The sequence below is a fragment of the Oligoflexus sp. genome, from assembly GCF_035638955.1.
Classification (GTDB): domain Bacteria; phylum Bdellovibrionota_B; class Oligoflexia; order Oligoflexales; family Oligoflexaceae; genus Oligoflexus.
This window is the reverse complement of record NZ_DASQYZ010000459.1, coordinates 1-55694: the sequence shown is the minus strand read 5'-3', so window position 1 is coordinate 55694 and position 55694 is coordinate 1. Positions and strand designations below refer to the sequence as shown.

Genomic DNA, 55694 nt, shown 5'->3' with positions numbered 1-55694 from the left:
TATGGGAAACCGATCTTTTGGAGCAGGACCTATTGCCTTTTGACTGTCGGAGGGGCGCCGCTTTCGGTGCTCAAGCAATACATTGAAAATCAGGCCGAAGCGGAATAGGCCGCTCACCTCGCTTGGCTCGGATCACGGCAGTCCTGTTTCACCACCAGCCAAACCCGTCTGGTTCCTCGCAGGCTCGGGACGGGCTATGGCTGGAGTACTTGCCGACAATCCGATAGATCAAAAAAAAGATCAGGGCACCCAGAGCACCCACGAGAGCAAATAAGGGCAAATACATGATTCTCCTCCCCAGCTGCAACGAATCCGACTGTCGGACCCTGGTAGGAGCAAGCATAAATCACGCCAGGAATCGGGCCAGACCTCATGGTCCCGGAGCCACTCAGAACGAGTCATGACCATTACCGCAGGATCGGCATGAGTGATAGCTTATCTTTTCACGAGTGAATCTTTTGTCGTTTGCAAAAAAATTCCACGAATCGGGTGACGGCTGGAGGTTGGAATTTGCGGCTCGGATATACGATCCAGCCTTTGCCGGATTCCAGAGCATACTGCGGCAGTAAATGCACAACTTCTTTCCGCTTCACGGCTTCCTCTATCAGAAACGATGGCAGAAGGCAGACGCCCTGACCCTGCCGCATCAGTTCACTTAAGAACAGGCTGCTATTGGCTTCAATATGCGGCTGAAAATGGTGGGTGAAGGATTTGTCATTGCGATGAAATATCCAGCGATTGCGATGCATGGAATTGGTGTAAGCCAGGCAACGGTGATTGCCGAGGTCCTCGGGAGTTCTGATGGAGCCCATTTCGTCCTTGTAAGCGCGCGAACAGACGAGATAGTGCTTAAACTCTCCGAACAGGTTCGCGACCAACGAGGAATCCTTCATTTTCCTTTGGATGCGAATGGCAAGATCAAATCCCTCTTCGATCAGGTTCACCGCCGCATCTTCCAGTTGAAGCGAGATTTCCACATTGGGATGGAGCATCTTGAAATCACGTATAGCGTTAGCCAACATCGTCAGGCCATAGGACATCGGGGCTGTGATGCGGAGGCGCCCCTGGACTTCGGTGGAAAGCTGAGAGAACTGCTGATGAACGTCGTCGATTTCCTGCAGTATCTTCACGCAAGCGTGGTAATAGCGCGTGCCAGCTTCGGTCAGCTGCAACCGTCGCGTGGTCCTTTGCAGCAGGCGGACTCCCAGCTTTTCCTCCAATTCGCCGATAATTTTGCTGACCGCGGCCGGCGTCATCTGCAGTTCCTGGGCCGCATGGGCCATAACGCTTTTATCAACCACTTTGCAGAATACGGACATGGACCTGATATTCATAAGGGCGAATTCCATTACTATTAACTTTTAGTTAATACTCATTCAATATTATAAACATTTTGTTGGGCTGGGAAAACCTCGATAAAGGGGCTGTCGAAAGAATTTCAACATGAAGGAGACTTCCATGCGCCTGAAACTCGCTCTTCTGACCTCTGCTTTCCTTGCCCTTACACCGGCAGGAGCCCAGCAACTCGATGTTGGCATCAGCCCCTGGGGCAAGCAAGATGAGCTTGGCCGAATGAACCTCATGACTGACGCTTCCCGGGCTGCCGTTCTCAAACGAATCCAAGGCGGCAGAAGCTATGACCTGTCAGTTGAGTACTTTATCGGAATGCCCAGCTGGCATGCAATTGGGGACCCTCGTTATCAGTTCTGGTTGACTCATACGCCGCGGGGTACAGCCATTGATGATCCTATGCAGGTTGGACATTCGCAAAACCAGCACGTTGGGTATACCGGCTCGGCCTTTTCCATGTATTCCCATATGGGTACGCATATCGATGCGCTGAATCACTTCGGACTGAACGGTAAAATCTGGAATGGCTTCCGGGCTGATGAGCATCTGGGTGACCGCGGTTGGAAAAAGACGGGCGCGGAAACCATTCCTCCCATCATTGCCCGAGGCGTAATGCTGGATATTGCCGCCCTGAAGGGAGTTCGCATGCTTGCGGAGCAGTACCGCATCACCAAGGGGGATGTCATCGAAGCCCTGAAGAAACAAAAAGTTTCCTTGCAGAATGGTGATGTGGTTTTGATCCGTACGGGACGAATGCAGGTCTATCAGGATGAGAAAGCCTTTATAAAAGACCCCCCCGGCATGAGCCTCGAGGCTGCGCAATATCTGATCGAGGAAGGAAAAGCCATGATGGTCGGGGCGGATAACCTTAGCTTTGAGACGTTTCCTTCCGAGGTCGCGGGCAACTATGTCCCTCTCCACACCTACCTCCTGGCCCAAAAGGGGGCGCCTATCCTGGAACTGGTTTATCTGGAGGATTTGGCCAAAGATAAGGTCTACGAATTTGCTTTTATCGCGGGTTCTCTGAAGCTCAAGGGAGCAGACGCGGCCCCTGTGCGACCCATCGCGATTCCCATCAAGTGATGAACTCATTCTCAAATAAGGAAGAGAGTATGGCTTACGAAATGCTTGTTGCCCTGAACGTGGTTGATGAGGAAGGTTATACGGCCTATCGTCATGGCATGACACCAATACTGGAACAATACGGAGGCAGTTTTCCCTACGATTTCAAGATTGCGACGACACTGAAAAGCGAGGCTTCGCATCCCCTCAATCGGGTCTTTGTCATCCGCTTTGCCGATGCGGCTCGAAAGAATGAATTTTTCGCTCATCCGGTCTATCAGGAGGTGAAGACGAGGTTTTACCACAAGGCCGTGAGGGACACGGTGATCATCAGCGAAACGGATTCCCCATAAGCCCCTTCCTGGTCGGCCGGGAGCTTCCGTCGGATATAAGATGTTTCTCGGCAATTCGTTTTATGTGGAAGGTTCGGCATTTTATTGACTCGTGTCCCGTGGTCCAAAGATGAAGACAAGCCATGAACGAGGCATGACCTCAGTTCATGGCTCATCACTTAATTGCCAAGCTCAACCCGGGCCGCACGCCACTGCCCACTGCGCGTGCGACTTGAATCCCAGTCTGGCGCATACTGCAGAGCCGATTGATTTTGATTCAGTACCGATCCATACCAAGCCATGATACCGCCAAAACCCTGGGCTTTGATGCTGCTGCTCATCGCGCGAATGGTGCCGTCATCCACAGAACCTTTCAGCCCAAGGACAATTTTTTTACGAGGGACATCGGCCTGGATTGGAAAACCTTCCCAGCGGGATTTACCGGGAATCTTCGCATAATTCCCGACATAGTCCAGCGCCTGCACCCCTTCGTAAACCATGATTCCCACCGAGTCCACCAGCCCATAATCGCGGCCATCGGGACCAAAGGCGGCATTGACCAGTTCGTTGGCGGCGCTGATCTGGGGATATCCATAAACTGGAAGAGTGACAAGGAAGGATGGATTCAGGCGTTTCAATTCACGCACGAATTCGATCAAATTTCGGCCAGCACGGGGATCATTGCCCGCCCCATCTTCGATATCCAAATCGACTCCATCGGCGCCAAGCTGCTTCCAACCTGCAACTTTATGAGCCATCGCCCGAGCGGCCTCGGGAGTCGTGAGCCAGGGCCATGGATTGATCGAGGTGCTGTAGGCAATGCCTCCAATCGCAAAAATGATGCGCGTATGGGCCGGCACCGATCCCGGTGCTGAATTCCCACGCGATTGCGCGAGGCGTGTAAAGGAACGTGGAACTTCCATGGAATCGGGCCGAATAAAGGTCAGATAGAGTGTACTAAATCCCTCCTGCTGATAAGGATGCAGCGAGGGCTGCCAATCGGCGTAACTCGTGTAGCGAGGATCCGTGTCATCGGCCAGAAGACTGTAAAGGCCGACCTCTGCATAGGCCGGATAACTGACAAGACAGATCATTCCAATCCAACAAGCAAACCAGCGTTTCATAGTATACCCCTTATGATAAATGGAGCTCCGCGTCCCATGCTTCCAGCAGCGCTTTGACTTCCGCTGCCGTGGCACAATGCAAAGCTCGTTCTGCCCGTTCCTTAAGATCCGGCCCCTGCATCTGCACAAGAGCCTGCTTGACCCGACCGATCGCGCCCGCACTCATGCTGAGTTCCGTCGCACCGAGGCCTATGAGTAAAAGTGCGGCCAAAGGATCCCCGGCGAGTTCCCCGCACACACCGGCCCACTTACCCGCCTGCCTCGCAGCCTGGATGGCCTGATGCATCATGAGGAGAACGGCAGGGGAGAGCGGTTGATAAAGGTCATGGATTTCGGTGTGACCACGATCCACCGCCAGCGTGTACTGGGTCAGATCATTGGTGCCGATACTGAAAAAGTCCACAAAGCGGATCAGATGGGGAGCCAGCATCACCGACGCTGGCGTTTCAATCATGATGCCAATGTCCACTTTTTTCGTGATGTCCAGGTCCTGGCGAACCTTATCCAAAACCCTATGAATCTCGATGATTTCATCGATGGATGAAATCATGGGGAACATGATTTTCAAGGACCCATGAGCGCTCGCCCGCAGGAGCGCTCGCAGTTGCGTTTGAAAAAGGTCCGGCCGACGCAAACTGATACGAATGCCACGCAGGCCCAAAAAGGGATTCGACTCCTGGGCCAGATTCAAATGCGGCAGATCCTTATCCCCGCCGATATCCATGGTACGCACGATCACCGGATGGGGGCTCATCTGCTCCAAAACGCTTTTATAGGTCGCATACTGTTCCTCTTCATCCGGTAGATTCGAACGATTCATAAACAGGAATTCGGTTCGGAAAAGACCGACGCCTTCGGCTCCGGCGGCACGTGCCTGATGCGCTTCGCTCGGCAGCCCGATGTTGGCAGCGAGGATCACGGATTGACCGTCCAGGGTGCAGGATTTCTGATGGACCAGAGCCGCCAGCTTTTCCTGCTCCTTCTTTTGAGCCGCGCGGGTCTTCGCATAAAGCTGGACCAGCTCCGGTTCAGGATTCACCCAGACCTTGTTGCTGATAGCATCGATCAGCACCCAATCTCGATCCCGAATCATGCGCGTCGCATGACGGGTTCCCACGATCGCGGGAATATTCAGAGCCCGGGCCAGGATCGACGTGTGTGACGTCACGCCCCCGCGATCGGTCAGGAGGCCTTGCAGAGTATGAAGGTTAAGTTGAACAGACTGGGCCGGGGACAGATCCTCGGCCACTAAAATTCGATCCGTCAAATCCGGGAGGATATCCGATACGGCACCCAGAAGTTCCTTGACAATCCTTTCCTTGAGATCGCGAATATCAGCCGCGCGTTCTCTCAGATAAGGACTTTGCAGGCGACTGATGGCGTCCGCATGCTGCTCCATGACCTGATGGACAGCCCACGATGCGGTGACACCATCCTTGTGCATGACAGCTTCGATCGCTTCCACCAGTTCGTCATCATCCAGGATCAGCTGATAACTTTCGAACAGAGCTCTGGTCTCCGCATCCAAAATCCCTTCAGCCTGCGTTTCAATCTCCCTGATTTGGTCTCGAACAGCAGCGAGAGCTTGAGGAAAACGATCGCACTCTTCTGTAAAATGCTCGGCTCTGATGAAGGTCTTTTTCAGGTTCAAAGGTTCCTCACGAAAGAGGAAGGCTTGACCGTAGGCATAACCCCGTGACGCAATGGTTCCGTCCAGTGTGCTCATCCTTCACCTCAGCTTATCAAGATAGGCAGACAGATGTTCCACCGCCTGATGCGCGTCCTCGCCTTCCGCCTTGATCGTCACATCCGCGCCCTGCTGCAGTTCAAGCAGCTGCAGTTTGAAAAGACTTTTCGCGCTCGAAACGCGACCGCCCGCTTCAATTACGATCTCCGAAGAGAATCGTTTGGCTTCCTGGACAAACAGGGCCGCTGGCCTTGTATGAAGACCATCCTGGGCCTGCAGCTTGACCGTCCGGCATAAGCTATTCATGTGCGCTCCTTAGGTGGAAGGTTGGGAAATGGTGAAAATCGCATCAAGACCGGCCACCACCGCACCCTGGTTTTTATGGGAAATGCTGAAGGTCTCGGAATTCGCCACCACAATCGGTGTGATCAGTGATTTTGCTTTTTCTGACAACAAACCAAGGTTCAACTTAAAAATAGGTTCGCCCTTTTTCACTCGCTGCCCCTCTCGGGCGACGCGCGTAAAGCCTACACCATTCAGGCCCACCGTATCCAAACCGATATGCACCAGAATCTCGGCTCCAGAGTCGGCTTTCAGGGCAAAGGCGTGGTTGGTCTTGAATATTTTTTCCAAAATACCATCGCAGGGGGCCAGGACCTTATCACCGGTAATGCGAATGGCCACGCCGTCGCCGGCCATCAGATCGGAAAAAACCGCATCCGGCACCTGATCGAGCGGAATGATTTCGCCATCAATCGGCGCCATGATGGAAAAACTCCGCCCCTGCTGCAGGAGCTGCCGCAGTTGATCGCAGATGGGTTCAGCCTGGGCTCCCAGAATAATTTGCGCATGGGTTCTATCCAGACGCATGATGCCCTTGGCACCCAGAGCCTTGATATCGGCATCCTGCAGTCGGCTGCTATCCTTAAGGGTCAATCGCAGCCTTGTGATGCACGCATCGACGTGAACAATATTATCGGCACCACCCAAGGCTTTGATGTACTGAAGGCCGAGGGATGAGGCGCCCGATACCACCGGTTTGATGATGGGGGCCGCTTTGTCCTCACGCCCTGGTGTTTTTAGATTGAAGGTGCGGATGAAAAACACAAAGCAGCCATAGTACAGGCCAAACCATAGCAGACTGATAGGCAAAAGCATCCAGCCATTGGTCGTGAGTTTGTAACCTAAAACCAAATCAATGACGCCAGCCGAAAACGTAAATCCGGCTTTCACGCCGAGGATGGAGCAAAGTGCCATTGACAATCCGGTGAGCAAAGCATGTACGAGGTAAAGCGCCGGAGCGAGAAACATGAACATAAATTCCACCGGCTCGGTCACACCGGTGATGATCGAGGTCAAACCCACACCGATGAGCATACCCATCAGCGCTTTTTTCTTTTCGTGATGAGCCATCCGATACATGGCAAGGCAGGCGGCTGGGAGACCGGCGATCATCACCGGATAAAATCCGGCCATGAAGGTTCCAGCCGTAGGATCACCCGCAAAAAATCGGCCTAAATCGCCTTTGGCCCCATTATATTCTCCGAACACAAACCACACGAGGCTATTGATGACCTGATGCAAACCCGTGGGTATCAGCAGTCGATTGAGTGTGCCGTAAACAAAAGCGCCGACGGGTCCCGAATGAAGAATCCATTGGCCCAAACCATTGATGCCTGTTTGCACGAGGGGCCACACCAGACCAAAGACAAACGACAGCAGGATGGCTCCCCCGGCCGTGGCAATCGGTACGAAACGTCGTCCCCCAAAAAAAGCCAGCCACTCAGGGAGACGAATATCATGGAAGCGATTGTAGGCCAGCCCAGCCAGCACACCACTGATCATCCCTGCGAGCACGCCCATATCAACTTCCGGTGCCAGGGCTTTCACCGAACTGGTCAGCACCAGATAACCGATGGCACCCGCAAGGCCCGCGGATCCTGCGTTATCATTTGATATCCCAACCGCTACACCGATGGCGAAGATCAAAGCCAGATGGCCAAAGATGGCGGCTCCGGCCTCTTTCATAAAGACGATATCCAAGACATCCGGTGATCCGAGACGCAGCAGTAAACCTGCCACCGGTAGCACCGCAATGGGCAGCATCAAAGCCCGCCCCAGCCTTTGCAAGGCTCCAAGTCCATTCAAGGATGCAAGGCCGGATCTGAAAGTGTTGGCGTTCATGTTCCCTCCTCCTGGTTAAAAAAAGACAAAGCCGTCCCGAGGCCATAACTATGGCCTTTGTTATCTGTACGTCATCAGCTGGACTTAGAGAGTCATCGTCACTTTACGAAGGTGCGCGGGCTGGTCGGGATCATACCCACGACTCGCCGCAAGCTTCGCAATCAAGGGATAAAGAACCTGTGTTACAAGGATCGGATCACCCGTGGTGTCCTCGTCCACGGGGTAAGGAATATCAGCATCCGGTGTGCCCTCGGGAGCCACCCAAAGAACCCGCGCGCCCAAATCCTTTAAAAAGCGTGCCGTTTCCACCAGCCCGGCCCATTCAGGACCTCGAACACTGAGCAGGAGAACCGGGTCCCCTTCCCGAATAAGGGCCATGGGTCCATGGCGAAATTCAGCTGCGCTATAAGCCAGAGCCGGCAGTCGACACACTTCATTGAATTTCAGAGCGACCTCCTGAGCGATCGGCAGGCCGGTGCCGCGGCTGATGACCAGAAGGCTGGTGGCTTTCTGCAAAGCATGCAATGAAATAGGGCGTGTGCTTTGTAAAGCTTTTTCCAGGAAAAAAGGCAGACGTCGTAAGGCGTTCACCATCGACTGATCCTGGGCCCACAGCCCTACCATGAACAGCGCATTCACGAGACTCAGAAGAAATGTTTTGGTCGCTGCCACGCTATGCTCTTCACCTGCACCCATCGGCAGCACATGCTGAGCCACGGACGCAAGAGGAGAATGGATCTGATTGACCAAAGCCAGGGTTGTCGCCCCTTCGGCTTTTGCCTGTTCCAATGTTCGGCAAAGGTCAGGACTCGCCCCGGATTGCGAGACGGCTAGCGCCAGGGCTCCGCTCCATCGCAAAGGAGCCTGATGCAACGTGACCAGAGACGGTGGCAGTGAAGCTGGAATCAGACCGATTTTTTGCGCCAGGATATAGCTGAAAAATTGCGCGGCATGATCGGAACTGCCACGCGCTATGGTCACGGTATGCGTCAGCGGCAATTCGCGAAGAATCTGCAGACTTGCTTTCAGCTCATCATGGGGCTGTTCCAGATGGGCCTGGATAAGAGCCGGCGTTCGTAAGGCTTCTTCAACCATGAGATGGTTCAATGGCCACACCCTCCCCATAAACCTGTTCCAACTGCCCGTTCGCATCCAGAACGATCAAATCAGCAAAAGCGCCGACCTGCAATCGCCCGCGATCCTTGAGGCCGAGGTATTCCGCTGGATAGAGCGAAAGGCGCCGAATGGCATCCTCCAGGTCAAGGCCGATCTCCAAAAGATTTTTCAAGGCCTGATCCATGGTCAGAATACTGCCGGCAATCGTGCCATCTTCCAGGCATACCCCATTGGGACATTTGAAAACCTTTTGGCAACCGAGTGGATACGTGCCATCGGGCATGCCGCTCGCTGCCGATGCATCCGTCACACAATAAAGTTTAGGAATGGCACGAAACGCGGCCAGCATTGCCCCACGATGCACGTGAAAGAGGTCAGGAATAATCTCGGCATATTCCGCCTGAGCAAACGCCGCGCCCACCATCCCAGGATCACGATGATGAAGCCCCGACATGGCATTAAAGAGATGCGTGAAACCCGACGCGCCCTGCTGCAGTGCCGCCGTTGCTTCCTCATACGAAGACGTGGAATGACCCAACTGCACGCGAATGCCGCGACTCGCCAGTTTATTCAGAACGCTTCGGTTCTGAATGGTCTCCGGTGCCAGGGTAATGACCCGCACAATATCCGAATCACACAGGTCCAGAATATCCCGGCTCGGATCCTCGTTCATGGGAATCAAAGGATGCGCGCCTCGTTTATTCCGATTGATAAAAGGCCCTTCCAGATGCGCCCCCAGCACCCGTGCGCCGCCTGCATGAGGCATCTGGCTGGCTTCGTGAATATTGCTCAGAACCTGTTTCAATTCCGGAACGGACGCTGACATGGTGGTGGCCAAGAGACTAGTGGTCCCGTGCCCGGCATGCCAGCGCGCCAGTTGACCAATGGCCTGCAACCCTTCCATCACATCAGCGCCCTGACCGCCATGCACGTGCAGATCGATAAAACCTGGAATAATGGTCTTCGCATCAGAGACGCCCATGCGACGTTCCATGCTATGAATATGTCGATCAAATGAAATGGCTCCGGTCATCCAACCCTGGGCTGTCAGTATGCGTCCTTGCAGTGTGGTCATAGAGGAGCCCGCCCTCTTTGTTGCGGCACGGCTTCCGCATTTTTTTCCGTCTGCAATTCCGCGATGAAGTCATAGCTGTCCCCACGGTAGTAGGAATGCGTAAATTCCACAGGAGTTCCATCCGCCAGGTAGCCAACCCTTGTGATGTAAAGCACGGCCGTATCATCCGTAGCTTGCAGCAGATCACGTTCCGTACTGCTGACAATATTGGCTCTGAGGTGCTGCAGGGCGCGGACGGGCATCTGCTTCTGCATCTTTAAATACGCATAAAGCGAGCCGGTAATCACATAGGGGTTGGGGACGATGTGCCGCGGCAGGACCGAGTATTCCACCGCCACAGGTTTGCCGTCGGCCAGGCGCAAACGCTTCAGAAAAGCCACCTGCTGGCCGGGTTTCAGACTCAATGTCAAAGCCTCTTCAGCGGTGGCAGTTCGAATGAAACTTTCCAACACGCGTGTTTCGGCGACTATGCCTCGCGCCTTCATTTCATCCGAAAAACCTGTCAGCACCGAGATCGGCTGTTCAATCCTCTGCTTCACAAAGGTGCCGGCTCCTTGCTGGCGTTCGATCAGGCCTTCGTCCAGCAAAAGCTCCAGTGTTTTGCGAATCGTGATTCGGGACACATCGAGCGCTTCCGACAGATAACGCTCCGAAGGCAAGGCATGCCCCGGACACCAGTGCCCGTTCTGGATGGCCTGGGCAAATTTATTTTTCAGCTGAATATAAAGTGGGGTGGTCGCATCCGGATCGGGACGCAACGCATCAATCGATGTTTTTAATTTGGAAGCCGACTGCACCTTCCATGACATTTGCGGCACGATACAAATTTCATGCAGATCGGGACGCCGCGCCATCAGCACAGCTCCATGCAGGGCGCTGGCCTGGGGCTCAATCGCCCAGTTTTGGAGCCACTGGGGCAGGTACGGTTTCATGCGTGCCGCGGGCCCTCCGACCAGACTGAGTGGAAGACTCTGCTCCTTATCAAAGGACAGAATCAGCTGACCGATCTCATCGCCAGCCTTTTGCATCAATCGCAGAGCCGCCTGATCCTTGTGTTCCGCATGGTCCAGAACCAAAAAACCGAGCCGCTCATAATCTTCGGCCTTGGCCACATGCAGCCAGTCACGAATTTTTTCCGGGCTGGGTCCACACTGATCCAGCAGAGCCTGGTGCAGCATCGAATCACTGAAATCCGGTGACAGTCGTCCATCCAGCAGTAGGAGCGTTTGCGCGAGAGCCTGCGAACCGAGCCAGCTGGTTCCGCCAACATCAAATGGAAAACCCCAACCACCTTTACGATGGGAATGCCGTTCTGCATCCAGGCATTGAGCCATGACCTTGGCATTCAAACTTAAAACCAGACCTGGTTCACCTTCATGCGCACCAAGCAGAATCATGTGCATATCGCTCGCCACTTCCAGCGAGCATAAACCGGGCGCTGACTCCAAAAGGAGACGACGGAATTGTGAGGTTCTTTCCGCATTCAGACCAAGCGCCAGATGCACCTGATCCAAGGGCCACTCACGAAGAGCATCCTGAATATGGCTCCAGATCAACAGAGGATCGGCATCCGCACTCAGGGCAAAGGACCAGGAACCGAGCGGTTCACCCGGATCCGATTCCAGCAGCAGCTCAAGCGACTGCGAATCCAAGATAGCACCCGCATAATACTTCGATCGTCTGTGCAAAGCGGATCTCCCTTTTGTCCAAAGCGTGGTGTTGCCCCTTGAGTACCACGCTAATACCAATCCTCACAATGAGGAACATTCTGTAATTGCATGTAACTATACAACACCAGCATGTTTACAAAAATTCATGGTGAAATAAGGAAGAAGGGTTGGACTTAAGTGGTTTTCAATTGGTATTACTTCTGCAAATTGTAGCGACAAAGAACCAACTGTGCTGACTCAGGAGTAAATGCAATGAAGATCGCAGCCATCCTGCTTTTGATCGGCTTAGGCTCGACCCCGGTCGATGTCAAAGCCGCTCCAAACGCCAACGAAAAGCCTTCGGTATTTTTTCAACTCGTGGAAAACAAGACTGACAATACGTTTCAAGCCAATCTTAAGCTTGAAAACACCTCGAAACAGCCGTACCAGGATTGGACTCTGCATTTCAATTTCGTGCGACCCATTCTCAAACTCAATGGCGGCAGGCTTCTGGAGGATGAGAATCGCAACGGAGATTTCTTTTCGGTCAAGGCCGCAGACGGATCGTCCACCCTTCAACCGGGCCAACACGTTTCCATGGAGATCCTAGGCAAATGGTTTCTAAAACATGACACCGATGCGCCTGCAGGATTCTTTATCACCTTTGTGGACGAGTCGGGGCAAAAGCAATCACGCAGTCTGAGTGTGGAATCACGCCTGGATGATGGTAAACGCACCTTGGCAGCCAGCGAGAGCGTGACGCCTCGGATCAAAAATCCTTCCCAGCCTATCATTCCGCATCCCGTTCAGTATCAAACCTTAAAAGGTTCCGGGTTCACGCTGACCAGGAATACAAAAGTTGTGATCGACAACAAAACCAAAGGCGCACAGGAAGCTGCCACTTTCCTCGGCAGCGCTTTGGGTACATCTCTGAATACAGCTGATAAAGTTTCGGCTGGAACGTCGGTCATTCGGTTTCTGCCTTGGCCTCAAAGCAAGGGTCAGCAACCCGAGCAGTATTCCATGGAAGTCACTCGCCATGAGATCAAAATTCACGCCGCGGACCCGGCGGGTTTTCACTATGCAGTGCAAACCCTGAGACAGCTTCTGCCCGCCTCATTCTATGCAAATGATCCCCCTCCATGGACCGATGTCATCATCCCCGCCGTTCGCATCACCGATTTTCCTCGCTACGCCTGGCGCGGGTTGCATCTGGATGTCGCCCGCAATTTTCATCCCGTTGCTGACGTGAAACGTATTCTGGATCTGATGGCCTTGCATAAATTGAATCGGTTTCATTGGCACCTGACGGATGACGAGGGCTGGCGGATTGCGATTCGCGCTTATCCTGAACTCACGGCTGTGGGTGCTTTTCGCGGCTATGGTCTACCTTTGGTTCCAACCCTGGGTTCTGGTCCCGAACGCCAAGGCGGTTTCTATTCGCAGGATGAGGTGAAGGATATCGTGGCTTATGCCGCCGAAAGGCAGATCACGATCATTCCAGAAATCGATATGCCGGGCCATGCACGGGCGATGCTCAAAAGTCTGCCGCAACTGGTGGACCGCACGGATCAATCGATTTACGAGAGCGTCCAGGCTTATAAGGATAATGTGCTATCGGCCTGTCTGCCCGCCACCTATGAAGTGGTGGACCGCATCCTTCAGGAAGTCGCGGCTTTGTTTCCCGGCCCCTATCTGCATGTCGGGGGCGATGAAGTTCCGGAAGGTGTTTGGAATCCGGAGCGATCGCAGCAGTGCAAGCAGACCATGGCCCGCGCAGGTTTGAAGGACAAGACCGCACTGCAGCATTTCTTTTTCACGAAAATAAAAAGTTCAGTGGAAAAATACGGCAAGAAAATGGCCGGCTGGGAAGAGATCGTATCCGGCCCGGGCTTTCCTGATCGTCAGGTGCTGGCGTTTGCCTGGAAATCCGTCAAGGAAGGTGAGCGACTGGCTCGCGAAGGTTATCCGGTTATTCTGAATCCTGCCGATCACTTTTATTTTGATCTCGCCTATAGCGAGGATCCCAGAGAACCAGGCTATTACTGGGCCGGAACCATCGACACCCAAAAGGTTTATACCTTTTCTGATCCCACCCCTCACCTGCCGGCATCGCAGCAAAAAAATGTGCAAGGTCTGCAGGGCAACCTCTGGTCGGAGACCATTCGAACCCGACAGGACCTGGATTATCGAACCTTTCCACGCGTTGTGGCTCTCGCGGAAATCGCCTGGACACCTGTGAAAAAGCAGAACTGGCAGGATTTTTCCGCGCGCATGAGCAAATTCCACCTGCCGCGGCTTGATGCTTATGGAGTTCAATATCGGGTGGCACCTGGCTTAAGCAAGCTGTCGAGTCAGCCATGAAGAAAATCATAGGGCTTTCCACCCTGATTGCTCTCAGTCTGGATACGGCGGCCGCTGTGGCCCAGGAAGCGTCGGTGACCACCGGTTATTTTTACCGGCGCCGTACGGATGAAAACCTTAAGGAACCGCGTTGGCCTTCTCAGGAAATGAAATCGAACGTGATCAACTCCGTGTTCGATATGTCCTCAGGCTATCTGGGAGGCTGGCTCAAGGCTGACATTGGCTGGCTGGGAGCTCTGAACTTTGAAAAGGACTATCGATGTTCGGAAGTGGCTTTTTGTTCGAAAAAAAATGACATCAGCGATGGCCGGACCAACATCTGGGCCCACAATGATCTGGATGGGATTGCTTTATATCGAGCCACCTTGGGTGTTCAATCGCAGCTTGCCGAGGTCAAATGGAAACTCCGCGCGGGATATGACCAGCTCAATGCGGGTGTCCTGGGTAACAACTGGGGCTTTCTGTTTCCAGGGTCCTATCGCGGCGCGCAGCTCGATGGAGAATGGGGCGGACTCACCTTCAATTATGCCTGGGCGGATACCTATCGCGCGCCATGGGCCACAGAATATGGGCATTTTCTCGATCCCAGTAGCAAGGTGATCAAGGAAATTCAGACCGCGGGTGTCCGCTACCGTGCTGAAAACGGCTTCTATGGGGAAGCCGCAGCCGGACTGGCGACAGGTTGGCAAAAGCGGCATTTCGTCAAGGGCGGCTGGCAGGGCAAAGCCGGTGCCTACGATCTGCATGCCAACTATCAGCACTATCGCTTTTCCGCGTTCGGCAAGGATTTTATCGGCCGCGAGAATACCATGGGCGAGCAGAACGTGGTCAGCATGCAGCTCACGCATGCCCAGGGCTGGAATTTGTCTCTTGAATACGTCGGCACCCAGGTCGATTTCTGGTGCACCGTGCCTGAATTCGTTCCGCGCATGAGCGCCGGATATGGCAATAGCCAGGGGCGACTCGACTATTGGTGGAACGCGGTCTCTGATTTTAACAAGGACGGTGAGCGGGCTCTCAATCTGGGCCTGCGCCCACCAGCATGGAACCTGGGAAGCCTGGCCGTCAGCTCGGGTGTGAATCTGATTTCCGCTCAACATATCTCAGGATTTGATGCGCAACACGCTCGAACCGATCGCGAAGGGTTTGAGCGGGGCTATAACTTCGACCTTGGATTTTCCTATGCTGAAGGCGTTCTAAAACCCCTCTCGGCATCCTTTCACTACACCCATTTGAAGGCAGGAGGTACCCAGCTCGACGATCAGGATCCTGGATCGCTTTACGCCCGGTATGGGCTCTACAGTACGAATGATCTTAAGATCATGCTTATTTATCGTTCCGTAATTTCAGGTTAAAAAAATTTAAGGGGATGCACATGAAAAATCTAAAATCGATGGCTTTTGTCCTGGGTTTGATGCCGTTGGGAGCGACCGGTGCCACGACCGAGGTGGACCGGCAACCCAATGTCGTCGCAGCCTATTACACCGAATGGTCCGTGTACGCGCGGCAATTCGGGGTTGAAAAAATTCCGTTCTCGAAAATCACGCATCTGCTTTACGCGTTTCTGCCCATCTGTGGCCCCAACGAAAGCCTTAAGACCATGAATCCCAATGGCCATGCCCTCCTGCTGCACGAATGTCAGGGCCGACAGGATTTCGAAGTGACCATTCACGATACCTGGGCTGCACTGGGTGCCACGCACAATAATTATGGCAAGCTGCAGCAATACAAGCAGCAGTATCCCCATCTCAAGGTTCTTATTTCCATTGGCGGCTGGAGCCTTTCCGATCCCTTCCATTATCTCGTGAAAACCCCGGCATCTCGGGCCGTCTTTATTCAGTCCGTAGTGCGATTTTTGGAACAGAACCCGGTGTTTGACGGAGCTGATCTGGATTGGGAATATCCAGGCGGTGATGGTCCGAATCCCGCCTTGGGTGCCTCTGATGATGGCGAAAATTTCGTGGCTCTGGTGCAGGAATTGCGGGTTGCTTTGGACAAGGCAGGGAATGGAAAAAAATATCTGCTGACCGCGGCTGTGGGCTCAGCGCCGGCGAAAATCTCCAAAGTTCCCTATTCGAAGCTCTTCACCAATCCATCCCGGCCTGGCCTCGATCTGGTCTTTGCCATGACTTATGATTACTACGGCGCCTGGGATGGCATTCGGGGTCACACGGCCGGACTTTTTAACACCGATAAAGCCGTTCAGCCCGGATTCAACGGCCATGATTCGATACAAAATCTGATCAAAGCTGGTGTCCCACCCCAGAATCTTGTGCTCGGTGTGTCCATGTATGGTCGCGCCTGGCAGAATATTGAGGCCACCGCAGGAACCGGACTCAGCCAATCCAAAACCGATAATAAGGCCAGCGCCTGGGCTTTGGAAAACGGCATGTGGGAACCCGGTGTCATGGATTATAAATATATCCAAACCCGCTATCGTCATGATCCACAGTTCACCTTCGTTTTTGATGCTCAGGCCAAGGCCCCGTTCCTGTGGTCGGCGTCCCAACGCAAGCTGATCAGCTACGATAATAGCTGTTCCACGTCTTACAAGGCCGCCTATGCCAAGGATCAGAATTTGGCCGGGGTCTTTGCCTGGGAAATAGATTCCGATAATGGAGATATACTGGACGCCATGCGCGGACAGGCTCCTGTCGAACCCTGCCCTTGAGTTAATCACCTGGGACCCTTCCCGCTTGATGGTTATGGACAATTTGACCTTTTGGCCTGACACTTGCTTAGTCAGGCTGGGAGGTTTTTATTCGTGTCTCAGAAAATTGCCATAATCGGGGATGTCCATGGTTGCATTGATGAGCTCCGTGAGCTTTTGACCCTTTTGGAACACGAACAACTCGATGCAACCTGGCATCTGGGCGATTTGGTGGATCGTGGTCCGGATAGCGGCGCCGTGGTCGCTTTGCTGCGGCAGCATGGTATTACCGGCGTGATGGGCAATCATGAGGCCCGCCTGCTCGACCTTCAGAAGCGGACCTCATCCTCGGATATCAGCGACGAGAAAAGGCGCAGCATAGCTTCCCTCTCCCAGGACCCTGAGAACTGGAATTATCTGAGACAACTGCCACGCATTCATATCATCGATGGTATCATCAAGCGGCCGATTGCTCTGGTCCATGGGGGTCTGTGGCCTGGGCTTCCACTCTGGAAGCAACCGTTTTCCGTGATGATGGCGCAACTGATCGATCCCGTGAAACCGGGTTCCGTGGCCTGGCTCACGGATGAAAAGGCCAAAGCCCAAGGACTGGTCCCCTGGTGGGATCTATGGGATGGCGACGAGCTCGTGGTTTTCGGCCATACTGTTTTTCGTCAGCCTCAGGTTTTTGGCAATACGATTGGAATCGACACGGGTTGTGTCTTTGGTGGGGCGCTGTCAGCCCTGATCCTTCCCGATTTCCGCATCGTTCAGGTTCAAGCCCGAAGAGTCTACGCGCATCGGGACAATCTCTTTCGAGATGACTAACCTCGCAATGTCAACGTTCCTAACACCCCCCTGAATTCATCAGCGACAGCCTCACAAGCACTAGTTGAAACGAACTAAAAATCTTCAGCTCGGGGACCAGCTTGCCAAAGCGCTGGTCTTTCAAGTGGTTTAAGACCGTTCTGCATAGATCAAAAGTCAGCTCAGACTTCGCGTGACAGACCTTTTTCCAGGAAATCCTGGACCCAGACCGTTTGGAATCTGTGGCTAATATATTGCTTAGGGCGAATCATAGGACCGCGCAAGCGGGTACACACAGATTCGTTTGAGTTTATTTTTGGAGGTTACTGTGAAAGCTGGTCTCTATCTCCTGCTGTCTTCCTGGTGGTTGATGAGTTGTTCGAAACATCAAAACAGTGCATTGGACGACACAGGACAGAATCGTCTGGTCCTGTCGATCTTTCAGGACGCTGTTCAAGACGAACTTACGCTGAAAAAATGGCCTTTGGAAGGTGATCAGGTTCAACAGACGATCGTGGCTGCCGAAGGTCGCGGTCAAGTCTGGGATATTAAAACCCAAGGCGGCGACGTCGGTGTTGCCCACGCCCAATTCAAAGCCGGTTCCCGCTCGCTGGTCGATTATGCTCAGGGTACATTGAAATTCGATCTCCAGGTGCTCAAGGCCGATGCCGGCCCGCAGGCCCTTGTGGTCAAGTTAAGCGGTGTGTATCCGCAAAGAGCCGAATATCAGATCCCTTTCTCGCTGAATTCTGCAGAAGCTTCGAGTCCGGAATGCGAAAGCCGCAAAGCCGTCATCGAAAATGCGAAACGTTCGGGAGAACTGGAGACTCTGAAAAAGTCTTCTGATCCTTTCATGGCGAAGTGTATTGAGGCCCTGTCTTCGGGCTGGCGCGAATACGCCATTGCCCTGAGTGAACTGCAGCAGCTGTCTGGTTTTAGCATGAATTCCGTTGTGGATCCTTTCGTGCTGGAAATCAAGGGCAGCGCTCATGTGCAGCTCGATAACGTTCGTATTGAAGCTGAAGGAAAAGCTGCCCCGGTGCCGCCTCAGGCCCCTCAGACTCCAGCGGCTCCATCGGCTCCTTTGCCGCCCGCACCGGCCACGGGAAGCATAGCGTCCTACAGTGATATCGGTGCCAACGTCACCGGTAAAATGGTCAACAATGTGGCTGTTACCGAAGGCGTTGTCCGCGTCCGTCGTCGTCATGAAAATGATATGGATTATGCGAAATTCAATCCCTTCTATTGGGAAGGACGCTTGACCGAATTCAAGGTCGAGGACCATACAACAGCGGGTGAAAATCGCATCAAGTTCACTTTGAAAACAGAGTGGCCTCAGGATTATACCCCGAACCGCGGCCCAGACTTCTCGGCGATTTACACAGGTGATCCCGCTGCTGGTTCAGAAACTCTGCGAAGCAAGTTTGCCATCAATCAACGCATGGCTCACATTGCCAATCAACGCCATTTCGAAGCCACCATCGGGCCCGAAGTTTTCCAGGCGTTTCCTGACCAATTGAAAAAAGGCGCTTTGATCATCTTTGAATTCCGTTTTTTCAATGACGAAAGCTTTCCACAATGGCAGAAGCAAAAGGCCTTCAATCCTCATAACCTTTCCGCTTACTATTCTGAGTTTTTCCGCATCCGGGTTGGTGAAGCGGGACTCTATATTGAGAACTTGAATGACTCCAAGGCTCTGCCTTCGGCTCAAAGATACAGCGGCGGTTGGACAACCATCCCGACGGTTCGCGTGGAACCCTGGAAGGCTCTTCAGCAGCAAGCCTTTAACCTGACCTTCGCTAATTACCAGAAGTTCCTGACCGGCCGGACCTGGTTTCACACCGATATGGTCAGCGGCCAGCACGTTGGGGATGCGTCCGACGACAAGCCTTCGACTTTCTTTGACGAGATGCGTCTTCAGAGAAGTGGCTACGCGGCGAGTGCTTTCAATATTCGATCCTGTAATGCCTGCCATATTCACAATGGCATCAGCATGCTGCCGGATGAAGCGAACTTGAATCAACCGGTCCATACCATTATTGTGAAAGCCAATAATAAAGCCACCGGCACGGCTCATGAAATGTTTGGCCAGCAGCTGCAGACCAGCGGGACCAACCCTGAAGGTACACTGAAGGTGGAACGTTTTGAAAAAACGCCAGTCAAGCTGGATGATGGTACGATCATAACGCTGCGCAAACCCATCTTTAAGGTGGAAAATCCCCTTTACGCAACGGATAACCTGGCTCTTTCACCCCGGAAACCTCAGGCTTTGATTGGCATGGGTCTTCTGGATGCTGTTCCCGAGAGCACGCTGCGCGAACTGGCCACCAAGACCCAAGGCGAGGCTCGCATGGTCAATGGTCGGATCGGTCGCTTCGGTTGGAAAGCCAATCATCCAGCCGTGAAAGACCAGATTGTGGGCGCTTTGAATAATGATATGGGTGTCACCAGTCGCAGCGCTGTGAAATTGGATTGTATGAATTGCCAGGGTGGAAAAGCGGGATTGCCGGATCAGGTGGTTGATGAAATCGAATCCTATGTCGCACTCCTGGGTGTGCCGCCCCGCAATAACCCAACGGATGCCACCGTTCAGCGTGGTGAAAAGATTTTTGAACAACTGAGTTGCAACAGCTGTCACGTGAAGACCTTACGCACGGGTCCTTCCAAGTTTCCTGAGCTGGCAGGACAGACCATTCAGCCCTTTACCGATCTTCTGCTCCATGACATGGGCGATGGCCTGGCTGATGCGGATCAGGGTGCCTATGCCCGGAAATGGCGAACCGCACCTCTGTGGGGTCTGAAGAACGTGAAGCATTCCACCAATGCTCACCTCGCTCAGTATCCATCGGGCCAGCAAACGATCGTATTCACCGACACGCAGCGAGCGGCTAACGGCAACGCCATCCAGCTCTTGCATGACGGACGCGCGCAAAGCATTCCTGAAGCCATTCTGTGGCACGGAGGCCAGGCGGCTCCCGCGGCAAACCTCTACAAGAAGTTGCCGAAGGCTGATCGTGATGCATTGGAAGCGTTCCTCTGGGATCTTTGATTACGAATGGGACCCATCTCACGGGATGGGTCCCCATCCGTTTTCTTATCGGGTCAGAGGAACTTCACAACGAGGCAGCTGGAGTGTCCGGCACATCGCCTGAACGAAGGCGCTGCTGGAAGGCTGACCCGCTTTTTGAATCGACCAGATCATCATGCCCTGCCCGCCTCGATTAACCACATATTCAGCCCGCGCTTGAGCTTCCTCAGGAGTCGAAACGTGTCCGCCCCATGCCTCGGGTGGCACTTCGACTCCCAGCATCAAGGGACCTTTATAGAGCTGACGGTAGGCATCAAAAGCCAACTGCGGATCGTAACCGGTCGGCTGGCCTGCAGGGGACGAGGGGCCACCCGCATCATACGACATGATATAAATAGCATCGAAAAGATCCCCGACCTCTTTCAAGGGATTCACATAGAGACCAAAGTTGGCTCCCACTAAATTGCCGGAAAAACGCGAGGCGGGATACGCTCCGGGACCAAAGGCCCCTGTGCTCCACGCCGCTGTCGTGATCAGATAAGGCCGTGGCAGAGCCGTGCGAAATTCTCGAATAATCTGTATAAATTCCTGATCACCAGGACACGATTGACCACCGGTTCCCCATGAGCACGCGCCAGCGGACGGTTCATAATCAATGTCGGCGCCATCGGCTCCAAGATCCTGCACCAACGCCGCCACGCTCTTTGGATTGGCCTGGTTCCAGTTCCCATACGTGGCACCGCCAACGGAAAGTAATACTTTCGTGCCTGGATTTTTCTTCTTAAGCCTCTGGATGGCGTCGCGAACGACAGTAAAGTCGGAAGAAAAGTCGAGACCCGTTCCCTTAAACGAATTTTGTCCAGCCTCATAGCTGGCCTCGGGTCGCGCAAAGGAAAGCAGAACCGTGGTGATGTAAGGTGGCAGAGAAGCCAGGCTATGATCCTCGCCCCGCGCAGCCCAGCCTGCACTCCATGTTTCGTAGTAAGCGACTATTTCCTTTTTACCAGGCTGAGGTTTGGGGTCAGGTTGTGGCGTGGGTTGAGGTTCCGGTTTGGGCTCAGGGGGCACAGGATCGGTCGGCGTATGGACTCCATTCAGATAGAGTTCCGGATTCCTGGGTTCGCGATCAGCATTGAAATCCAATTGTAAACTGTCGCCATCTTTCAACGCGACATGAATCCAGTTCGCCGCCGGATCCTTTTTGTAATGAAAACCGTTCCCCGTGCTTTCCCAACTGATCCAGCTGAAACCAGGAGGATTCTGCCCCCAAGGTTGACTCCTGGCCTCGGCCGCCGTGAATTGAACGCGTGCTTCTGAAAAATCCAAAACATAACCGCAGCGGTTGGTTATTCTAAGTCCTGCAATCTGCGACGCCTGGGAAAATTTGCTTTCAAACTTCACGCAGCTTATGCGTGACAGTTCGGCTGGAGATGAGGCCTGAGCCGGGCTCCAGGCGACACAAGGGATGACGTGCAGAGCGCACATCAGCGTGATGGATCGAGGATTGAATTGCATGATTTCGCCTTTTCTCATGGATTCGACGCAAGGTCTCCACGATTGCGATCCGCTGGCCAGCCGAAACACAATTTCATTTTGAGCCTTGATTTGCCGATGTTTCTGATTGAGATAAATGGTTCCCGATGATGGGAACGGGCTGGTAATTTGTTTAGCATCCGAATTATATTTCGACAAGTTTTTATCACGATTATTTTTTTGTTTTGAATCGCAGACAGCCTTCACTCATCAGAAAAATTACATAGGGATGGCCCTGATCCCGAGCTTAAAAACTCGCCAATTGACAAAACTGTCGCTCAGCGTCTACTGAAAGGAGCAATAATATGACTCAGCAAGCGAGGCACTTATGCACAAGTTGCTCCTGGTGTTTATTGTATTGATGAGCACCATACTTCACGCCGACCCCCAGGACTTTGAGGTTTACGGACCAAGGCTGACTCCGAATTATGCCATGGATCGGAGCGCCTTTTTTCCCGCGGATCGTCTGCGTCTGCAGGACATCCGATCCCAGCTGCCGCGTCTGCAGTCCTACGAAGCGTTTTTGGACTACCTCGCCGAACGTCGTCCGAGTCTGTTTGAAAGTTCTGTCCTGATCCACGATACGGGCAGTCTGCAGTATGCGGATCGCAAACGACCGCGGGTCATCCTTTTTGGTGATGGGCTCATGCTGGCGTTTGCCGAGGATCCGCGCCATGACGAACGAACTGTAGAAATTATAGCCTTCAATGAAACCACATCGGAGTTCCAATTTGCTGAGCTGCAATTTGCCAAAGGGTCTTCACAATTTCACGACCAACCCAAACAATGTGCCAGCTGCCACGGATCCGCGCCCAAGCCTCTCTGGGATCCCTATGATTTCTGGCCCAATATCTATGGCAGTTCCATTGCACGGTTTGGAACGGTTGCCGAAAAAAATGCCTATGAAAAGGTTCGGCTTCAGCCTTCCAAACAAGGCATCTATGATCGCTTGAATTGGTCGGTCCCACCTGGGACGAACAATCGAGGCCTGCTGGGAATCGAAGCGTTTACCCAGTATGTGACCCAGCTGCAGATTTTTGCCTCTCTGCCACGCTGGAAAAAGCAAGCAGGGTCCTTTCGTCAGTCCGTTCCGGCTCTCCTCGCTGTGTTGAATCACTGCGCCGTCGATCCCAATGATGGGGCGGCGGCACAGAAGCTCGCAGCTTTTTTTCCTGATCCTTGGAAGAACTCCATACTCCTAAATTTTGCGGAACGCCACCAGCGCGTGAAGCAGGACCGCCAGCGTTTGAAAACGTATCAGACGTCCCGATATAAACAGCACTTTGCCAACAGCCCGACGCTTTTTGCCGTCAACCATGATCGATTGGGTGCAGAGACTCAAACCGTGGCTCAGTTCCATATGGTCCTTGAACTGGCCGGAATCGACACTCGGGATTTTGCCTTGAGCCAGGGGCCCAATGCTTTTCTCCTGAGCGTACCCAGTAACCTGGATGCGGATCTGGCCACCAACCTGGCCCTGGTCGCTCCCGATATCTTTCAGCGTCTGGCCCCGAGATTGGTACCAGCCAATCCCTATGACTACACCTGGGCACGCTTTGACTGTCAGAGTTTAAAAGAAGAAAGCCTGATGGAACTGCAGAGTCTGCAGCCTGCGTCGCTCAAGGCCGAGATGCGCCCAGCACCCACAGTTTTTGGTGAATGCATCAGCTGCCATAGTGTCAATCCAGGTCAGACGGGTGCCCCACCCATACCTTTTGATCGGACAGGCGATCTGCGTACCTGGCTGCAGCAGGGGCCGACACCTGGCCTGCATAAAATTTTGGAACGGATTCAAAAATCAGGTCCCGGGCAGATGCCGCCCTACCGGAAATTAAGCCGGGAGGAGCAGGAGGAGCTGCGCCTGAATCTGGAGCGGATTGGAATGTAAGCGAAGAGCAACGCGAGAAAGAAAGGCACGCGGGGCTTGAGCTAAAGCTTATGGCCCCACTTATCCAGATACTTGCGGACGAGCCGGACGCCCCAGTAATAGTTGATCAAAAGGAGCAGGAGCGCGAGCGTAGCAAGCACGGGATGAGTCTCGTCTGCACCGACCACCAAATAAGCCAGCACCGAGAAAAAGCAATAGCGGATCACGATAAAGGATAGGACAAAGATGGAATCGTTCACAAAGAAAAAACGTTCCGAGCCGAATTTTAGGCGCTTGGCCAGAAGACCCAAATAAAGGCAGGGGAAGATTTCACCAGCGCCCGCGGCACCCAACATCTCCCAGCCGTTGCGTTGCGTGTAAAGCACCCAACCCAAACCAGCCGAACACACCAAATGCTGCATGAACAAATCGATCTTCCAGAACTTTTCAAAAACGGCCCAAATCGTATCGACAATGAACCAGCCCAAGGAGAAAGACAGGATCAAGTTCTGCATCTCATTGTTGGTGGACCCAACATTGAAATCGAGCAGAAGAATAGGCACACCCGCTACAATCATGATGGTCGTATAAACGAGGGTTGCTGCCAGAGCGATCGTGGAACGGTTCTTCCCGCGCGCGATCCAACGGCCTTGCTGCACGCGAGTCGCTTCCAGGCGTGTGCCCAGGGCATAGATAATCAGCCATGATATGAGTGAGGCCAAGAACATCAAGTCACCTGACAAGCGTGGACGGCGCGTATTCCAACAGCTTCTAGTTTATCATGACTGGGGAAAAATATGGCCAAAGTGGGTCCGGAACCGGGTGAAACACGTTTCAGGGGCATCTGATATTGCTTTGCGCGAGCAGGTGGAAGGGATTGGTTGAATGACAAATTAAGAGGAAACCGTGAGGCTCGAACAGCACTTCCAGGACCGCAAGTGCTGATCTATAAGAATTGGAATGATCGTTGCAGCGCCGATGGGGGATGTCCACGCATCGATCCCTATGTCCCATGGTGAACTCCATACCTCCGTTGAAGAGGGAATTATGATACTTTATACCCATCCCGTGTCCCATGCCGAAGGCTATCAAAGCGTCCCACTGACTTATGAACAAAGGCTCCGCAGTCGACTCTTCCTGCATCTTGGAGCTCGAGGCGCCGCGCATATTATTCTGCCGCGCGGGATGCGGCTCTGCAGCGGTTTGCATGTCAAAGCTGATGATGGTTCGGTGCTGCGGATTGAAAGTGCCGGCGAAGCTGTCTCCATTGTGAAAGGCACAGGCATGGACCTGGCGCGAGCCACTTACCACCTTGGCCATCGGCAAATTCCCGCTGCCATCCATGACGGCAGCGTCTCCTATCAAAAGGACCTGGTCATCGACGATCTGATGAAAGAACTGGGCTTTGACGTGACCCACGGAAATCAGCCTTTTGAACCGGAAATCGGACCCGTCGCTTCCCGCGACCATGAATTCAGGCGCACGGGCCCTTGACTACGAGACAAGGCTCAGCTTGATGCCACCCGGCGGAGCCGTTTGCAGCATTTCCAATCCAGGCATGTTGTGGTAAGCAGGACGGAATGACTTCAGTGCATTCTCATTATGACAAAGGATATTCTCCATTGAATAAATATGGATTGGCCCCTCTCCTGCTGGCATCGATCATGGGTTGTGAAATCCTCGCCGATCAATCTCAGAAGAAAACGCTCGACACCCACCGGCAGACAGTTGCTCTGGCAGCTCCCCTGCCTCCTTCCCCGCAGCGCATTGTGGCCATGGGTGACCTGCATGGTGACGTCAACGTTGCGGTAAAAGCCCTTCGTCTGGCCGGAGCTATCGATGTTGCAACGCATTGGATCGGCGGTGATATGATCCTGGTGCAGACAGGGGATAAAATCGATCGAGGCGACGACGATCGCCAGGTGATCGATCTATTCGAAAGGCTTCGATCGGAAGCGCAGGCTGTCGGCGGCGACGTCCGCACACTCAGCGGCAATCATGAAACGATGAATGTATACGGTGATTTCCGGTATGTGACGGAAGGATCGTTTCAAGATTTCACCAACCACGTTCCCATTTCGATGGAGCCTATCCCCGATCTGCCAGCGGATCAGCAGGCACGTGCGGCGGCTTTTAGACCCGGAGGACGCTATGCAAAAATTCTGGCCCAGCATCCGATCATGCTGATTGTCGGCAACAGTGCTTTTGTTCATGGTGGCATTCGCCGTGAGCACGTCGAAGCAGGGATCGATACTATGAATCGTCAGGTGGCGGCGTGGATGCTAGGTAAAATGGAGCGTCCGGATTTTGTCAAAGGGTCGGATAGTCCCCTTTGGATGCGGGACTATTCGGAAACAATTCCGAAAGAGGCAGCGTGCGCTGCTCTGCAGGACGCGCTATCGGCCATGGGTGCAAAACGGATGGTTGTGGGTCATACCATTCAGGATCAAGGCATCAATGCAGCCTGCGGAGATAAAGTCTGGCGCATTGATGTTGGACTCTCGAAGTACTATAAGAAAAATGTGATACAGGTCCTGGAGATCAAGGGCGACAGCCTACGCGTGCTGTCGGCGCCTCGCTGAATTCAGGAACAATCAGGGTGGAAGAATCGAACGACCATCCATGATTTTTCTGGTTCCCGTTTCTTTCCAGGCAAGCACCTGGTAGCTCGTCGTCGTCACCGCACCATAATATTCATGCGAACACCCAGGGGCACCGGGTCGTAACACGCCTGGTGTCTGCTCGACCATCCCATCCGCTGCCTGAAGACCTCGGCATGCGTATAATGGATTTCCCAAAGTATCGAGACCGCTGACGATAGCCTGCGCTGGTTTCAGACCAGCGGTCGCCGGCAGCCATTCGAAATAGTCATCAAACGTGCCTTGCGCAATGACCAGAACATCACTGCGGAAAATCATGGTGCGCGCGTCATCCGTATGCGAGGCATAGTCTGTGCCGTTCATGGTAGCATAACAAATGGACTTGCTGGCATCATTATAGTGAATAATCATTTTACCGGGAATGATTTCACTGCCTAAATACATCCTGCAAAGGAACAGATTGTCGAGACCATCATGCTCCGTTCCACCGACAGCCGCCGTGGTGGGAACGCGGCCGCCATCCAAAGACTGCCAGCGCAAAAAGGCGAAGCTGACAGGCGCAACTTCCTGACGTTTCACACCAGCGCTATCCTGCACCGTCACCATAAATTTAATCGCGTTGCGCATGAACTGAGTTTGTTCCATGCTCGGTGATTTCAGAATAATACTCAAATGCCAATCAGGATTGGCGTTGAGCTCGGTTCGAGTGATCGTCAGCCTGCTGCTATCGGCCAGATCGTAAGCCCACTGCGCATTCGGATACTGGCTTTTCAAATCGATCTTATTGTTGGTCTTTTGATCCCGCAGGGCACAGGTCACTGTCGATTCAGGGACCGCCGTCGTCGGGGCTTTCGATTCGATGCAAATCAAGTAGGAGCCCGAAATGTTTCCAGGAGGACTTACTTTCTCATCCACGGCTTTTTCTTCCTTGGGCATCGGCACAGGCTCCGCAGCTTCTGGCGATGCAGGAGCCGGGGTCTCGGGTGTATTGGCCGTGGCATCAGCGTCCCGGTCAAAAACCTGATTGCTCAGCAGCGGTGCCTTTTTTAAGGTGGCACTGCTGCAGGATATTCCCGTGCTGATGAAGGCGATGCAGAATACGATTCGCTGCAGCATCGCGGACTCCTCAAGAAAGAAAGATGTTTATTCTTTATCGGCGCTGATAATTTTGCACTGGAGGATTTGCTGGAACGGACGTGATTCCAGCGGCTTAAAACTGGAATTCCATGGATGCTTGGCGAGGGGGCTCAGAATTGTGACATTTCTTACCAGGCAGCAGAGTTGAAGCATGCAGGAGTTTGGCAGCAGAAGTGGAGCACCCACTTCTGGCACGACTGGAAATTTTATTCCGTCACGGTCACAGTCACGTGTTTTCCGAGATCCTCGGTCGCACCTTCTGGAAGCGTGGCACCACCCTCGAGTTTAACCTCGACCGTGCCCTGGTTGCCATTACCGACGACTTTGAAGTGCTCAAGAGCCACTCCGCTGAAGCTGGCCTGGACCTTGGGTTTATTCCCTGCCAGGACAAGGCATACGCCTGGAAAACTCACCGGAGCCGTTGCGCCTTCTTTGGCTTTGATAATGAGGTTCAACGAATTCTCATTGCCAGTGATTTTGACTGCGAACGCCTGAGTTGCTTCAATACTGGCTGCATTGTCACTGCCCGCCACTTTCCAGCCCTCAACTGTTCCCGTAAAGACATCGCGGCACTGTTGAATATCCTGTGCCTTCACCCCATCGCCGCCTTCTTCTTCTTCCATTGTCTCGTCATCATCCATCCTACTGAGCGCTGTAGCCTGACCGACTTCAACAGTCACGGTCCGGCTGGACGACGTTTCTTCATCATCCGATTGTCCACAGGCCATCAGCATGGGGACGGATACGGCAGCCCATAAACTCATGTGAAAATATTTGGGTAACACCATGAAAGACCCCTCCAGAAATTATGCGTTCAAACGGAAGGTCAGGCCAGATTGAGGCCCAGCCTGGAGAGGTTTTCGGCAGCCCATTTCAAAACTGAAATGATCAGAAAACTGAATAAAAGTATGAAATGGGAACGGGTGGATACGACATGGGTTACGCATGCATTAGACAGGCTTGTCCAGGCCTGGGATCGTCCAACCCACATTTTCATAGATCTTCCGAATGGCTTCCAAATCGGCTTCCAGGGAATCCCCGGGAATGATCTGCCCCGCCCACACTGTCCTTTTATTTTTGTTATCAAGGAACCAGCAGACGACCGGAACCTTGGCTTCTTTCGCGATATGCCAGAAACCGGTCTTGATATTTTTCACACCACGTCGCGTTCCCTCAGGAACCAGCGACAGGTGAAATTCGTCACGCTTCGCAAATTCAGCTGCCATCTGTTTGACCAATCCTGTCGATTGACTCCGGTCCACAGGGATGGCCCCCAACTTCTTCAGAAGACCGGCATAGGGCCAGCGAAAGTCCTGATCCCGCACCAGGACATGGCCTTTCTTTTTCACCACGGCAAAGCCCGAAAAGGCCATCACCGTGTCCATAATGGTCGTGTGGGGGAAGCCAATTATGACCTGTTTCTTCTGCCAGTAAGGCGGCAGGGGATCAAACGTCCAACCCCGAAGCGCAAACACACCGCGACCCACGAAACTCAAAACATCCTGATACATAGACTCTCTATCTTGTCGATACGAAGTTTGGCTCGGTCGTCACATGCGGGGCCGATGCCGTAGTCCAGCGAAAGCTTACTCGTATTCATATACGATCCAGGAAAGGGATACCAATGCGAAGCGATCAGCTCTTCGTCGCTTTGAAATTGCCAGGGTTTCGGCTATTACTTTCTAAAGCCCAGGACACATCTGTGTCCACATGACGCGATCACACGCACTGGAAATCGACTATGTCCAATATTATTGGTGAATTATTTCGCATCACGACCTTTGGTGAATCGCATGGTGGCGCTGTAGGTGTGGTGATCGACGGCTGTCCAGCCGGGCATAAGATCGATCTCGCGTACATTCAAAAGCAACTCGACCGACGCCGTCCAGGACAGAGCCATCTGGCCAGCCCACGGGGTGAATTGGATCAGGTTGAATGCCTGTCCGGTCTGGTGGATGGGATCAGTCTCGGCACACCGATCACCCTGATCGTCCGCAATGAGGATGCGAAGAAGGATCATTATAGCGATCTGCAGGATGTCTATCGTCCCTCGCATGCGGACTATACCACGGATGCCAAATATGGTGTGAAAGCACCATCAGGTGGCGGTCGTGCGAGTGCTCGGGAAACCATTGGCCGCGTGGCCGCTGCGGCTGTGGCTGAGATAGTTCTGCAGCATGTGATTCCGGGTTTTAAGGTCGTGGCCTTTGTGGATCGCGTCAAGGATATTCAAGGTCGTACGGATTTCGGCGAAACGCTGACGCGGGACACCGTGGAAGAACATCCTCTGCGTTGTCCGGATGTCGCGCAGCGTGATGCGATGGAAAAGCTCATCATTCACGCGAAGAAAACCGGTGACAGTGTCGGCGGGACTATTTTTTGTGGGATCAGTCATTGTCCCGTGGGATTGGGTGAACCCGTTTTCGATAAATTGGAAGCCGATCTGGCCAAAGGCATGATGAGCCTTCCTGCCAGCAAAGGTTTTGAAATCGGCATGGGGTTCGCGTCCACCTATCTTTATGGCTCCGAACACAACGATGCCTTCGTCAATCGTGAAGGAAAAATTCGCACCGAAAGCAACCGCTCCGGTGGCATCCAGGGCGGGATTTCCAACGGTGAGTTTATTTATATGCGCGTGGCTTTCAAACCTGTCGCCACCATTTTTAAAGAGCAACAAACCGTGGACCGTCAGGGTCAGGAATTGGTCATGAAACCGAAAGCCGGCCGTCATGATCCCTGTGTTCTGCCCCGCGCTGTGCCCATGGTCGAAGCCATGGCCCTCTTGTGCGTGATGGATCATGTGCTAAGGCAACTGCCTTTTGCGCATCTGCGTGGGCCCCATCACGTTTAATTCCAGAATGTAAAACGTCGATGCGCGCATTCCAGCACCACGTCATCACCCAGCTGTTGGGTGCTGACCAGCTGAAAGTCATGCCGCGCATTAAGATCAAGCAAGGGATTGGTCGGTGGCGCACTGGCTCCATCCCGGGCATCGAGTCGACCGATACGATGACGGCTGCCTCCCAGAATCCCGGTGCGTACGAAAACCTGCAGACCATCCAAAAGTTCATCACGTACCAGGAGTGTGAGGATCTGCGCGCCCCCTTCCACCATGATCGACTGCAGTTCATAACCCATGCGGGCTCGATGCTGATGGTCAAGCAGGCGTAAAAATTCCAGCCAGGAACACTGCGGCGGCATCAGCACCGGTTCGATAACATCCGCAAAGGCGTCCATCCAAGGCGCGTGTTTCCAGTTCGGGGCTTCCACGGCATAGAACAGGACAGGCCCGGTTTCCTTCAGTCCCTTTCGCAAATTTTGGAACACTTCCGGTTGACCGCTGGCCAATCGCCCCTTCGGATCAAAAATAATTTTATGTGGTTGCCGATGGAGAGGAGGCGCCGCATCCCGTACCGTGAGACTCGGAGCATCAGCCAGAGCCGTGCCGACACCAACCAGAATCGCATCATATTTTTGTCGTAACCAATGTGTATAGGCGCGCGCCTGCTTTCCAGAAATCCATTGGGAACGACCATGATCATCCGCCAGGTGGCCGTCCAGCGTCTGCGCCCACTTGCCTATAACCACCGGCCTTTGCAGCTGCTGATAGGCTAAAAATGGAAAAAGCCAGGCGCGGCATTCTCCCCCCAGCACATCGGTTTCCACACTGATGCCAGCCTGGGCCAGGGCTTTCAATCCTTGTCCCGCGGCCTTTGGATGGGGATCCCGGGCGCCGACCACAATACGGCTGACACCTGCCGATAAAAGTGCCTCCGCACAGGGAGGCTGCTTGCCCGTTCCCGCACAGGGTTCCAAGGTGACGTAACAGGTCGCCCCCTGCAAAAGACTCCGATCCGTCACCGCATCAAGGGCCACCCGTTCGGCATGACGATCGCCGTAAGCCAGGGTTGCGCCCTTACTCAACAATCGGCCATCCTTTACCAAAACCGCTCCCACCGAGGGATTGGGGCTGGAGCGACCAATGCCTTCCATGGATTCCAAAAGCGCCAGCTTCATCCACGTCTCATCTCCGGGCGGAGCCATTAAATCCAGGCCACACGTGGCATCCAAGGCTCTGGGTATATAACCGCCAAAACCAAAACCAGCCTGCAAGGGGTGTAAAGTATTTGCCTTCAACGCGTCCATCCGTACTTAGCGATTTCTTATAGAACCAGCCTGCGGGCTCTCATAAAGCCCACGATATCTTATTTTCATTTCATGATCAAAGTTGCAGAATATGACTGTTTGGAAGCTCAACCATTTCGAGAGAGGTTCATCAGACTTATGTTATCCAAGAAGTTCAGCCTGACTTTTTTCAGCGCCGCCTTCTACAGCTCAACACTTGTGGCTGCACCCTATCAATTTCCCACACCGGATCGGGACAAGTATTCGGATAACGTGCGCGCCTTGCAGCAAATATCCACAGGGGTTGCCGAACTCTCCCAGGCAGCTGCCAAAGGCGTGGTTCTGATCTCGATCTCCAAGATCGTCAAAGGTCATCCTTATTACGAAATGGATCCCTTCGACTTTTTCTTTGGGCCGCGCTTCCGTCAGCAGCAGCCGAATGCGCCTGAACAAAGGCAAAAGCAGCAGGCGGGTGTCGGTTCCGGTTTTATCGTCGATCTCGACAAGGGTTATATCATTACCAATAACCACGTGATCGAAGGCGCTGATGAAATCTCGCTGAAGCTTGGCAATGGTGAGACGTATACCGGTAAAGTCCTCGGCGGCGACAAAAACACCGACGTGGCCCTGGTTCAGATCACCGACAAATTCAAACGCGATGGGCTCGCGGAATTGTCCATCGGCAACTCCGACAGTGTGCGCGTCGGTGAGTTCGTGATCGCTCTGGGTGCTCCCTTTGGTTTGGAATTCAGTCAGTCGTTCGGCGCCGTGTCGGCCACCAGCCGCGGGAACCTGAACATCACCAGCCTCGGTAACTTTATACAAACAGATGCCGCGATCAACCCCGGGAACAGCGGTGGTCCTCTGATCAATATGGAAGGTCTCGTGATCGGCATGAACACGGCGATCTTCTCGCGCTCGGGCGCGTCGGCAGGGATTGGCTTTGCCGTACCCTCCAACCTCGTCAAGAGTATCGCCGAACAGCTGGTGAATAAAGGCAAGGTGGCTCGTGGTTACCTGGGTGTCCAGCTTTCACCGCAGGAATTGGACGAGGAATTGCTTAACGGTTTGAATCTGCCGAAGGGCACCCGTGGGGCTCTCGTTGCCAAGGTTGAAAAGGGTACGCCTGCCGCCCGAGCCGGTTTGGAATCCGGTGATGTCATCACCGAAGTCGGCGGCCGCCCCGTTCATTCAGGCCAGGAACTGTCGAACATTGTCGGCCTCTCGCCCCCTACGGCCAAGGTGCCTGTGACCTTCTATCGCGGTGGCAAGCTGCAGAATACAACCGTTACCTTAGGTGACTTCGAGCAGGATAACCTCGTCGCTCGCCGTGATAACAGCAGCCCCAATCAGGCTCCAGGCGGCAACACCAGCCCCGCGGAATTCCAGGCTGGTTTGAAACTTGAGCCGCTGAATAAACAAAAACATGCGCAGTATGTGGAACAGTTTGGAATCGAAAGCGCCTCGGGTCTTTTGGTTCTTGATGTGGATCCTAGTTCGAAAGCACGCGCGTCCGGCATTCGCCCAGGCGATGTCCTCTTGAAAGCCAATCAGACTCAATTGAAGTCCACGAAGGATTTGGTCGAAGTCTTCAAATCCAGCAACAAGGTTCTTTTGCAACTGGAGCGAAGTGGTAATATCCTCTTTGCCTCTATACGCAAGTAAGGTGTCGCCTCGATTCCCTTCGCCCCAGGTGGAGGGAATCCTTTCCTTCCTCATCTCACGTCCCTCGGCACATTTTGCCCAGCGAGGCCATCCCTTCGATAACCGATACCCAAGGGTCACCGGCCGTCTTTCGATGGGATCACCATGGTTCGCTGGCTCATTCTGCTGACCCTTATATCCTCTGCTGCTTACGGTGCAGAGCTTTGGACCCCTGCGCGCGAATACTGGGGGCCCGATGATCCTGAGGGCTTTCTACAGCCGGTTTCACCAACTCCAGGTGTGGAAAAACCAGCTTCCCTTGCGACGAGCCTTCAGGTGACAGCCCTGAATAAAAAAGGCTTTGTCCATCGTCAGCATCGTCTGGCCGAGGCCTTGAGTTCGGAGCCGCTCCTCCTGAAGGAAGCGGCCCGCATCTATAGCCCGAGCCAAAGCTTTGTGGCTCTGCAAAAAGCTCAGGACGCCTTATTCCTGCTCCATCCCCAGACCTCGCTCAGCGTTCGCCCGACACATGACAGTTGGCAGTTCAGCTTCACTGGAGTGCGCGGCATGGCCCGTCTCTCCACGCATGAGCAAACCCTTCAGGTGGATTTCAGGCCCGCCGATCCTCATACGGCCTGGGACAAACACGAGCTTCATCTTAATCCTGGTAGTGATGTCTACGTTAAATATGATCGCGATCAGCTTGTGATCTATATCATCAAAGGCCAGGCTTCGTATCACATTGTTCCAACCCGACCTTTGCAATCGATCCGTCCCGAAGGTCTGCTTCTGGAGTGGGAACTCAAACAGGTCAAGCGTCAGCCCAAAGCGCCTTTTGTCCTCGATATCTTTGCGGGTCAGGAGCTGCAGCTCAATGCGGCCTCCGAATTCCAATATCACATCGGTTTACCTCATCCGGAATCCTGGCAAGCACCGATCCTGCGTAGCTCGCCTCAGCTGTCGGAAACCATGGATTCGAGTCAACCCCTGACCCAGGCGATGCTGGAGTTACGAAAAAACTGGCTTAAAATTTGGACCGGACATGAGGGCACGAGCAAAGACGTCCTGGCTCGCCGGATGGAAGCGGGACGGTGGGAGGAAGCCTATGACTTGCTCAAAACTCTGGAAACTGACCTTGAACATCAGGCGCTCCAAGCCATCTGTCTCTATCGACTGCAGCAGGAAAGCCATGCCGAGAAAAAACGGGCGACTGTTGACGTCACCAACTTCTGGGCTGATATTCTGAAACAGGAATCCCTGCGCGCTCAATTACGCAAGAGCGAGCGTGACGTGAAGCTTCCGCAAGAATTAAGGACGGACGTTATTCCAGCCGAAGAAATCTACCTGCTGGCCACGTATGAACAGGCTCGGGGTCGCTGGCGTTCAGCCCTTGATCTTTGGGAACGCTGGCCGGAATCCCAGAGCGATGCGCTGCTGCAGGCTTCCTATAAGGAATGGCAAAATCACCTCGATAGGAAGAAACCTCTGTCGTATCATGCCAGCGTTGAGCTCGGCTGGTCCGATAACATCTTGCATCTTCCTTCCGGTCTGGCAGCACCGGACGACGTTGGTCATCGATCGAGCTGGCTGCTGCGTTCCTCCCAACGAGTGCCTTACTTGATTGAGCGCAGTGAATCCTTCAGCGTTCATTTGGAAGCTTCCTTTCGCTTCATGGTTCTTCAGCACTCGGGCCTTAGGGATTTACAAAGATTCGAACCCGGCCTCAATCTCCCCCTCTCCATTCAACTCCCGTGGGGTCAGCAGACCTTGGCCTTAAAACCCTACGTTTCCCGCCTGATCCAGGGCACAGGTGGATTGGATCAATTTGGGTACGAACTGCGTTGGCAGATTCCGGACTGGAGCCTTTCTCCCACATTCAGCTGGTCACAGGAACAAAATCTGGATTTCGCACCCACAGTAGAACACCGACTGGATGCTCTGAGTGGCGAACCCGTCAGTGCCATCGATCGCAGTGTGAGGCGCAATACCTTGGGCGCGCATGCGGGACCTTGGGATTTTCTCTGGCAGAACTGGGACTACCGCTATGCAGGTTCCCAGCCGGATGATCGCCAGCGTTTCCTGCTTCGGGGTCAATGGCAGAAGGAATTTCCTTACGACCTTCAGCTTGGAATTCAAGGCTCCCTGCATCAGGATCTGTTCAAGGGTCAACGTTCATCCGTCACCGGTCTGCAGATACGCTTGGAAACAGCTTACCTCCGCTGGGTCCGCTTGCATCCCACGCTCGCCGTCGAACGCGAAATGCGGCAAACCGGAGACAGTGCTTATCGTTTCACGGAAACAACCTGGCTGGGCGGCCTTGGCTATCGTTGGTAAGTCCGCATCGCGCGTAAGATTTTACCGGACGATGCGCACCTGTAGGATTTCCCACTCTGTCAAAGCATTGACGTGCCGCATTCCGCAGTTGGAGTGCTGCTGATCGAGTTGTGTCAAGGGCTTAGCCTTACGCCGCGTTAGGCATCCAATTTGCACGCCCATGAACACCACACATTATTTTGGGGTTGACCATGCAGAGGGTGATGCCTGGACTTTTGATGATTTACCTCGCGGCAAGTGCCTGTCAAAAGGAAAACACGGAAAGCCCGGTCGAAGCCACACCCGCGGAGAATACAGCCGAGCAGCAGCCCGTAACCCAGGAGCCTGTGAAAAAGGAACCCGTTAAACCCATCGTGATGTGTGACACTCTCGAAATCCCAAGCTACGAATTGTGGATCAAGGATCTTTCCGCGAACCACTGTGACAGCTGCCACAACGAGCGAATCTCCTTCAACGGCATCAAGTTTCTTACGTATGAGGACTGGCAGGCCACGGCTGCTGCCGCTAAAAACCGCATTGCCAACAACCTTCTGACCAAACCCCTCGATCCCATAGTCCAGGGTATTTTCCTCAAGTGGTTTGAAAAAGGCATGCCGCGCACCGAAAAAGACTGTCAGGACAAGGGCTAACCTCTGGCCCCTTTACTCCCCAAAAAGTAAGATTTCGAATCTTAATCCCGGTCTTCTTTTTTCCGAAATTGTCTAAAGGACAATGCAAGCACCGCGGCCTTGGCTCCTGGAGTCAAAGGCGGGAAAAAGGGGACCACATGGCATTCCATAAGAAACATAATGAACAGGGTTCCGCGACCATGACGGGACTGGTCGCACTCGTGGCGCTGGCACTCTCCAGTTTCTATGTGATGCAGAATCAGCAGAAGGTCACGGACACGGTCATGCACGCCAGGGTCAAAGCCACCAATGATTCGGCCGCCCTTTCGAACATGAATGCAGTGGCTCAATTTAAAGCTTTGCTGAATAATGGCAAAGTCGATACTGAGTACCTGCCTGCACTTTATCCTCAAAACTACTGGCTGGCTGACTGGCGGCAGATGACCAAAAATCCCAAGATCCCCACCGATGATGTCGCCTTGAGCGGCAACGAGTGGATCAAGATGAATCTGGTGGATACGGGCGACCTGAGCAAGGCCGACCTGCAACAGGTTTTTAACGGCGTGAAGAGTCAAACCGTACTGAAACCTCAGGACGGATTTATTCGCATTCTCAAGGCCAATTTCAATCGTTCCTTGAACTTCGACTACGTGGAGTCGGTGGACGTTGAAGTCAAAACCACCAAGGTGGATAAGGGCCAGACCAGTACCATGATCAGCAAGGCCCGTATTCCGGTGCCGGTGCCGCAGCCCAGCAATCCTATTTTGGAAATCAGCCCTGCCGGTGCCAACCTTTGGAGCACAGACTTCAGTAATATCAGCATCGGTGACTACGATCTGCGTGTCACAGCTTCAGGCGTGGTCTATAAAGCTGTTATCCTGGTCAACGGTGAAAACCCGGTTGAACTGAGCATATTCAACAAGGATACCGGGGAGCCAACGAATCACGCGGCGACCAACGTGCTGGCGAGCAACGTGATCATTGGCACAACGCGTTATCAGTTTGTCGGATTCAACTCGGATCCAGCGAATTGTAGCATGACCCCAGCCAATGGTGATTTCACGATCAAGGCCGTGCTGTACAATGCCAAGGGCGAAATTTCCGAAGCGCCCAATCATGAGGTCTCGCATTCCTTTACCGTGGTCAATTATTGGGATAAAGGCAAGGATCTATCCGACGACGAATTCAAAGCCGCCTGCAACGATGAATGTCCCTGGTATGAAGGCGACACCTATATGGACGCAGCCGTCGCCGATGCTCAGGATCGCAAGTATGGTGACTATTCACGGAACCATAGTATGTACATGCGCAACGAGCAGGTGAAAATAAAAAGTGTAAAATTCTGCGAGAATGTCCGGAACCCTGCGGAAAGTTTCGTGGCCAAAAACGGCCGCACGCCCAACACCTTTGCCGAGCTGACCAGTGAAGGCTGGGACTCGGTGGAATATGTGTATTACACTGTGCCCTCCTGTAAAAGAAAATTCCTGTTCGTTCGCGGCGCCTGTGGTTGCTTCGCGGATGAAACGATGATCACTCTGGGTGACGGTCGCACCCAAAAGCGAATCACGGAACTGACGGAACGTGATCAGGTGTGGAATCCCATGACGAGGCGTGCGCAGTCGATTGCCCGGATGACCCGGGGCCCGGAAAATGTCCCCATGTTTGATGTGCAAATCGAAGGAAACACCGTGCGCGTGACCGGCACGCATCCCTTTCCAACCAGTCAGGGTCCCAAGCCTGCCTTTGAATTGCAGGAAGGCGATCGTGTCCGCACCGAACAGGGAACCATAGGTGTGATTCAGCAGATTGCCGTCGTGCCGAAGGGTGACAAGGCTCCTGTCGTCTGGAACCTGGAACTCAAGGCGGGCGACGACCTGCGCGACCACTACGTGCTGGCCAACGGAGTGGTGACCGGGGATCTCTACATCCAATCCCGCCTGCAGAAAAATGCAGCAGGCACCGATCGGTGGGTTTACGAAAAATAGATCTTGCAAACGGCTGGCGACAGATTTATCGTTTGATGTAACAAGGGTTTGTGGCCGATTGCAGCTTTCTCTGCTAAAGTGCCGAAACGATGCGCAAATATTGCCAAACCTTGGGTTTGGCTTTTTTGTTTGCGTCGCAAATCCTCGCAACATTTCTGTTGGAGGAATCATTATGTTCCGTGACACGGGGCCATCACTGGCTTCTTGCTTTGACACCTTCGAGATCACATCCGCCCCCTTAAAAGCATGGCATAAGCTGGAAGGCGATCCTCTGAGTCGTGAAAAACTGGAATTTCGACTGAGCCTTGTGATTCAGCTCATGCTGCGATCGGAAGGAGGCGACGCCCTGGCTCGTGAGGAGCTCAAGGCGATCGGCTAGAATCATTCAGGCATGAAACGCTCGGTCCAAGGCGGCGCGAATCCCACTCGCAAACTGGCGAACACCGGCAAGTCTCGCGCTGGCATCAGGTGCATCCTCGATGACTTTGACGATGGCGCTGCCGATGATGATGCCATCACCGAGTTGTGCGGCCGCGACGGCCTGCTCCGGATTGGAAATACCGAAGCCCACCATGACCGGTTTTTTCACCAGACGTTTGACAAGGCCCATCTCCTGACCCAGGCTCTGCGAGAGTTCGGATTGCATGCCGGTGACACCCGTGCGGGACACGTAGTAGACGAAACCCGAGGATTGCTCATCCACATGCTGCAAACGTTTTTCATCACTGGTCGGCGAAGCCAGAAACACGGTATCGAGGCCGGCCGCCTGCATCGTACGACGATAGGCGTCAGCTTCCTCGGGAGGAAAGTCGACGATTAAAACACCATCAGCCCCGACGCTCTGCGCTTTTTTAGCAAAGTTATCAAAGCCCATCCGATAGATGGGATTCAAATAGGAAAAGATGACGATCGGCGTGGTGGTGTTGCGCTTTCTGAATTGCGCCACCTCATCCAGAATCTTGAGCAGACTCGTTCCGGAGGCGAGCGCCCGTTCCGCAGCTCGTTGATTGGTGGGACCATCGGCCAGGGGATCCGAGAAGGGGACGCCCAGTTCAATGATATCCACGCCCGATTCCGCCAGAGCCTGAGCCAGGTTCATGGTTTCTGCCAGACTGGGATCACCAGCCGTGATATAGGCGACAAAAGATTTCTTGCCTTCCTTCTGCCGATCGCGAATGACCTTCTGCAAGCGGCTCATCCTACGCCCCCTTCCAAATCCTTGTCACCACGTCCGGAAAGATTCACCAGCAGAATTTTATCCTTGCTCAAAGTGGGCGCCTTTTTCAAAACGTAAGCGATGGCATGGGAACTTTCGAGGGCGGGAATGATGCCTTCGAGCTTGGAGAGGAGACGGAAGGCTTCCAGCGCTTCCTGATCCGTGGCATAAGTGTACTGCGCGCGTCCTGTTTCGTGCAAAAGTGCGTGTTCAGGTCCGACAGCCGGATAATCCAGGCCTGCGGAGATGCTATGCGTGTCCTGCACCTGACCATCATCATTCTGCAAAAGCCAGGTCAACGCTCCGTGAAGAACACCAAGCTGCCCGCCCGCAAAACGTGCTGCGTGCTGTCCCAAAACAATCCCATGTCCACCTGCTTCCACACCGGTCATCATCACCGAGGCATCATTGAGGAAAGGATGGAAGAGCCCGATCGCATTGCTGCCACCGCCCACGCAGGCCACCAGCTCGTCCGGCAATCGACCGGCGGCTTCCTGAATCTGCGCGCGCGCCTCTTCGCCAATGACCTTATGAAAATCACGGACCATCTGCGGATAGGGATGCGGTCCAAGCGCCGAACCCAGACTATAAAAGGTCGTGCGTACGTTGGTGACCCAATCGCGCATCGCTTCGTTGACAGCATCTTTTAAAGTTTTGGCACCACTTTCCACCGGCACCACGGTGGCTCCCAGCAGTCGCATGCGCCGGACATTCAGCGACTGGCGGGCCATGTCCACGCTTCCCATATAAACCTGGCACTCCAGGCCTAATAGAGCCGAAGCCGTGGCTGTCGCGACCCCATGCTGACCGGCACCCGTTTCGGCGATAATACGGGTTTTGCCCATGCGTTTGGCCAGGAGGACCTGCCCAAGCGCATTGTTGATTTTATGGGCTCCGGTATGGGTGAGATCTTCGCGCTTCAGATAAATTTGCGCTCCACCCAGATGTTCGGTCAGACGTTTGGCAAAACTCAGCGGGGTCGGCCGGCCCACATAGGTGTGGAGCAGATGTTTGAGTTCCGCTTGAAAAGCCGGGTCAGCAGAAAAACGCTGGTACGCTTCTTCCAATTCCATCACGGGGCGGTAAAGAGTTTCGGGAACATAGCGTCCACCATATCGACCATAATAGCCGCGTTCATCAGGAGTTTGAGTCATGGGAAGGACTCCTTAAGAGAAAAAGTTTGCGAAGTTTATCAGCGTCCTTGATCCCGGGTTTCACTTCCACGCCCGATGACAGATCAAAGGCAAAAGCAGGAACAGTGGCCGCGGCGGCCTGAAAATTATCGGGATGAAGTCCACCTGACAGGATCACAGGCCGGGAGCTTGGAAAGGATGCCACCAGTGACCAGTCCGTGGTGTGACCCGTGCCTCCGTACTGACCCGGGACAGCCGCATCAAAGAGAAAGGCTTCCACATAAGGCTCAAAGGAAGGTAATTCATGAAGCTGCTCCGCCGTTCGCAGACGAATCGCTTTCCAGAGGCGCAGGCCCTTTAAACTTTGACTGAAGGCCAACGTTTCATCACCATGCAGCTGAACCGTATCAATTCCTGAAACCTGCACAGTCTGGTGAATGGTCTCGGCTGACGCATTCACAAACACCCCCACCTTGCGTTGGGGGATCAGCCCTTCGGCCGCGAGTTCGTCCAAAATCTGGCGCACAAGCTTCGCTTCGACGAAGCGCGGGCTCTTGTCATAAAAAATAAAACCAAGAGCCCAGGCCCCCAGACTCATGGCCAGGCGCGCGTCTTCGGTTCGAGTGATGCCACAGATTTTAATGCGCATGCTGAATCAGCCTCGCCAGCGCTTCACCCGGATGCCCCGTGCGCATCAGGCTCGTGCCCACCAAAAAGCCATGAAAGCCCTCGGCGTGCAATCGATGCATATCCTGGTGCGTTTCAATTCCGCTTTCACAGATGAGTCGCGCACCGGCCGGGGCCAAAGGCCGCAGCTGCAGGGAAACGTCCAGGGATATGCTCAGGTCCTTGAGATTGCGATTGTTGATACCCACCAGATCGGCGCCAATTTTATTCGCGATGGCCATCTCTTCCGCATTGTGAACTTCAACCAACGCGGTCAAACCCAGCTGCCTGGCTGTTCGCAGAATGTCTGCAGAACCCTGCTCACCCAGCAGAGCCACAATGATAAGAATGGCATCCGCACCAGCGGCCTTCGCCTGGTAAAGCTGATAAGGATCGACGACAAAATCCTTTTGCAGAAGATAGGCCTCCGGATGAGCGGCACGTATGGCCTTCAGGTAGGCAATATCACCCTTGAAAAACAGGGGTTCAGTCAGGATCGAAAGAGCGGCAGCGCCGTTTTCAAGATAATCGCGCGCCACGTCCAGAGGCTTGAGTTCCGGCGCAATATCCCCACGGGAGGGACTGGCCAGTTTGATTTCAGCGATCACATTGAAACCACGTCGTTCAAAGAGCGCTCGAAAATCCTTGGGCTTCCATCCCGTTGCTGCAATCTGGGCCAGAAGATCCTGCTCGCTGAGCAGCGCACGATCCCTGCGGACCCGGTCCTCGACGGTCTTTCCGATTTTATGCAAAACACTGCTGGCTGTTTTATCCTGTCCACTCATGCAAATGCTCTTATCTTTTCCAAAGTTTGATAAGCCCGGCCGCTGTCAATCACGGTCGCAATCTGTTCCGCACCGTCCCGCCAGGAATGAGCCCGGCCGCTGATCACCAGCGCCGCTCCTGCATTCATCACGACAATATCCCGACGTGGACTGCGTTCCCCGCGAAGCACGGCTTCGACAATGCGGGCATTGGCTTCCTTATCGCCGCCTTTTAAAGTTTCGAGAGGCGCGCGGGAGAGTCCAAAATCCTCGGGGCTTAAAGACAGGTGTTGAATGTTTCCGTCTTTCAGCTGGGACACGCGGCTTGGGCCGGAGAGACTCAATTCATCAAGGCCGCCGTCACCGCATACCACCAACGCGGCTTCCGTCCCAAGTTTTTGCAGAGCTTCCGCCATCATCGGCACAAGGTCAGGATCGAAGACGCCAAGAACCTGATGCTTTACCGGCGCAGGATTCGCCAGAGGTCCAAGCAAATTGAAAACCGTGCGCACACCGAGGGCGCGGCGCACGGGTCCGACATGCTTCATGGCCGGGTGATAGTGAGGCGCAAAAAGAAAGGCAAAACCACAGCTGTCAATGGCAGACGCGGCGCGATCGGGCTGCATATCGATGGTAATGCCCAAGGCTTCCAGAACATCAGCGCTGCCGCAGCGACTTGAAACCGCGCGATTGCCATGCTTGCAAACCCCAAGACCAGCCGCCGCCAAAACCAAAGCATTGCAGGTCGAAATATTAAAGGTCTCGGCGCCATCACCGCCCGTGCCGCAGACATCGATCAGATCACGGCGCTTCGGCTGCAACGGGACCGCATGAGCCCGCAAGGTGCTGGCGCATCCGACGATTTCATCCACCGTTTCGCCTTTGCCCGCCAGGGCTCCCAAAAATCCGGCGATCTCTTCGACACTGACGCCGCCCTGCATAATAAGGGTCGTGGCCGCCTGCGCTTCGTCGCGTGTCAGATTTTGGGATTTGAAGAGCTTTTGCAAATAAGCTTTCACAGTTTGGTTCCTCGTTTCGCAGCCAGATCCAAAAAGTTTTTCAGCATATCCATACCGTTCTGCGTCACGTACGATTCCGGGTGAAACTGCACGCCTTCCACCAGCAGGCGCTTATGCCGAAGCCCCATGATCAACCCATCATCGGTGGTGGCGGTCACCTCCAAACAATCCGGCAGGGATTTGCGCTCGACAATCAGGGAGTGATAGCGGGTCACTTCGAGCGGATTCGGCAAACCTTTAAAAACACCCTTGCTGGTGTGCTTGATCGTCGATGTTTTCCCGTGCATCAGTTTGCTGGCACGAATGACCTTGCCGCCGAAAGCCTGGCCGATCGATTGGTGACCCAGGCAAACACCCAGAATGGGAATTTTCCCCGCGTAGGTGCTGATCGTTTCCAGGGTGATGCCCGATTCATCCGGGGTGCCTGGTCCCGGGGATAAAACAATGGCCTCCGGTTTCAATCGGGCTACATCCTTGACCGTGATCGCATCGTTGCGGACCACCTTGACCTTGGCTCCGAGACAGCCGAGGTACTGGTAAATGTTATAGGTAAACGAATCATAATTATCGATCAGGAGTATCATGAACGTCCCTCCTGCACCTTCTCAGCCGCGGCCACAGCTGTCCGTACAGCCTTGGCTTTATTCAGCACCTCTTCATACTCCTTGATCGGCTTGGAATCGGCAACAATACCGGCGCCTGCCTGGGCGTAACCGTAGCCATCACGCAGAAAAAGACTGCGAATGGTGATGCAGGAATTCAGATCCCCGGCAAAATCCTTGCAGACAATGGCGCCACCGTAGGGTCCACGGGCCTTCTTCTCCAAACCGGCAATGATTTCCATCGCCCGAATTTTAGGAGCACCGGTCAGTGTCCCGGCTGGAAAACAGGCGCCGAAGGCTTCCCAGGTTGAAGTGCCGGACTTCAGCTGACCGGCGACCTGGCTCACGATATGCATAACGTGCGAATAGCGTTCGACGTGCATAAAACTTTTAACTTCCACGGAACCTGGTTTGGCAACACGGCCGATATCATTCCGGCCCAGATCGACCAGCATCAGATGCTCCGCCCGCTCCTTCACGCTGGCCAGGAGATCGCGTTCCATTTTACGGTCCTCGTCCGGATCCTTGCCGCGTGGCCTTGTTCCGGCAATGGGGCAGGTTTCCACCAGGGATCCCGTGGCCCGCATCAGCATCTCGGGTGATGAGCCTAAAAGAACTTCATCACCGAGGCCTAAATAATAGAGATAAGGCGAAGGATTGATCATCCGGAGAATGCGATAGATCGTAAAGGAATCCGCTTTGACAGGAAAACGGAATCGATCCGACAGCACGCATTGAAAAATATCACCGCGACGGATGTGTTCCTTGATTTTGCCAACAGCTTCGATGTACTGATCCTGACCCAGCATGGTTTCAGCCGGCACGGGTTCTATATCCGAGAGCTCACTGAGTGAGAGATCCAAAATCTCATCCGGTCCGGCTGCCGTGAGCAAACGCTTTTTAATTTGCATGAGGCGCTGCTCGGCATCCGCCACAGCTGTTTCCAAATACGTGCTGTCACCTGGAATCAGTGTGACGATATAAAGGCGGTGCCGGAGGCGATCAAAGGCCAGCGTGGTGCCAAAGAACATGAAGTTCAGTTCATTGGGGGCATTGCCCGCCTCGGTTTCCGGCAGGCGTTCCAGATATCGCACACAATCATAACCAAAATACCCAATGGCGCCCCCGACAAAAGGCGGAAAACCCTGGAGTTTCGGTGTCTTATAGCGTTCCAAATAGGCCCCGACCGCCGCGAAACTGGTGTCCTGGGTTTCTTTCTGGTCCGTTACAAAATTGTGAAAGGTAAGCTGTCCGGCTTTGCTGATCAAGGAAGCAAAGGGATCAATGCCAAGATAGGAGTAGCGACCAACTTCTTCGCCACCGTCGGCACTTTCGAGCAGAAAGGTGTGGGTGGACCCGCTTGCGCGCAGACGCAAGAAGGCATTGACGGGCGTGAGTGTGTCCGCTGGTATTTCGATACCGACCGGTATCAGCGGAAACCCACGCTGCGCCAAACCCCTGATTTCCTTGAGGGTTGGGTAGATATTCACAATGTCTCCAGGCTATATTAAGCAAACTGAACATCCTGAATGTGAGCGTGGCCTTGGTCTGCATTTCATCAGACTTTTTAAAATTCGTACTACGATTCGCCCAAGGTGACAAGAAGCTTTTGCCTTTTTGCGAAAGGCTCTGTCCTCGGCTGTTTCTTTCTTTACCTGATCATCGTACACCAGGTTGGAAGCCACTTGCGGATTTCAGCCAGCATGGCGTCTTCACGCATCGAAGCGCTGATACGGCTTCCAGCCGTGCACGCTGGATTTCTTCATAAGGAAAGGCAGGCAGGCCAGGGCCTGGGCCTGGAACGTGCATTAACTGTTTAAACTCTGGGCAATGGCCTGAGCGGCGAGCCATGATCCGGTCCAGGCATTTTGAAAATTAAACCCGCCGGTGATCCCATCGACATCCAACACTTCTCCGGAGAGAAAGAGTCCAGGGCAGACCTTGCTTTCCATGCGCCGAAAATCGATTTCCTCGCGCGACACTCCGCCCGCTGTCACGAACTCTTCCTTGAACACACCCTTGCCCTCAACCGTGAGTATGGTACCTGTCAGGCGACGCGCGATATCCTGCAGATTTTTTTTGCCCGTCTCGGCATAAAGCTGGGCCGGTTGAACTCCCGATTCACGCAGCAAAGCCTCCCAAAAACGGCGGGTGCAGCTGAAAGGATTTTCATTGCTGACTCTTTTCTTCGGATACTGCTGCCTCAGGGTTTCGAGCTGCTGCAGAGCCGCTTCAAATTTTAAAGGATGTTCCCAGTTGATCTGCACTTGCGCTTTATAGTGACTGGCAAACAGTTCACGCGCGGCAAAAGCCGAGAGCTTGAGCACTGCGGGTCCACTCAATCCCCAATGCGTAATCAGACAGGGCCCTTCCTGCTGAAAATCCTGGGCGGCTTCGGCCACTTTAAGCTGGATGTGAACGCGAGGGAAACTCGTCCCGGATAAACCCTCAAGCAGCGGATCCTTGATTTCAAAGGTGAAGAGCGAAGGCACAGGATCCACCAAACGGTGCCCCAGATCACGGGCCAGATTTTGACCAAAGGGCATGCTGCCGGTGGCGAGTAAAAGAAACCGCGAACGGAGAACGGTGCCTTCTTTGGTGTGCACAAGGAAATGCTCATCCACCTTTTCAATGCGCTGCACCAAAGTTCGCAGACGGACCTCGACTCCATTGTCGTGCGCGGTCCTTTCGAGGCAGTCGATAATGGTTTGTGAAGAATCGGTGATGGGAAACATCCGACCATCCGGCTCCACTTTCAATTCCACGCCATGATCGGCAAACCAGGCCACGGTATCGCGCGGTTGAAAGCGATGGAATGCTCCGATCAATTCCTTGTGTCCGCGCGGATAACTCGCCACCAGGCGCTTGGTCTCGAACTGATGATGGGTGACGTTGCAGCGTCCTCCTCCGGATATTTTGACCTTGGTCAACACGCGGGGGGTGGCTTCCAGGATCACAACGCGGCTGCCGGGTCTGGTTTCCGCGCACGCAATCGCACCGAAATATCCAGCCGCACCACCACCGACCACGATCAGATCAAATTCTTCCAAAGTCCTGTCTCCATGAGGGTCTTGCTGAGGTGGCCTGGTTAACGCCTAGGCTTACTCAACGCCCAGTTTCCATAGCAGAGGAAGGGCCTGCTCTTCCAGTGCCTTCTCATAATAAGGACGCGAAAGCTTGCCAATATCGTCACTCTGATGCCAATAGATGGACCGCGGCCTTTGCACACCCGTCAGATGTTTTTGCAGCAAGGCCACCACAGCCGCAACATCGGGAGAACGGGCTGACCGCACGATGAGCACAGGGACGGTTCCGTATTCTGCATCGTGCCATGGAAGGGCTATAAAATCCGAATCATGGCGTAAGGGTTCCAGAGGCTGCACAATATCAAGCGGGGATATATTTTCACCAGCCACCTGAAAAATACCATCGGCCCGACCCAAAACAGTAAGACGACCCTGGTCACAGAGGATACGATCGGGCAGGGTCAACCAGCCTTCGGCGTCCAGCAGGGCATGAAACGTTGTCTGCTGATAAAAACCGCGCGAAGACGCCGGCCCACGCAGGCGTAAAGTCTCCCCTGCATGCGCATAGTCCCATCCACGGAGCAATTGTCCAACATCGCCGGGATGCAGGGGTCGCGCACCGGGCGGAAGCGCCGTGCATTGCGCCGCGGTCTCACTGCTTCCATAACTGACGGATACCGGCAGTCCACAACCAATGGCCAGATCCACAAGATCGAGCGAGGCCGCCGCCCCACCCAGGATGATGGCTTTGCAATGGCGCAAATTCTCAACGGCCTGCGAATCCTGCAGCAATCGATAAAGCTGGGTGGGAACCAGGGAAATATAAGAGGGTGCCTGCACTCGCAGGACATCAACCACGGCCTTCGGTTCCGTGAGATGCCAGGCCACAGCGCTTCGCAGAAAACAGCGCACAGCAATCTGCAAACCCCCAATATGCGCAGGATCAAGACTTAAAAGCCAGGAATCCCCAGGCTGCACTTGATAAAACTCATTGGTTGTGACAGCCGAGTGGCTGAGACTTTTCCAGCTATGCACAATGGCTTTCGGCATGCCGGTGGAACCGGACGTAAATATTCCCACCGCTGGAGCCTCGTCATCCCACGTGATGGGACCTTGCATCTCTGGTTTCACGGGCACGGATGGGCCAACGAAAAAGCCCTGGAGAGGAACCTGCAGCATCATTCGTTGATGCACGGCATCCGGCAAGCGATCCGGCAGAGGAAAAAGCACCACTCTTTGCCACAGGCAGGCCAGCAGGAGAGCAAATGTATCCAAGGCCGACCAGCCTCGAACGGCCCAATGATCTCCAGCTTGCGCGCCTGAACTTTGCAGCAGGGTCGCATAACGTCGAATCCTGGCTTCGAGATCCCCATAGGTTATGAAGCCATCCAACGTTTGCCAGCACGGCTGGGAAGCTTGTGCCTTCAATAGAGTCTGCACAACGCTCATCCCCTATTCTCCCGCATCGCAAAAGGTGTTCCTGGAACCAGCACCTGAGATGCCCCCCAGGATTCACTCTGCCACGCATCGTCCGGTAGAAAACGGGCGGTCCCAAAACCAAGAGGTTGGGGATTTTTGCAAAACGCCGCATAGATCCATGCCGAACAGCGTAAACTCAGGCCGGAATCAAAAGCATTGCTGAGGACGCATGGAATATTTTCGGCGGCAGCTTTCTGCAGAAGATGCACGGTGTGCGAGAGACTCAATCGGCTCGGTTTTAAAATCCAGGCCAGGGCTGCAGGAATGGTCTCGTGACTATCCCAGAGGGTTTCATCAAGGGCCTGCGGATAAAAACCGGCGGCCTCTTCCCAATAAACGATCGGCAGACCCTGAGAGTGATTCTTCCAAAAAGCCGCATCCTGTGAACTCATCCCTCGGTTCGCATCCAGTCGCAATTGCAGGAGTCCCTGACCATGCTGAGTCATTCTTTGCAAACAATTGAATTCATGCAACGCAGGCAGACGCCCGACCTTGCACTTGAAAATGCGAAAGCCCTGATCCCAGAGCTGCAAGAATTCCTGCCAGCTGGTTTCACGATCCGCTTGCAGCGCGAGCAAAGCGGAACCTTCGAGTGTCATCGTATCGGCAAGAGAAAAAACCTCGGGACTTTGACTTTGCGCCCAGCTCAGGAGTAATTGTTCCACAGCTGTTTGCACCGATCGCAAGGGCGTGGCCGGCAGCTCGATCAGTCCAAAGTAAGGCCGGGTCCATTGCCATGGATTCAGTACCAAGGATTGACTCAGAAGACGAGGAGCGCAGGTCGATTGCCAGAGCCGGCAGGCGTCGCCCAGAGTTTCAGGATGCACACCAGGACAGGGAGCAAGTTCAGCTTGATGTTCATGCCCACGACTATCGATGGCGGTGATGATGGTCCGCGCTCGCAACATGGGAACACCGTTACCCAGCTGCAGAGGCCAGGTCCATGGCAGCTCCTGATGCTGCAGGGTCATCGCGCGAAAACTCATAACAGAACCAGGCTCGCAAACAGCATGGCGTAAAACAGATTAAAGAGCGCCGTAAATTTGAGGGCCTCGTTCAACAGGGGTCCTTCCCCTTGCAAACGCGGGGTGATACGGCGGCGTATAAAGGACAAAGCCAGCAGAGCCCAGGGCACCGCGATGATCACCTTGTTATGCTCAAATCCGTAAAGGGCCAGAATCATCGCACTCGCCATGACTAAAAGAAGAGGCAATTTGCGCGCTGTCTGTTCGCTCGAGAGAGTCGCCAACGTATGCTTGCCGGCATCCTTATCACCTTTGCGATCACGCAGATTATTCACAGCCATGATTGCTGCCGCGATCAAACCGGAACCCAGACCCCAGAAGGCAGTTTCCCAAAGAATGTAGCCCGTCAGAAGATAGACTGTTCCCATCACGGCAATAGGTCCAAAAAAAATACAGGCCAGGATTTCGCCCAGGGCATAATAGGCCAGAGGAAAAGGACCCGCCGTGTAAAGGTATGCGGCCAGACCGCACGCCAGTGCCACCAGCGGGATCACGGGCGCCGGATTCATCGCAAACAAAGCCACGACAAGGCCGGCTGCCAGAGCAAACATCGTCCAGTAAGCCAGCCGCACCTGCGGAATCGTCAGGAGCCCACTTTGCACGACGCGGATCGGCCCCAATCGTTCGCCTTTATCCACACCTTTTTCCGCATCCTTGGCATCATTCACAAGGTTGGCGGCTGCCTGCAAAAAAACGACCAGCAGGAGAGCGGCTAACGCTGGGAATACCACGGCGCCTTCACTGATCTTCATCACATCACGTTGATGCACACCCAGACTGATCCCGATCAGGACCGGACCCAATCCAGCGAGCAAAGTGGGAGGACGAATGGCCTGAATCAGAGCTCGCCAGGACCGAGGCTGAATCGTAACAGGCGTGGAAACGGCAGTATTCATTTAAGGCGTCTCCTTTTTAAAAGCCTGCACGTACTTCTGATCGGCCAGCGGATCCTGCTCACATTCGATCAAACAACTGGTTCGGGACTGCAGAGCTTTTTGGTACAGGTCGCGGAAGCTCAGGCGATTCGTGCACAGTTCATAGGATAATCCAGCCATCTCGGCCAGACCTTGAAAACGAAAGTCATGGGGCGTTGTGATCAAAGGATCCTTCACCCAGCCGTGGGCCTGGATCGGCAGGAACTCAAAGATGCGCCCACCTCGGTTATTCACCACAACCAGAATGATGGGAGCCGCGGCCTGGGGCAGCGCCAGGATCGAATTCAAATCATGCAGAGCGGAGACATCACCGAGCACCACGGTCCAGCCATGTTCCGACCCGGCCGCGAGACCAAGGCTGGTGGACACCAGACCTTCAATACCATTCACACCACGATTGGCTTCCACCAGGGGCAGACGTTTGCCCTGCAGATCACACCAGCTATCAAAGGCGCGAATCGCGGTCGAGTTACCCAAAAATAAACCATGATCCCGGGTGGGAATCGCTGCTGCAATTTCCTGAGCCACATCCGCAAAACAAAAACCCTGATACAAAGGCTTCGCCAAAGTCGTCCGCACCTGTTCCGATACCTGCCACAAAGCATCATGCGCCGGTGTTGGCACAAATGGACCACCGCTCCAGAGTTTGGTTAGACTCGTGATATCAACCGTGATCTGCCGTCTCTGCGGCAAATGACTGGGGTCCTGCACCGTCGATTCAGGCGAAAAAATCCAGTAGGCGCGAGGCTGGACTTTTTGCAAATAGGTATCAAAAAATCCAGTGACGGGACGCCGTCCCAAATAAAGACAAACATCCGGCTGATAGGCTTCAAGAGCCTGGGACAGCAGCGGATGGGTGGGATCCATCAACTCGTTATCCAGGCGTCCTTTGACGCCTGAGGTAATATCCGCATAACAAGGCCAGCCCAGCGAGGCCGCCAGGGACGCCGCAGCCCGCTGCTCCTCACGGCCTTGGATACGGCCCAGAATAATAAGACCTCGTTCCGCTGAACGCAGATCGTCCACCCAGTCACGCGCCACGGTCGGCGTCAAACGCGATTCGACGGTAATCGGTGGTTGCACAGCCAGACGCTGGAGAAGTTTTTGTGCTTCAGCCAGAACGGAATCTGTCGGCCGATCCGAAGTTTCCACAGGATCAAGCGGCAGACGGAAGGGCAGATTCAAATGCACCGGACCCTGCCGACCTTCACTACTGATTTCCACCAGCATGCGCGCATAGGATAACCAGGCGGCGAGATCCATTGTCGGACCCGGGGCAGGAAAATCCAGACTTTGCTTGACGAAGGTTCCAAACAGCTGTCTTTGATCGGTAACCTGCTGCGCTCCGGCAAAGACCATTTCAAAGGGGCGATCGGCCGTGATCACCAGCAACGGAATCTGATCAGTTTTGGCTTCAATGATCGCAGGCAGATAATTCGCTCCTGCGGTTCCTGATGTACAGACGAGTACGGCCGGTCGCCGTGTGGCTTTGGCAAAGCCAAGTGCTTCATAGGCGCCGGCCCTTTCATCGGGACATGACTTCACATAAAGATCAGGCCTTGCCTGCAGGGCTGCAATCAGGGGAGCATCGCGATATCCCGGGGAAACAAAAAAACCACGGGCGCCCAGGCGGGATAATCCGTGGATGAGGAGCGAGCTGGCAAAGGTATTCCAGTTTTGGGTCAGCCACGGTTTGATCGTTGATTCCATAAGGGGCTCACTTGAGTGAAGCGTCCTCGGCTTGGAGCAAGCCCAGGAAGTTTTGCATTTTAGCTTCTATTTCCTGCCATTCGGCATCCGCATCCGATCCCGGCACAATACCGGCTCCGGCATAAATCCAGAGTCTGGCACCATCCACCAGAGCCGATCGGATCCCAATGGCAACATCACCCTGGTTGCCTTGAAACACGCCGATGCCTCCAGCAAACCATCCCCGATCAAAGCCCTCTTCCCGCAGCATGAAATTCAGAGCCGGGCCACGCGGATAGCCGCCGACCGCCGGTGTCGGATGCAGGAGGGGAAGCAATTCCGCACACGATCGACCCGCCGGCACTTCGCCTTTGAATCGCGTCCGCATATGCTGAACATGCTGCAAACGAATGATGGCCTGTTCTTCCACGGGTTCGAAGACAACCCCTTCCGCGTGCAAGAGATCCGTGATCGCCTGACGAACCAGGCGATGCTCATTCTGCTCCTTGGGCGATTGCTGCATATCATCGGAAAACGCCTGATCGCTGCTGGCCGAAAGACTGCGACGTCGCGTGCCGGCAATCGCATCCAATTGAAAGCCACGGTCCCGCCAGGCCAGAAGGCGTTCCGGCGATCGTCCCATAAAGCAAAGCCCTTCAGGACTTTGACAGGCAAACAGAAAGGATTCTTCATGCAGAGTCAAAAGTTGACGAAAAAGATCGGCCGCCGACAGGGCCTTGGGAAATTGCAGTCGCACGCGTCGGCTCAGCACGACTTTATCAAAATCACCGGCGCTCATATGTTCCGTTGCGGCATCCATAATCTCATGCCAGCGCGAACGGGACGGAACATCCTGCCGACTCTCATACATGGGCAAAGGCGAGGGCGCTGCGCTTTGATGCAGAGCCTGATAAAACCGCCAGGCTTCCTCAAGCAGCTGCGTTTTCCAGCTGTCATTATTTTCGGCGTTGGCCAGGGAACACACGACCTCGAGGACAGCGGCGTCCTGATCCTGGCGCCATAAAAATTTCGGGACAAACCAATGCGAATCGGCCAATTCCTGCCATTCGCTCCCGGAGTGATGAGCAGGAGCAAAAGGAAATCCACCGCAGACCGTGATCCATGGATCCACAGATGATGCAATCAAATCTTTGAAAGGAATCTTTTCAGCAAGGCCCCAGGCCGAAAACCAGGACTTCGCTTCCTTGCTTTTCCAAAAAAAAGCCCAGTCCGGCGGCAAACGCAAAAAGGCCTCGGCTGGCACGCGATCTGTTAAATTCAGGCGTGCCTGCATAAACTTGCCGGCTTCCAGCCATTGCCAGCCAGCGCGTTCAAAGTCCCTAAAACTCGACAGATTCAAGGCTTGTCACCCCGATAGAGATGCACAATCCCGCCGCTCATGGGCCGGAACTGGGCATCTGTGAATCCAGCACTCGTCAAGAGTTCTGCAAAGGCCGCACCATAAGGAAATTCTTCAATCGTTTGATTCAAATAGGAGTAGGCCGTGGCATGACCGGAGAGCATACGTCCCAGGCCAGGCAAGACATGCCGCAAATAAAATAAATGCGCCGATCGCAGCGCGCGACTGCGCGGCAAACCAAATTCCAAAATAAGACAGCGGCCTCCGGGTTTCAGCACCCGATAGATTTCGCTGAGGCACCGATTCACATCGGCCACATTGCGGATACCAAATGACATAGTGACAGCGTCAAAGGATGCGTCAGGGAAAGGAATGTGCTGGGCATCCCCGACATCGAGAGTAATCTTATCAGTCAGTCCAGACGCGATGACTTTGTCCCGGCCTTTGCTGATCATGCCTTGCGAGAGGTCCAGGCCGCGAACCGTCTGCACATGCGGATTTTTGATCAACTCCAGCGCCACATCACCGGTCCCGGTTGCCAAATCCAAAACAGTCAAATTCAACCGTTGCGGCAGCATGCGTCGCATGGCCCGACGCCAGATACGATGAAGACCACCCGACAGCACCGTATTGATAACGTCATATCGGCCAGCTATGGCATCGAAGATTCGGTAGGATTCTGTTTTCGCATGGGGCAGTGGCATAAGTCCGGTATCCCTATGTCGTTGTTCACGACTATATAAACCTTTTGCAAGAGCAGCTTCAACCAAAATCCCGGGCCTCTGACCTGTCCGATGCGAACCACATTTCTGTTTTTTAAGGAAGAGACTTGCCTTCAAGCCGGGATCGAGGAATAAATAGAGAGCCAGAACCAGGTGGTCGTTTTCTGGTTCAAAATTTCATGAACTCTGGCTGACAGGATCCTCTCGTGACTATTGCATCGATTGCCCATGCCATTTCACCCGCTGTGCTGCACAGTATCCAACGGCTCGACTTTAGTCTGAGTGAATGGCAGCGCAATCCACGCATTGGCAATCTGCTGGGCAAGACCGTGCTTTCGGGTGGCAAACGCCTGCGGCCATTGATGACTTTTATGATGGCTGATCTTTTGGGTGTCGAGCACACGGCCATTGAACCGTTCAGCCGTTATATCGAACTCGTGCATGCTTCCACCCTGGCTCACGATGATGTGATTGATAATGCGGAATATCGTCGCGGCGAACCTTCCATTAATATCGTAGCCAGCAACAAGCGGGCAGTCCTCGCTGGAGATTATCTGCTGGCTTATGTGCTTCAGGAAATTGCCCAGACGGGACGCAATGATCTGGTCAGTGAAATGGCCGTCATCATCGCCGACCTTGCGGAAGGGGAATGGCTGCAGATTGAAAACAGTGTGAAAAAAGACCTCAGCTGGACCGATGTCGAACGGGTGGCTTTGAAAAAAACCGGCAGCGTCCTGCGGTGGAGCTGTGCGGCGCCTGCGCTGCTGGCTTATCCTGACGGCTATTTGCTTCCGGAAGCCCGGCGCCTCGGTGAAGCGATCGGCATTGCCTTTCAGCTGACGGACGATATTCTTGATTTTAAAAGGCGGGATGGATCGGAAGGCGCGGACATTAAAAATCGTGTGATCAATGCCGTGATTTTTGAAGCTCTGTGTCTGACGTACGATCGCGAGCAGTTGGATATGACTCGCATTGAATCCATCGAACCCGATCCCAGAACTCTGGACCATGCGATTGAGCGCGTGCGTCTGCGGGTGGATCGACTGGTTGAGGAGGCACATATGCTGCTTGAAATGCTATCAGAGGCAACGGCAAGCCGTCGCGGGCAAAAAGATCCACAGTCTCTTGCCGCGCTTAAAATTCTTGTGAATTATCTGGCCCAGCGGATATGACTAAAAAAGAAGAACAACGTGTCCTGACAGAACTCGAAGAATTCGCCTCGGAAGTCGGGCAATTCATGGAGTACTGGGGCTTTAAAAAAGTTCATGGCCAGATCTGGTGCCATATCTATTTATCCCAATCCCCACTCGATGCAGCCGAACTCATGCGGCGCCTTCGTATTTCCAAGGCCCTGGTGAGTATTTCCCTCAAAGAGCTGCAGGATTTCGCGGTGATCGAGGATGCTGGCAAAAGCGAGCGCGGCACACGACTGTATAAGCCTCGCGAAGATCTGGGCGCCACCATTCTGGATACTCTCAGACGGCGCGAACGTAAAATGATGGCCCGCATTCGGACCTCGCACTCTCTGCTCGAAAGTCTGGAACCGCAGGAACTGCAGGAACATGGCATTGAACGGCAGAAGGTGGCCCTGCTGGGGATGCTCATCCGTATCGTGGAGCAGAGCCTGGACCAGATGATTAAACGACAAAGTGGATCGGTCTTTGACCTTCTGGGCATGCTTTCCCAGAGTTTAGTCCCATCAATACCACCTAATATACCACCGCAACAACCTGAAATAACTCAATAAATAGCGAGTTATCAAGGAAACTCCCAAGGCGACCGATCTTATCATAGTAG

At 53.9% G+C, this 55694-nt stretch carries 48 protein-coding genes; 19 read left to right on the top strand and 29 right to left on the bottom strand.

Annotation, left to right across the window (positions count from 1 at the left end; genetic code table 11):
• On the top strand, positions 1-108 hold a 108-nt coding region (locus tag VE954_RS37805; protein ID WP_324962934.1), incomplete at its 5' end, for a transposase.
• Between the two features lie 40 nt (positions 109-148).
• Here VE954_RS37805 and VE954_RS37800 read toward each other — a convergent pair.
• Both VE954_RS37800 and VE954_RS37795 read right to left on the bottom strand, forming a co-directional pair.
• Entirely contained in the window at positions 149-286 is a 138-nt protein-coding gene (locus VE954_RS37800) for a hypothetical protein (RefSeq protein WP_324962932.1), read from the bottom strand.
• A 157-nt stretch (positions 287-443) separates the two neighbouring features.
• Positions 444-1334, bottom strand: a complete 891-nt coding sequence (locus VE954_RS37795) for a LysR family transcriptional regulator (RefSeq protein WP_324962930.1) — start codon at positions 1332-1334, stop codon at positions 444-446.
• Between the two features lie 109 nt (positions 1335-1443).
• Between VE954_RS37795 and VE954_RS37790 the strand changes: the two genes are divergently transcribed.
• Complete coding sequence (locus VE954_RS37790) at positions 1444-2433, top strand: cyclase family protein (RefSeq protein ID WP_414699068.1); 990 nt, start codon at positions 1444-1446, stop codon at positions 2431-2433.
• Between the two features lie 29 nt (positions 2434-2462).
• A complete protein-coding gene (locus VE954_RS37785; protein ID WP_324962926.1) occupies positions 2463-2765 on the top strand; it encodes a DUF1330 domain-containing protein in 303 nt (100 codons plus the stop codon).
• 158 nt (positions 2766-2923) lie between these two features.
• On the opposite strand, the gene VE954_RS37780 is transcribed toward VE954_RS37785, so the two are convergent.
• The 7 genes from VE954_RS37780 to VE954_RS37750 form a co-directional block, all read right to left on the bottom strand.
• The gene (locus VE954_RS37780; protein ID WP_324962924.1) at positions 2924-3868 is read right to left on the bottom strand and encodes a hypothetical protein; all 945 of its coding nucleotides are present in this window, start codon (positions 3866-3868) and stop codon (positions 2924-2926) included.
• A 10-nt stretch (positions 3869-3878) separates the two neighbouring features.
• Entirely contained in the window at positions 3879-5594 is a 1716-nt protein-coding gene (ptsP, locus tag VE954_RS37775; RefSeq protein ID WP_324962922.1) for a phosphoenolpyruvate--protein phosphotransferase, read from the bottom strand.
• Between the two features lie 3 nt (positions 5595-5597).
• The gene (locus VE954_RS37770; RefSeq protein WP_324962921.1) at positions 5598-5861 is read right to left on the bottom strand and encodes an HPr family phosphocarrier protein; all 264 of its coding nucleotides are present in this window, start codon (positions 5859-5861) and stop codon (positions 5598-5600) included.
• Positions 5862-5870: 9 nt separating this feature from the next.
• Positions 5871-7703, bottom strand: a complete 1833-nt coding sequence (nagE, locus tag VE954_RS37765) for an N-acetylglucosamine-specific PTS transporter subunit IIBC (protein ID WP_349263862.1) — start codon at positions 7701-7703, stop codon at positions 5871-5873.
• Between the two features lie 120 nt (positions 7704-7823).
• Positions 7824-8846: an SIS domain-containing protein gene (locus VE954_RS37760; protein ID WP_324962917.1), complete on the bottom strand. Its 1023-nt coding sequence runs from the start codon at positions 8844-8846 to the stop codon at positions 7824-7826.
• On the bottom strand, positions 8827-9930 hold the full coding sequence (gene nagA / locus VE954_RS37755; RefSeq protein WP_324962915.1) for an N-acetylglucosamine-6-phosphate deacetylase: 1104 nt from the start codon (positions 9928-9930) through the stop codon (positions 8827-8829). Before nagA ends, VE954_RS37760 begins: the two co-directional genes overlap by 20 nt.
• A complete protein-coding gene (locus VE954_RS37750; protein ID WP_324962913.1) occupies positions 9927-11618 on the bottom strand; it encodes a UTRA domain-containing protein in 1692 nt (563 codons plus the stop codon). Before VE954_RS37750 ends, nagA begins: the two co-directional genes overlap by 4 nt.
• Positions 11619-11852: 234 nt before the next feature.
• Here VE954_RS37750 and VE954_RS37745 point away from each other — a divergent pair, with 234 nt between their 5' ends.
• The 5 genes from VE954_RS37745 to VE954_RS37725 all read left to right on the top strand — a co-directional run bounded on the left by VE954_RS37745 (position 11853) and on the right by VE954_RS37725 (position 20449).
• A complete protein-coding gene (locus tag VE954_RS37745) occupies positions 11853-13943 on the top strand; it encodes a family 20 glycosylhydrolase (RefSeq protein ID WP_324962911.1) in 2091 nt (696 codons plus the stop codon).
• Positions 13940-15298 carry a hypothetical protein gene (locus VE954_RS37740; protein ID WP_324962909.1) on the top strand — a complete coding sequence of 453 codons (1359 nt, stop codon included), beginning with the start codon at positions 13940-13942 and terminating at the stop codon, positions 15296-15298. The genes VE954_RS37745 and VE954_RS37740 overlap by 4 nt, the downstream gene beginning before the upstream one ends.
• A 20-nt stretch (positions 15299-15318) precedes the next feature.
• Positions 15319-16614, top strand: coding sequence for a glycoside hydrolase family 18 protein (locus tag VE954_RS37735; protein WP_324962907.1), 1296 nt, complete (start codon positions 15319-15321; stop codon positions 16612-16614).
• 93 nt (positions 16615-16707) lie between these two features.
• Positions 16708-17421, top strand: a complete 714-nt coding sequence (locus VE954_RS37730; RefSeq protein ID WP_324962905.1) for a metallophosphoesterase — start codon at positions 16708-16710, stop codon at positions 17419-17421.
• 307 nt (positions 17422-17728) lie between these two features.
• Positions 17729-20449, top strand: a complete 2721-nt coding sequence (locus VE954_RS37725) for a di-heme oxidoredictase family protein (RefSeq protein ID WP_324962903.1) — start codon at positions 17729-17731, stop codon at positions 20447-20449.
• 45 nt (positions 20450-20494) lie between these two features.
• Here the strand turns inward: VE954_RS37725 and VE954_RS37720 are convergent, their stop codons facing one another.
• Positions 20495-21943, bottom strand: a complete 1449-nt coding sequence (locus tag VE954_RS37720) for a glycosyl hydrolase family 18 protein (RefSeq protein WP_324962901.1) — start codon at positions 21941-21943, stop codon at positions 20495-20497.
• Between the two features lie 346 nt (positions 21944-22289).
• On the opposite strand from VE954_RS37720, the gene VE954_RS37715 reads away from it, so the two are divergent.
• The gene (locus VE954_RS37715) at positions 22290-23849 is read left to right on the top strand and encodes a hypothetical protein (RefSeq protein WP_324962899.1); all 1560 of its coding nucleotides are present in this window, start codon (positions 22290-22292) and stop codon (positions 23847-23849) included.
• Between the two features lie 41 nt (positions 23850-23890).
• On the opposite strand, the gene VE954_RS37710 is transcribed toward VE954_RS37715, so the two are convergent.
• Positions 23891-24556, bottom strand: a complete 666-nt coding sequence (locus tag VE954_RS37710; RefSeq protein WP_324962898.1) for a hypothetical protein — start codon at positions 24554-24556, stop codon at positions 23891-23893.
• A 319-nt stretch (positions 24557-24875) separates the two neighbouring features.
• Here VE954_RS37710 and VE954_RS37705 point away from each other — a divergent pair, with 319 nt between their 5' ends.
• A complete protein-coding gene (locus VE954_RS37705) occupies positions 24876-25322 on the top strand; it encodes a hypothetical protein (RefSeq protein ID WP_324962896.1) in 447 nt (148 codons plus the stop codon).
• 128 nt (positions 25323-25450) lie between these two features.
• Positions 25451-26410 (top strand): metallophosphoesterase, encoded by a 960-nt coding sequence (locus tag VE954_RS37700; protein ID WP_324962894.1) that lies wholly within the window; start codon positions 25451-25453, stop codon positions 26408-26410.
• A gap of 12 nt (positions 26411-26422) precedes the next feature.
• On the opposite strand, the gene VE954_RS37695 is transcribed toward VE954_RS37700, so the two are convergent.
• The 3 genes from VE954_RS37695 to VE954_RS37685 form a co-directional block, all read right to left on the bottom strand.
• A complete protein-coding gene (locus tag VE954_RS37695) occupies positions 26423-27544 on the bottom strand; it encodes a DM9 repeat-containing protein (RefSeq protein WP_324962893.1) in 1122 nt (373 codons plus the stop codon).
• A gap of 227 nt (positions 27545-27771) precedes the next feature.
• Positions 27772-28353 (bottom strand): hypothetical protein, encoded by a 582-nt coding sequence (locus tag VE954_RS37690; RefSeq protein ID WP_324962891.1) that lies wholly within the window; start codon positions 28351-28353, stop codon positions 27772-27774.
• 162 nt (positions 28354-28515) lie between these two features.
• Positions 28516-29076 (bottom strand): 1-acyl-sn-glycerol-3-phosphate acyltransferase, encoded by a 561-nt coding sequence (locus VE954_RS37685; protein WP_324962889.1) that lies wholly within the window; start codon positions 29074-29076, stop codon positions 28516-28518.
• 230 nt (positions 29077-29306) lie between these two features.
• Between VE954_RS37685 and aroC the strand changes: the two genes are divergently transcribed.
• A complete protein-coding gene (gene aroC, locus VE954_RS37680; protein ID WP_324962887.1) occupies positions 29307-30416 on the top strand; it encodes a chorismate synthase in 1110 nt (369 codons plus the stop codon).
• On the opposite strand, the gene ribD is transcribed toward aroC, so the two are convergent.
• Positions 30413-31582, bottom strand: a complete 1170-nt coding sequence (ribD, locus tag VE954_RS37675; protein WP_324962885.1) for a bifunctional diaminohydroxyphosphoribosylaminopyrimidine deaminase/5-amino-6-(5-phosphoribosylamino)uracil reductase RibD — start codon at positions 31580-31582, stop codon at positions 30413-30415. The two genes, aroC and ribD, sit on opposite strands and share 4 nt — an antisense overlap.
• 267 nt (positions 31583-31849) lie before the next feature.
• Here ribD and VE954_RS37670 point away from each other — a divergent pair, with 267 nt between their 5' ends.
• From VE954_RS37670 to VE954_RS37650, 5 genes are all read left to right on the top strand, one after another.
• Positions 31850-33355, top strand: a complete 1506-nt coding sequence (locus VE954_RS37670; protein ID WP_324962883.1) for a Do family serine endopeptidase — start codon at positions 31850-31852, stop codon at positions 33353-33355.
• A 144-nt stretch (positions 33356-33499) separates the two neighbouring features.
• On the top strand, positions 33500-35668 hold the full coding sequence (locus VE954_RS37665) for a hypothetical protein (RefSeq protein WP_324962881.1): 2169 nt from the start codon (positions 33500-33502) through the stop codon (positions 35666-35668).
• 191 nt (positions 35669-35859) lie between these two features.
• Positions 35860-36297 carry a hypothetical protein gene (locus VE954_RS37660; protein WP_324962879.1) on the top strand — a complete coding sequence of 146 codons (438 nt, stop codon included), beginning with the start codon at positions 35860-35862 and terminating at the stop codon, positions 36295-36297.
• Between the two features lie 137 nt (positions 36298-36434).
• On the top strand, positions 36435-38261 hold the full coding sequence (locus VE954_RS37655) for a Hint domain-containing protein (protein ID WP_324962877.1): 1827 nt from the start codon (positions 36435-36437) through the stop codon (positions 38259-38261).
• Positions 38262-38433: 172 nt separating this feature from the next.
• Complete coding sequence (locus VE954_RS37650) at positions 38434-38640, top strand: hypothetical protein (RefSeq protein ID WP_324962875.1); 207 nt, start codon at positions 38434-38436, stop codon at positions 38638-38640.
• 6 nt (positions 38641-38646) lie between these two features.
• Here VE954_RS37650 and trpA read toward each other — a convergent pair whose 3' ends face one another.
• The 14 genes from trpA to ubiE form a co-directional block, all read right to left on the bottom strand.
• Complete coding sequence (trpA, locus tag VE954_RS37645; protein ID WP_324962873.1) at positions 38647-39459, bottom strand: tryptophan synthase subunit alpha; 813 nt, start codon at positions 39457-39459, stop codon at positions 38647-38649.
• Positions 39456-40631 carry a tryptophan synthase subunit beta gene (gene trpB / locus VE954_RS37640; RefSeq protein WP_324962871.1) on the bottom strand — a complete coding sequence of 392 codons (1176 nt, stop codon included), beginning with the start codon at positions 40629-40631 and terminating at the stop codon, positions 39456-39458. The genes trpA and trpB overlap by 4 nt, the downstream gene beginning before the upstream one ends.
• Positions 40615-41259, bottom strand: coding sequence for a phosphoribosylanthranilate isomerase (locus tag VE954_RS37635; protein ID WP_324962868.1), 645 nt, complete (start codon positions 41257-41259; stop codon positions 40615-40617). Before VE954_RS37635 ends, trpB begins: the two co-directional genes overlap by 17 nt.
• Complete coding sequence (gene trpC / locus VE954_RS37630; RefSeq protein WP_324962866.1) at positions 41249-42061, bottom strand: indole-3-glycerol phosphate synthase TrpC; 813 nt, start codon at positions 42059-42061, stop codon at positions 41249-41251. Before trpC ends, VE954_RS37635 begins: the two co-directional genes overlap by 11 nt.
• The gene (gene trpD, locus VE954_RS37625) at positions 42058-43059 is read right to left on the bottom strand and encodes an anthranilate phosphoribosyltransferase (RefSeq protein ID WP_324962864.1); all 1002 of its coding nucleotides are present in this window, start codon (positions 43057-43059) and stop codon (positions 42058-42060) included. Before trpD ends, trpC begins: the two co-directional genes overlap by 4 nt.
• Complete coding sequence (locus VE954_RS37620) at positions 43056-43643, bottom strand: aminodeoxychorismate/anthranilate synthase component II (protein WP_324962862.1); 588 nt, start codon at positions 43641-43643, stop codon at positions 43056-43058. The genes trpD and VE954_RS37620 overlap by 4 nt, the downstream gene beginning before the upstream one ends.
• The gene (locus VE954_RS37615; protein ID WP_324962858.1) at positions 43640-45151 is read right to left on the bottom strand and encodes an anthranilate synthase component I family protein; all 1512 of its coding nucleotides are present in this window, start codon (positions 45149-45151) and stop codon (positions 43640-43642) included. Before VE954_RS37615 ends, VE954_RS37620 begins: the two co-directional genes overlap by 4 nt.
• Before the next feature lie 318 nt (positions 45152-45469).
• Entirely contained in the window at positions 45470-46711 is a 1242-nt protein-coding gene (locus VE954_RS37610; RefSeq protein ID WP_324962856.1) for an NAD(P)/FAD-dependent oxidoreductase, read from the bottom strand.
• Positions 46712-46762: 51 nt separating this feature from the next.
• Positions 46763-48136 carry an AMP-binding protein gene (locus VE954_RS37605; protein ID WP_324962854.1) on the bottom strand — a complete coding sequence of 458 codons (1374 nt, stop codon included), beginning with the start codon at positions 48134-48136 and terminating at the stop codon, positions 46763-46765.
• Positions 48133-49152: a hypothetical protein gene (locus VE954_RS44680; RefSeq protein WP_324962852.1), complete on the bottom strand. Its 1020-nt coding sequence runs from the start codon at positions 49150-49152 to the stop codon at positions 48133-48135. Before VE954_RS44680 ends, VE954_RS37605 begins: the two co-directional genes overlap by 4 nt.
• Positions 49149-50087, bottom strand: coding sequence for a 1,4-dihydroxy-2-naphthoate octaprenyltransferase (gene menA, locus VE954_RS37595; RefSeq protein WP_324962850.1), 939 nt, complete (start codon positions 50085-50087; stop codon positions 49149-49151). Before menA ends, VE954_RS44680 begins: the two co-directional genes overlap by 4 nt.
• Entirely contained in the window at positions 50088-51836 is a 1749-nt protein-coding gene (gene menD, locus VE954_RS37590; protein WP_324962848.1) for a 2-succinyl-5-enolpyruvyl-6-hydroxy-3-cyclohexene-1-carboxylic-acid synthase, read from the bottom strand.
• Between the two features lie 7 nt (positions 51837-51843).
• Positions 51844-53175, bottom strand: coding sequence for an isochorismate synthase (locus VE954_RS37585; protein WP_324962846.1), 1332 nt, complete (start codon positions 53173-53175; stop codon positions 51844-51846).
• Positions 53172-53879, bottom strand: a complete 708-nt coding sequence (gene ubiE / locus VE954_RS37580; RefSeq protein WP_324962844.1) for a bifunctional demethylmenaquinone methyltransferase/2-methoxy-6-polyprenyl-1,4-benzoquinol methylase UbiE — start codon at positions 53877-53879, stop codon at positions 53172-53174. The genes VE954_RS37585 and ubiE overlap by 4 nt, the downstream gene beginning before the upstream one ends.
• Before the next feature lie 224 nt (positions 53880-54103).
• Between ubiE and VE954_RS37575 the strand changes: the two genes are divergently transcribed.
• The gene (locus VE954_RS37575; protein ID WP_324962842.1) at positions 54104-55069 is read left to right on the top strand and encodes a polyprenyl synthetase family protein; all 966 of its coding nucleotides are present in this window, start codon (positions 54104-54106) and stop codon (positions 55067-55069) included.
• Entirely contained in the window at positions 55066-55644 is a 579-nt protein-coding gene (locus VE954_RS37570) for a hypothetical protein (protein WP_324962840.1), read from the top strand. The genes VE954_RS37575 and VE954_RS37570 overlap by 4 nt, the downstream gene beginning before the upstream one ends.
• Positions 55645-55694: the final 50 nt, after the last annotated feature.

Excerpts from the sequence above, each read along its gene's own strand:
- VE954_RS37800 (WP_324962932.1), bottom strand. The coding sequence starts at position 286 with ATGTATTTGCCCTTATTTGCTCTCGTGGGTGCTCTGGGTGCCCTGATC.
- VE954_RS37795 (WP_324962930.1), bottom strand. The coding sequence starts at position 1,334 with ATGAATATCAGGTCCATGTCCGTATTCTGCAAAGTGGTTGATAAAAGC.
- VE954_RS37790 (WP_414699068.1), top strand. The coding sequence starts at position 1,444 with ATGAAGGAGACTTCCATGCGCCTGAAACTCGCTCTTCTGACCTCTGCT.
- VE954_RS37785 (WP_324962926.1), top strand. The coding sequence starts at position 2,463 with ATGGCTTACGAAATGCTTGTTGCCCTGAACGTGGTTGATGAGGAAGGT.
- VE954_RS37780 (WP_324962924.1), bottom strand. The coding sequence starts at position 3,868 with ATGAAACGCTGGTTTGCTTGTTGGATTGGAATGATCTGTCTTGTCAGT.
- ptsP (WP_324962922.1), bottom strand. The coding sequence starts at position 5,594 with ATGAGCACACTGGACGGAACCATTGCGTCACGGGGTTATGCCTACGGT.
- VE954_RS37770 (WP_324962921.1), bottom strand. The coding sequence starts at position 5,861 with ATGAATAGCTTATGCCGGACGGTCAAGCTGCAGGCCCAGGATGGTCTT.
- nagA (WP_324962915.1), bottom strand. The coding sequence starts at position 9,930 with ATGACCACACTGCAAGGACGCATACTGACAGCCCAGGGTTGGATGACC.
- VE954_RS37745 (WP_324962911.1), top strand. The coding sequence starts at position 11,853 with ATGAAGATCGCAGCCATCCTGCTTTTGATCGGCTTAGGCTCGACCCCG.
- VE954_RS37740 (WP_324962909.1), top strand. The coding sequence starts at position 13,940 with ATGAAGAAAATCATAGGGCTTTCCACCCTGATTGCTCTCAGTCTGGAT.
- VE954_RS37735 (WP_324962907.1), top strand. The coding sequence starts at position 15,319 with ATGAAAAATCTAAAATCGATGGCTTTTGTCCTGGGTTTGATGCCGTTG.
- VE954_RS37720 (WP_324962901.1), bottom strand. The coding sequence starts at position 21,943 with ATGCAATTCAATCCTCGATCCATCACGCTGATGTGCGCTCTGCACGTC.
- VE954_RS37715 (WP_324962899.1), top strand. The coding sequence starts at position 22,290 with ATGCACAAGTTGCTCCTGGTGTTTATTGTATTGATGAGCACCATACTT.
- VE954_RS37710 (WP_324962898.1), bottom strand. The coding sequence starts at position 24,556 with ATGTTCTTGGCCTCACTCATATCATGGCTGATTATCTATGCCCTGGGC.
- VE954_RS37705 (WP_324962896.1), top strand. The coding sequence starts at position 24,876 with ATGATACTTTATACCCATCCCGTGTCCCATGCCGAAGGCTATCAAAGC.
- VE954_RS37695 (WP_324962893.1), bottom strand. The coding sequence starts at position 27,544 with ATGCTGCAGCGAATCGTATTCTGCATCGCCTTCATCAGCACGGGAATA.
- VE954_RS37690 (WP_324962891.1), bottom strand. The coding sequence starts at position 28,353 with ATGGTGTTACCCAAATATTTTCACATGAGTTTATGGGCTGCCGTATCC.
- VE954_RS37685 (WP_324962889.1), bottom strand. The coding sequence starts at position 29,076 with ATGTATCAGGATGTTTTGAGTTTCGTGGGTCGCGGTGTGTTTGCGCTT.
- aroC (WP_324962887.1), top strand. The coding sequence starts at position 29,307 with ATGTCCAATATTATTGGTGAATTATTTCGCATCACGACCTTTGGTGAA.
- ribD (WP_324962885.1), bottom strand. The coding sequence starts at position 31,582 with ATGAAGCTGGCGCTTTTGGAATCCATGGAAGGCATTGGTCGCTCCAGC.
- VE954_RS37670 (WP_324962883.1), top strand. The coding sequence starts at position 31,850 with ATGTTATCCAAGAAGTTCAGCCTGACTTTTTTCAGCGCCGCCTTCTAC.
- VE954_RS37665 (WP_324962881.1), top strand. The coding sequence starts at position 33,500 with ATGGTTCGCTGGCTCATTCTGCTGACCCTTATATCCTCTGCTGCTTAC.
- VE954_RS37660 (WP_324962879.1), top strand. The coding sequence starts at position 35,860 with ATGCAGAGGGTGATGCCTGGACTTTTGATGATTTACCTCGCGGCAAGT.
- VE954_RS37655 (WP_324962877.1), top strand. The coding sequence starts at position 36,435 with ATGGCATTCCATAAGAAACATAATGAACAGGGTTCCGCGACCATGACG.
- VE954_RS37650 (WP_324962875.1), top strand. The coding sequence starts at position 38,434 with ATGTTCCGTGACACGGGGCCATCACTGGCTTCTTGCTTTGACACCTTC.
- trpA (WP_324962873.1), bottom strand. The coding sequence starts at position 39,459 with ATGAGCCGCTTGCAGAAGGTCATTCGCGATCGGCAGAAGGAAGGCAAG.
- trpB (WP_324962871.1), bottom strand. The coding sequence starts at position 40,631 with ATGACTCAAACTCCTGATGAACGCGGCTATTATGGTCGATATGGTGGA.
- VE954_RS37635 (WP_324962868.1), bottom strand. The coding sequence starts at position 41,259 with ATGCGCATTAAAATCTGTGGCATCACTCGAACCGAAGACGCGCGCCTG.
- trpC (WP_324962866.1), bottom strand. The coding sequence starts at position 42,061 with ATGAGTGGACAGGATAAAACAGCCAGCAGTGTTTTGCATAAAATCGGA.
- VE954_RS37620 (WP_324962862.1), bottom strand. The coding sequence starts at position 43,643 with ATGATACTCCTGATCGATAATTATGATTCGTTTACCTATAACATTTAC.
- VE954_RS37605 (WP_324962854.1), bottom strand. The coding sequence starts at position 48,136 with ATGAGCGTTGTGCAGACTCTATTGAAGGCACAAGCTTCCCAGCCGTGC.
- VE954_RS44680 (WP_324962852.1), bottom strand. The coding sequence starts at position 49,152 with ATGAGTTTTCGCGCGATGACCCTGCAGCATCAGGAGCTGCCATGGACC.
- menA (WP_324962850.1), bottom strand. The coding sequence starts at position 50,087 with ATGAATACTGCCGTTTCCACGCCTGTTACGATTCAGCCTCGGTCCTGG.
- menD (WP_324962848.1), bottom strand. The coding sequence starts at position 51,836 with ATGGAATCAACGATCAAACCGTGGCTGACCCAAAACTGGAATACCTTT.
- ubiE (WP_324962844.1), bottom strand. The coding sequence starts at position 53,879 with ATGCCACTGCCCCATGCGAAAACAGAATCCTACCGAATCTTCGATGCC.
- VE954_RS37570 (WP_324962840.1), top strand. The coding sequence starts at position 55,066 with ATGACTAAAAAAGAAGAACAACGTGTCCTGACAGAACTCGAAGAATTC.